Raw genomic sequence first — 56741 nt, forward strand, 5'->3', positions numbered from 1 at the left:
GGCCGCAGCGGGAGGCGAGGCCGGGGCGGGCCGGCCGGCCGGACCCGGACGACCGGGAACGGGCCGTGGGCCCGGCCGGGGGGCGGGGCCGGGACGCGGCGGCGGCATCGGGCGCGCACCGTTCCCGGCGGGACGACCGCCCGGACGACCGCCGGTGGCCGGGCCACCCTCGCCGGGGAACGCTTCCTTCAGCTTGCGGACGACGGGGGCCTCGACGGTGGACGAAGCGGACTTCACGAACTCGCCGAGGTCCTTCAGCTTGGCGAGCACGGTCTTGCTGTCGACACCAAGCTCCTTGGCGAGCTCGTGTACGCGGGCCTTTCCTGCCACGGTGCTCCTTCGTTCGGCCCGCGGTCCGTGCCCGCGTGACCTCGTTACCTGCCGGTCGTGATCATGGCTGGGTGCTCATTGAGCGATCATCGCTGTCTCGACCCGCTTCCCTGTCGACGTCATCTGGCGCCGCCTGCCGGTCCGTCCACCGGCGATGGCCGGCATCCGTCCCGTCTGTCCGGGCGCTCCGCTGCCGCGGACCTGACCCACTACCTCTTTACCTGATTTCTCTTCCGCCTGGAGCCGCTCCGCCGACCAGATCCCGCGACGGGGACCCGGTCGGCTCGGCACAGGACCGCTCCAGGTACTGCCTGACCTGCCTCGAACCAAGCGGACCCGGCACTCGCAGTGCCCGGGGAAACGCCTTGCGGCGCTCCGCGAGATCGAGACAGGCAAGATCAGGATGCACATGCGCACCCCGACCACGCATACGACGACGAGCGTCCGGCAGGAGCTCACCGCCGTCCACGACGATACGCAGAAGGTCGGAACTCGGCGCACGGCTTCGACATCCGATACAGGTACGGATGGGCTCCGCACGACACGCCATCATAAAGTCTATCCCGCCCGCCCCCGAGAGGGACCACCGGCAGCGGAAGATCGACGCGGCACCGCCGGCGGACCGGAGCGGCGCGGGGCACCGCCCGGCGCGGGCTCGGCCTGCCCACCGCCCGCCGCGCCGTCCCGGTCCTCCGCGTCGGAGTGGATGTCGATGCGCCAGCCGGTCAACCGGGCGGCCAGCCGGGCGTTCTGCCCCTCCCGACCGATGGCGAGCGAGAGCTGGTAGTCGGGCACCACAACGCGCGCGGAACGGCTCGCGAGGTCGGTGACCTCGACCCGGGCCACCCGGGCGGGCGACAGTGCGCTGCCGACGAAGGTCGCCGGGTCGGCGGACCAGTCCACGATATCGATCTTCTCACCCCGCAGCTCGGCCATGACGGCCCGCACCCGGCTGCCCATCGGGCCGATGCAGGCGCCCTTGGGATTGACGCCCGCCACCTTCGACCGCACAGCGATCTTGCTGCGATGACCCGCCTCCCGCGCGATCGCCGCGAGCTCGACGGTGCCGTCGGCGACCTCGGGCACCTCCAGCCGGAACAGGCCCTTGACCAGCTCCGGATGGGTCCGCGACAGCGTCACGGTGGGGCCGTGCGGGCCCCGGGCGACATGCACCACATAGCACTTGATCCGATCGCCGTGCTCGAGCCGCTCACCCGGCACCTGCTCGGCCAGCGGCAGGACGCCCTCGACGGTGCCCAGGTCGACCAGCACGACCCGGGATCCCGCCCGCTGCTCGTGGTGCTGCACCACGCCCGAGACGACCTCGTGCTCGCGGTCCGCGTACTGCCCGTAAGTGACCTCCTGCGCGGCCTCCCGCAGCCGCTGCATGATGACCTGCTTGGCGGTCATCGTCGCGATCCGGCCGAAGTCCGCCGGTGTGTCGTCGTACTCCCGACTGGTCCCGTCGGGACCTTCCTCACGGGCGAGGACGGACACCTCCCCCGTGGTGCGGTCGATGACCACCCGGGCGTCGGGCGCCGACCCGGCGGTGTGGTGATAGGCCGTGAGCAGGGCCGTCTCCATCGCCTGTACGAGGGTGTCGAAGGCGATGTCCTTCTCCCGCTCGATCCCGCGCAGCGCGGCCACGTCGAGCTTCACCGGGTCATCTCCTCACCGGCCGCGCCCTGGGCGTCGACCTGACGGCCCTCGTTGTCACCTTCCGGCCCCGACTGCGCCGGGGAGTCGTCGGACGCCGGGGCACCCGGCAGCCGCGGCGAGTCCGGAATGCCCGGGGTATCCGGGACGTCCGGCGAGCCCGCCGCGTCGCCCACGGGGCGGGTCGACAGGTCGCCAGAAAGATCATCATACTCCGAGGCCGAGAACTCGACCTCGACCGTCGCTCGTGCGACCCTCTCGAAGTGCACGCGCGTCACCTTGCGCCGCGGCGGACGGCCACGCTGGACCGGCCCGGTGGGCACGGCGAGGTCGGCGCCCGACTCGTCGGCGGAGAGCACGCGGCCGGACAGTTCGGCGCCGTCGGCACCCCGCACGGTCACCAGCCGGCCGACGGCACGCTGCCAGTGCCGGGGAGCCGTCAGGGGTCGGTCGACTCCCGGGGAGGTGACCTCCAGCACGTACGGGCCCGCGGTGAACGCCTCCCCCGCGGCCTCCGCCGCGTCGAGGGCCTCCGACACGAGCCGGCTGGCCTCCGCCACCGCGTCCAGGTCGATGCCGCCGTCGCGGTCCACGGCCACCCGGACCAGGCTGCGCGAGCCCGCCCGGGTCACGGCGACATCCTCGAGATCGAAGCCGGCGGGCTCGAGAACGGACGACAGCCGCTCCCGCAACCGAGGTGCGACCGGCTCCGCCCGCCGACCGGCCGCCGCCCGGCCGCCCTCGTCGCCGCGACCTCCGTCGGCCCGACCGACATCGGCCCGACCGACATCCGCGCGACCGCGGCCGCCACCGGCGTCCCCGCGCCCGCGATCACGCCCACGACCGCGGGCGTCGCCGCCGTCGCGACCCCGGCCGGACTCCCCCGCCCCTGCCACTGCTGTGTCCTCTCCCGCGTGCATGCTGTTCCGATCAATCCCGCCGGCCCGCCCGACCGACCACCCAACGCTCCGCCCGCGCTCCCGGTCCACCGACCTTCGGCGTCCCGCCGGCGCGCGGGCGCCCCCGCCGACGGACCTACTACACCGCCGCGCGGGGACAGACGCGCACCGACCGCCCGCCGTGGGGCGAGTCCGGCGGCGACCGCCCGCGCCGCCGCGCGGGGATGATGACGACCGGGGCGACCGGAGCGCACCACCCCGGCCATCAGGGCGATACCCCGACCAGGACCAAAGTCCACCCGGATCCGGCACCCTCGGACGACGACGACCCACGGCATGCTCTCGCACACCGCGGCGACCACCACGCCAACCAACGCATACCCCCGCCGGGCCGTGGGATGGCAGCCGGCCGGCGGGTGAGATCCATAGCCTACGTGCACCGCCGATCCCACCCGACGTCGCCCGCCCCCGCGCGCGACGCCCGATCCTTCCGTTCCCTCCCGGTGCGCGGGCGGGATCACCCGGGCGGGGGCGGACGGCGGTCGGGCCACCCGGGCCCGGTGTGCGAAGCTCGGGACCGTGGACCCGGCACCGCACGCACCCGCCACTCGGCGGCAGATCCTGACCGGGCTTGGCGGCCTGGCCCTCGCCGGCCTCGCCGGGGCCCTCGTCGCCGGCTGCTCCACGACGGAGTCCACCGCCACCGGCCCCGACGGCGGCCTGCCCCCCGGGGACGTCGCCGCCGCGCGCACCGCCGCCGCCCGCTCGGGCGCGCTGGCCGCCGCCTACCGTGCCGCCGCAGCCCAGCATCCCTCGCTGCGCACGCTGCTGGACTCCCTGCGGGCCCATCACGAGGTCGCCGTGTCGACGATCGTCGCCCAGGTTCCGGTCGCGGCGCCGGCCCCGGCCGGCACCGCCTCGAGCACCCCGAGCGGGTCCGGCACCACGCAGGGCACAGGCGTCACCCCAGGTGTCACAGCCGTCACCCCTAGTATCGGTATGACCTCAACCGACGTCGACGACGCGCCGGCGGCACAGCGGGCGACCCTCACCGACCTGCACGGCGCGGAACGCGGCGCGGCGGCCGCCGCGCACGCCGACAGCCTGCGGGTCACCGGCGCGCTCGCCCCGCTGCTCGCCAGCCTGTACGCCGCCAGTGACGCCCGGGTGGAGCTGCTCGGCGCCTACCTCGCCCAGGCCGGCGACCCCGCCGGGGCGGCCCGATGAGCGGGGACGCGTCCCGGACGGCCCGGGTGCTCGCCGCGGCCGAGGCCGACGGGCAGCCCGCCCCGCGACTGGACCAGGAGGCCGCCGTCGGGGCGCTCGGCGCGATGCTCGAGGCGTGCCACGCCGCGATCTACGCCACCGCCACCGCTGGCGGCGCCCTCGCACCGCTGGGGCCGCCGGCCGCGGCGGCCCGGGAACTCGCCCGCTCCGCCTGGCTCGCCCACCGCGAGCTGCGCGACGCGCTCGTCTCCGCCCTGCAGGCCGAGGGGGCGCGGCCGCCGGCCGCGCTGCCGGCCTACCGGCTGCCCGCGGCGCCGGTGAGCGTCGCGGCGGCGCTGCGGGTGCTCGCTCAGGTCGAGGACGCCTGCGCGGCCGCGGCGCACGACGCGACCGCCGTCCTGTCGGCCAGATCCCGCCGGCTGGCCGTCGACGCGCTGGGCGGCGCGGCGATCCGCGCCCAGCGGGCCCGACTGTCTGCCGGCCTCCCGCCGGCCACGGCGACCCGGGCCCTTCCCGGCGCGGTCTGACCACCGCGACCGCCAACCTCGATCCGGGACGGTACGGCCCGGGCAGGTCCGGCTCGGACGGGTACGGCGCGCCGCGGGATCAGATCACCGGGTGGTCCAGGCGTCCGGGTCGTTGCTCAGCGTCGTGACGACGTCCGGGAGCCGGCCACCGGCGACGTCGGCCAAGGTCACGTTCTCGAGCACGCGGCGCAGGTTGACCCGCACGGCGATCCAGACGTCCTGCAGGTTCTTGGCCGCCCCCTCGTAGTTGGCCTCCTCCGGCCGGCGCCCGCGCACGCTGGCGAGCGGACCGTCGGTCACCCTGATCACGGTGGCCACGGTGATCTGATCGGCGGGACGGCCCAACTGGTAGCCACCGTCGGCACCGCGGCGGCTCTGGACGAGTCCCGCCCGGCGCAGGTCGGTGAGGATGTTCTCGAGGAAACGCAACGGCAGATCCTGCGCCAGGGCGAGCGACTCGCCCTTGACGAGCTGGCCGTCGCTCGCCGCCAACGTGAGGAGTGCGCGCAGCGCGTAGTCGGCGCGAGCGGAGATCTGCATGCGCCCATTGTGCCGCCCCACCCCGGGCAACGCCCCGGACAGGTTGTCAGGCCGCCCGCCGGGTCGGGCGCCGCCGCGCCCGGCGGCCTGCCGGGTGTGCCAGGCCTCGGAGTTCGCCCCTAGCCCGCGTGGCCGCCGGAGGACGCGTCGGGCGCTGTTCCGATCACAGCGGCGTCGATCGCGGTGATCGCGTTCGCCCGCTCGTTGGCCCCCGCCCCGTCGTTCGGTGGCTTTCGCCGACCGCGGGCCGCCCGGACCGCGGAGTTGCCCTCGGCGACGAGGCCGCGACGCTGGCGCATCCGGGCGTCGGCGGCATTGAAGGCCGCGTCGACGATCACCCCGACCACGAAGATCGTGATCATCGATGCCATCACGCCGACCGTGTCGATCAGCTCGCGGGAGTTCTGCAGGTCCGCGCCGATCGACGGGTGGCCGGGCACGATCACCAGCAGCTCACCGGCCATCAGGCTGCGCCAGGCGAACGCCCAGCCCTGTTTGAGCCCAGCGAGCACCGAGGGCAGCGCGGCCGGCGCCACCACGTGGCGGTACAGGGAGAACCCGCGGGCCCCCATGCTGCGCCCGACCCGCACCAGCAGCGGCGGCACGTAGTCGACGCCGTAGATCACCCCGTTGGCGACCGAGGGCGCCGCACCGAGGATCACCACGAACATGATCGCCGACTCGCTCAGCTTGAACAGCAGGATCGCGAGCGGGAACCAGACGATCGAGGGCATTGTCTGCAGGGCGGTGATGAACGAGCCCACGGCCGTGCGCAGCAGGGTGAAGCGGGCGACCGCGACACCGACCACTCCGCCGATCAGGACGGCGAGGGCGTACCCCTCGACCGCGCGGACCAGGGTCCTGGCGAGCGCCTCCCAGAAGTGACCGGTACCGAGCCGGCTGCCGAACTCCCGCAACGCGGTAACGGGACCGGGCAGCACGTAGGTCGGCTTCCAACCCGTCCAGACGACCACCTGCCACAGCAGCAGGAACAGCACCAGCGCGCCCAGCTTGGGCCACGTCGCCGCCCAGGACCTCGCGAGCAGCGGCGCCCGCCGCGCGGTGGGGATGTCGAGCGCGTCGAGGCCGGCGAGGGTCGCGTCGACCTCGGGCGCGTCACCCGGCCGGGCCTTGGCGAGGTCCGGCCGCTCGTGCGCCCGGGTGGGCACATCGATCTCAGTGGCCATGGCGGCCCACCTCCTCGCGCAGCCGGGCCGTCACCGTCGTGGCGAGCTCGGCGACATGGGCGGAGTCGATCCGCCGTGGCCGGTCGATGTCGACGTCGAAGATCTCCGCGACCCGGCCGGGCCGGGAGGACAGCAGGACGATCCGGTCCCCGAGGCGGACCGCCTCGCGCACGTCGTGGGTGACGAACAGGACCGTGACACCGGTCTCCCGCCAGATCCGCTCGAGCTCGTCGTGCAGCAGGTCGCGGGTCATCGCGTCGAGCGCGCCGAACGGCTCGTCCATGCACAGGATGTCCGCCTCCTGGGCGAACGCCCGGGCGAGGCTGACCCGCTGGCGCATGCCGCCGGAGAGCTCGTGCGGGCGCCGGTCGGCCATCCCGGCGAGGCGGACCATGGAGAGCAGCCGCTCGGTCCGCTCCCGGCGCTCCGCCTTGCGGATCCCGCGCAGCTTCAGCGGCACCTCGACGTTGCCGCCCGCGGTCAGCCACGGCAGCAGCGCCGAGTCCTGGAACATCATCCCCACCCGGCGACCGGTGGTGTCGACCGTCCCGGCGCTGGGGGCGTCGAGCCCCGCGACGAGCCCGAGCAGAGTGGACTTGCCGCAGCCGGACGCCCCGAGCAGACAGACGAACTCACCGGCGCGAACCTCGAGGGACACGTCGTCGAGCGCCTGGACGCGCGCGGGACCGGCACCGAAGACGCGGCTGACGCCGTCGATGCGCAGCGCCGTGTCGGCCTGGGCGGCCGCGCCGGTATCGACAGCTGAGCCGGTCAGGGCAGTGGTCACGGAATCATCCCCCCCGTCGTGCGGGTGGCGTCCCGGGCAGGTGGGCCCGGGACGCCGGTCGGATCAGGAGTCGGAGACGGTCGGCTTGCCCTGCTTGGACAGGATGTCGTTGAGGATCGTCAGGTCGAAGATCCCGTCCAGCTTCGGGTCCTTGATCAGGCCGAGCTCCTGCTGGTGCTTCGCGGACAGCAGCAGCGAGGCGGCGATCGGGTCCGGGGTGAACGTCAGCGACTTCCAGGCCGAGGTCAGCACCGCGTCGGACAGCGGCTTGCCGGCGAGCTTGCCGAGCGCGGTGTTCGTGACCTTCGCCGACGCGTCGCGGTCGGCGTTGAGGCCGTTGATCGACTCGACGTTCGCCGCGACGAGCCGCCGGACGATCTCGGGGTTCTTCTTGAGATAGTCGGTCCGCACGAGCAGCACCGTCGTGACGAACTGGCCCTTGGTCTCGGGCCACTGGTCGGCCTCGTTGACCAGCACCTTGCCGCCCGCGGCGACCAGGCGGGACGCGGTCGGCTCGGGCACCCAGGCGCCGTCGATGGCCTTGTTCGTGAACGCGTCGACTGTCAGGGAGTTGTCCTGCGGCTTGATCGAGACGTCGCCGCCGCCCTGGGTGTCGGTGCTCAGGTCGTTCTTCTTCAGGAAGTAGCGCAGCGCCACGTCCTGGGTGTTCGCGAGGCCGGGCGTGGCGAGGGTCTTGCCCTTGAGCTGCGCCACCGAGGTGATGTCCGGGCGCACGACCAGCGACGCGCCGCCGGAGGTGGCGCCGGAGACGATCCGGATCGCCTCACCGTGCGACTTGATGAAGCTGTTCGCCGCCGGGTTCGGGCCGATGTAGGCGGCGTCGAGGGCCCCGGACAGGATGGCCTCGGCCTCCTGAGTGCCAGAGTTGAACGTCGAGGTCTTCAGCGTGACGCCGGAGCCGAGGTTCTTGGCGAAGATGCCCTTCTCCACGCCGTAGAGCGCCGGGGCGTGGGTCAGGTTCGGGAAGTAGCCGAGCCGCAGCGTGCCACTGGCCTGGCCGGGCGTCGCGGACGCCGAGGAGGTCTCGTCACTGCCCGAGCTCGAGCAGCCCACCACCGCCAGCGCAAGCGCCCCCGCGGTGATCAGTGGCGTCAGCGCGCGCCACAGCCTGCTCGGTTTCATGAAGAACCCCCAGTTCACGCGGGCTGTCCGGCCCACGCCACGCAAGTCGATCGAAGCCATCGGGATGGTAAGCATGCCAGATGGCCCTGATCCTGGCCATGTGACGACATCGTTGTGACATAGATCAGCAACAATTGACCAGGGCAAATCACCCACAGCAGATAAACAGGACATCAGCGGCGGAGCGGGGCACCACCCGCGGACCAGAAGAAGACCGGGACAGGCCATCCCGGGCGGCGGGCCCGGCCCGGCGACCAGCCGGCCGAGGCCCAACGGCGAGCGCCGTTCTCCCCCGCCCTGGGCCGTCAACGACCCGCGTCCCGCGGAGCACAGCCTCGGCGCCCCGGCGGCCGCACCGGCCGGCTCTGGCAGCGTTGTGACCACTTGGCGGCGGTCCGTGTCACGACACTATGGACAAACCGGACACGACACGCCGTGTTCGCGACACGGTGCCGCTGTTCCCTGCACTCCCCTTCCCACCCACGGGAAGTCCGCCCCGGACTCCGCTCTCTGGTCGAAGCCGACGCGAGAGAGGATCGGCGAGACCGTCAGCGTCAGTGGGTCAGCGTGGGTGGGCCGGCGGAGCGCGGGATCCTAGAAGAGGATCGAGGCGAAGGTGCCGACGCGGCGGAAGCCGACCCGCTCGTAGACCCGGCGGGCGGCGTGGTTGAAGTCGTTGACGTACAGGCTCACCTGGGGCGCGAGCGACGCCCGGGCGAGTGCGACGACGCTGGCCGTGCCGGCCGCGCCAAGGCCGCGCCCGCGCAGGGCGGGGTCGACCCACACGCCCTGGATCTGGCAGACGTCGCCGGCGACGGCCCCGATCTCCGCCTTGAACAGCACTCGGCCGTCGGCGATGTGGGCGAACGAACGCCGCTGGCCGATGAACTCGGCGACGCGGGCCCGGTAGAGCGTGCCACCGTCGGCCAGCACCGGCGAGACGCCGATCTCCTCGGTGAACATCGCGATACAGGCCGGGAGCAGGATGTCCAGCTCGTCGGGGCGGACCGGCCGGACCTGCGGATCGGGGGCGACCAGCGGCGGACCGTCGATCACGAGCAGCGGCTGGTCGGCGCGGACCTCACGGGCCCGACCCCAGGTGGGCTCCAGCTGCCGCCACATCGCCATGACCGACGAGGAGACACCGACGATGGAGGAACAGCGCCGCCCCTGCCGGCGGGCCCGCTCGGCAAACAGCCGTGCCGAGGCGGGTCCCGCCGCCACGGGCCAGAGATTGGCACCGGAGTAGCACAGCGCGGCCAGCCGGCCGTCGACCAGGTGGCCCCACATCTCCGCGCCGAGCCGCCACGGGTCGAGGCCGGCGGCCTCGACCCGCGAGGCGACGAAGACGTCGGCGACCGGATTGCGGGCCAGCAGCTCGCGCACCGCGGGAAGGTCCCGATCGTCGAGCAGTCTCGTCGGCGCGGAGCGCAGCGGCAGGCCCATCCGGTCGAACCGACTAGCTGACGCTGACGGTGGGCTCGCCGGAGGCGGCGCCCTCCGCCGTCATCTGCTCGGCCAGCCGCATGGCCTCCTCGATGAGGGTCTCCACGATCTGCGCCTCCGGCACGGTCTTGATCACTTCGCCGCGGACGAAGATCTGCCCCTTGCCGTTACCGGACGCGACACCGAGGTCGGCCTCCCGAGCCTCGCCCGGCCCGTTGACGACGCATCCCATCACGGCGACCCGCAACGGGACCTCCATGCCTTCGAGACCGGCGCTGACCTGGTTGGCGAGGGTGTAGACATCGACCTGCGCCCGCCCGCAGGACGGGCAGGACACGATTTCGAGCTTACGCTCCCGCAGTCCCAGGGACTCCAGGATGGCGGCGCCGACCTTGACCTCCTCGACCGGCGGCGCGGACAGCGAGACCCGGATGGTGTCGCCGATGCCCTCGGCGAGCAGCGCGCCGAATGCCACCGAGGACTTCACCGTGCCCTGGAACGCCGGGCCCGCCTCGGTCACCCCGAGGTGCAGCGGATAGTCGCACGACTGGGCGAGCAGGCGGTAGGCCTGGATCATGACGACCGGGTCGTGGTGCTTCACCGAGATCTTGATGTCGCGGAAGTCGTGCTCCTCGAACAGCGAGCACTCCCACAGCGCCGACTCGGTGAGCGCCTCGGGGGTGGCCTTGCCGTACTTGGCGAGCAGGCGCTTGTCGAGCGAACCGGCGTTGACGCCGATCCGGATCGGGATGCCGGCGCCCTTCGCGGCGCGGGCGATCTCGCCGACCTTGTCATCGAACGCCTTGATGTTGCCGGGGTTGACGCGGACCGCGGCGCAGCCGGCGTCGATCGCGGCGAAGACGTACTTCGGCTGGAAGTGGATGTCCGCGATCACGGGAATGGGGGACTTGCGGGCGATCGCCGCGAGCGCGTCGGCGTCGTCCTGGCTCGGCACGGCGACCCGGACGATCTGGCATCCCGACGCGGTCAGCTGGGCGATCTGCTGCAGCGTCGCGTTGACGTCCGAGGTCAACGTCGTGCACATCGACTGAACGGAGACCGGAGCGTCGCCCCCGACCGGGACGTTGCCCACGTGGATCTGCCGGCTCTTGCGCCGCGTTCCGAGCGGTCGGGCCGGAGCGGTTGGCATGCCCAGAGTAACGGTCACGTTGTCCTCACTGGCGAATCGGAAAAGATGATCGACGTGCGACTGATTCGGCCTGTCGGCTGCGGGACGCAGGGCAGTGGGGCGCACGGACGCGGGTGCCCGTGCGGGGTCACTGGTTCAGGCGGATCGGGTTGACGATGTCGGCGGACAGGAGGAGCAGGCTGAATCCGAGCAGTACGACAACCGTGGCGTACGTGGCTGGTAATAGTTTGGCGAAGTCAACCTTTTTGACCGGTCCACGGTAACCGCGCAGCCTGCGCAGACCGTGCCGGGCCTGCTCGAAGCCCAGCACCGCGATGTGGCCACCGTCGAGCGGTAGCAGCGGCAGCAGGTTGAAGATGCCGACCGCGAGGTTGATCGCCGCGACCAGGATGAGGAACTGGCGGACGCGGTCGGTCCCGGAGGTGTCCGGCGCCGAGACGACGTCCCCGCCGATCCGGGCGGCTCCCACGACGCTGATGAAGCCCTCGGGATCACGGTCTTTGCTGAAGATCTTGCCGAGGTCGTCGATTCGGTGGGTCAGTGTGTCGTACATCCCGGTGAAACCGGAACCGATGACGTCGAACGTGCGTGGCACCGCCTCGAGCGGGCCGTACCGCTCGGTGTCGAGGCCCGGCTTGACACCGAGCGCGCCGACCCGGTCGTTGCCCGCCTGGCCGGTCTCGCGGTCGCGGAGGACCTCGACGAGATCGGGCCTCAGGGTGAGATCGCGGCCATCCCGCTCGACCACGAGCGTGGCCGGCCCGGCGCCGTGGCCACGCACCCGGCGGGTGAAGTCCTGCCAGGTCGACACCGCGACGCCGTCGAAGCTCACGATCCGGTCGCCGGGACGCAGGCCCGCCGCGGCGGCGGGACCGGGCCCGGAACAGGACGCCGTCGTCGCCACGCAGCTCGTCGCACCGATCTTCGTCTCGCTGACCCTGGTGGTGCCCAGGGTGACGAGCACCCCGTAGATCAGCACGATCGCGATGATGAAGTGCACGACGGAGCCGGCGGACATGACCACCAGCCGGGCGCGGGCGCGGGCGTTGTGGAACGCGCGCGGCTCGTCCGCGGGATCGATCTCCTCCAGCGGCGTCATTCCCTCGATCTTGACGAAGCCGCCGGCGGGGATGAGCTTGACGCCGTACTCGGTCTCGCCCCGCTGACGCGACCAGATCGTCGGGCCGAATCCGACGAAGAACTTCGAGGCCTTCATGCCGTAGTGCCGGGCGGTGACGAAGTGCCCGCCCTCGTGCGCCACCACGGACACGAGCAGCGCCGCGGCGAACGCCACGATGCCGAGAATCTCCATCAGACCGGCCTCCACCCCGCACCGCGACGCCGGGGGCCCACCGGGAGGGGCCCACGCGGCCCCGCGAGCAGAACGTGACTCACACCGTTTCCCGTTCGCTCTCGCGCCGGATCAACCGCTGCGCCGCGTCCCGCGCGGCCCGCTCGGTGGCGAACACCTCGTCGAGCGTGGGGTGATCGACGACCTCGTGCTCGGCGATGACCTCGGCCACCAGATCGACGATACGGACGAAGGGCAGGCGCCCGGCCAGGAAGGCGGCGACCGCCTCCTCGTTGGCCGCATTGAACACCGCGGGCGCCGTGCCGCCCCGGCGACCGGCCGTACGGGCGAGTTCGACCGCGGGGAAGGCGACGCCGTCGAGCGGCTCGAAGGTCAGCGCCTGGGCCCGGGTCCAGTCCATCGGCGGCTGCGCCTCGGCCACCCGCCGCGGCCAGCCCAGCGCCAGCGCGATCGGCAGGCGCATGTCCGGCGGGGAGACCTGGGCGATGGTGGACCCGTCGGTGAACTCGACCATCGAGTGCACCAGGGACTGGGGATGCACGACGACCTCGATGTCGTCGTAGGGCACGCCGAAGAACAGATGCGCCTCGATCAGCTCGAGGCCCTTGTTCATCAGCGTCGCGGAGTTGATCGTGACCACGGGGCCCATGTCCCACGTCGGGTGGGCCAGGGCCTGCTGCGGGGTGACCGCGGCGAGCTCCTCGCGCCGGCGGCCCCGGAACGGACCGCCGCTGGCCGTGAGGACCAGCTTGCGGACCTCCTCCTGACGACCCCCGCGCAGGCACTGGGCGAGCGCGGAGTGCTCGGAGTCCACCGGGACGAGCCGGTCCGGGTCGCCACCGAGCGCGTCGAGGACGAGGGGACCCCCGGCGACCAGCGACTCCTTGTTGGCCAGGGCCACCGTGTGCCCCGCGGCCAGCGCCGCGAGCGTCGGCGCCAGGCCCACCGAGCCGGTGATGCCGTTGAGCACGACGTCGCAGGGCCACGCGGCGATCTCGCTCGCCGCGTCCGGCCCGGCGAGGATCTTCGGGACCGCGAACTCCCCTTTGCGGTACCCCCGCCGCGTCGCCTCCGCGAAGAAGGCGAGCTGCAGATCCTGGGCCGCGGACGCCGCGGCCACGCCCACCGCGGCGACACCGAGGTCGAGCGCCTGGGCAGCAAGCAGGTCCACCCGGGACCCGCCACCCATCAGCGCCACCGCCCGGAAGCGCTGCGGATTGCGGCGTATGACGTCTATGGCCTGGGTTCCGATCGAGCCGGTCGACCCGAGCAGAACAACTTCACGCAGGTTCGAAGCCTCCACCACATCTCCATTCTCGCAGGCCGCCCGCCGGCTCGGCGGCGCCCTGTTCGGTTCATGACAGGTGCCACCCGAAGATGCGCAATGGGTCCGGTGGTGAACACCCACCGTGCCCTTCGTCCCGCCCGCTCGGCGGCCGGCTCCGGACCCGCCGTCCTGGGCCCATGGCCGGCCCGGCGGGCGCCGCGATCAACCGTTCGTGGAGGTCGGCGACGGTGTGGCCGAGGCGGAGGGCGTCCCCGACGCTCCCGCGCCGTCCGGAGCGTCACCCTCCGTTGGGGCGGCGCTCGCTGTCGGCGTCGGCTGAACCGGCGCGGCGGTAGCCGATGGGGTGGCCCCCGCGGCGGGCGCCCCCGGCGTCTGGGGGCCCACCGACGGGCCAGGCACCACGGTGCCACCCTGAAGGGAGGCACCCGGCGTGTAGCCGAAGAACGTCAGGGCGATGACGGTGGCGCTGAAGGCGTCCGAGGTCGGCCCGAGCGCCGGGCGGGCCTGCGCCCCGGGCCAGGTGTGCCCACCCCCCTGCATGGCCAGCAGCCCGACGGTGCGCCCGTCGGGGCAGCCACTCCAGATCGTGCGCTCCCAGGCGGCCGTGTCCCGGGCGGACTGCTTCGCCCCGCTACAGCCGAGCGCGGAGGCGTAGCGGGCGAGCCTGTCGGTGGCCGACTGGGCGACCAGCCCGGCGAACGGCGCCGGGCGCGGCGGCCCCCCGCCGCCGATCGGCGCGATGGCGTCGGCCGTGCCGTGGATCTCCAGCAGGTTCGTCGACGGCGCGGCGCAGGACGCCGGCAGCGCGCTGGAGGCGACCGTCACCGCCGCGGAGAAGCGGCCGGGCAGCCCGCACAGCACGGTGAGCACCATGTTCCCGCCGTCGGCGTAGCCCGTGGCGAAGATCCGTTTCGCGTCGAGGCACATCCGCCCGGCGAGCTCGTTCAGCAGCAGACCGGTGAACAGCACGTCATCCGGCCCGACCGCGGATGAGCGGGGGAAGTTCCACCGGCCCTGCGCCCCGAGCGGCGCGGCCACCGCGAAACCGGCCTTCGTCCCCTGGTCGGCCAGTCGGGTGTAGGCCTCCAGGTCGTCGCTGGTCTGGTTGAGATCGTGGAAGGTGAGGATCAGCGGCAGCGGCCGGGCGGGCGCGCCGGCGGCGGGCACCGCGAGGGCGTACGTGCGGTCGACCCCGCCGACGCGCAGGGTCCGGATGCTGATGCCCGTGGGCAGGGTGCGGCCGGTGACGCAGCCACTCGTCGGCGGCGGCGGCACGGTGGGCGTCGGCGACGCCGTGACCGCGGCCGCCGCCCGCTGCCGGTCGCCCCCCGGCACGCCAGCGGCCGACTCCGCGGACGAGGAGCGCGCGGGGCCACCGTCCCGCGACATCGCGTACCACAGCAACAGCAACAGCACACCCGCCGCCGCGGTGATCGGCAGCCACACCGTGTTGGTCGTGCGCGTGCGGTGCCGCAGAGTGCCGCGGCGCCGGTTCGCCGGGCTACCGTAGGACACGGCTGCCGTCAGGTGCGGCGTCCACCGGCCGCGCCGGTCCGCCGCGCTCGCGGGGCTCGGCGGCCAGCTGACCGCAGGCCGCCGCGATCTCCCGACCCCGGGTGTCACGCACAGTGGTGGCGATGCCGCGCTCCCGCAGCCGCCGGACGAACACGCGCTGCCCGGCCGGCGCGCTCGCCTGCCAGGACGACCCCGCCGTCGGGTTGAGCGGGATGAGGTTGACGTGCGCGAGTCGTCCGGCGAGCAGCGTAGCGAGCGCGTCGGCCCGGGCCGGATCGTCGTTGACGCCGTCGATCAGCGCGTATTCGATGCTGACCCGCCGCCCGGTCCGCTCGGCGTACTCCCAGGCCGCGGCGAGCACCTCGGCGATCGGCCAGCGGTTGTTCACCGGGACCAGCTCGTCGCGCAGCTCGTCGTCCGGGGCGTGCAGCGACACCGCGAGCGTGACCGGCAGTCCCTCGGCCGCGAGCCGCCGCATGGCCGGGACCAGGCCCACCGTGCTCACCGTCAGCCCGCGGGCGGACAGCCCGAGCCCCTCCGGCGGCGGCGCGATCAGGCGGCGCAGCGCCGCCGTCACGGCCCCGTAGTTGGCCAGCGGCTCGCCCATGCCCATGAAGACCACGTTCGACAGCCGGACCTCGCCGCTGCCGAGCTCCCCACGGCGCAACGCCCGGGCGGCGTGCACGACCTGCTCCACGATCTCCGCCGTCGACAGGTTGCGGGTCAGGCCGCCCTGCCCGGTGGCGCAGAACGGGCAGCCCATCCCGCAGCCGGCCTGGCTGGACACGCACACCGTCGCCCGGTCCGGGTAGCGCATGATCACGGACTCGAGGAGGGCGCCGTCCGGCGTGCGCCAGGCGGTCTTGCGGGTCTGCCCGTCGTCGCAGCCGACGGTGGCGGCCGGGGCGAGCAACGGCGGCAGAAGTGCCGCGACCAGCGGCTCGCGGATCCGGTCGGGCAGATCCGTCATCGCCTCGCCGCCGGCGGCGTCGACGAGCCGGGCGAAGTAGTGCCGCGACAGCTGGTCGGCGCGGAAGGCCGGCTGCCCCAGCGAGACCGCGACCTGCCGGCGTTCGGCGACGGAGAGGTCCGCGAGGTGGGGGGCGGGCCGCGCCGCTCGCCGGGTCAGCGACAGGCGGACCGGCCGGCCGGCCCCGGCGGGGGCGGGCCCGTCGGCGGAGACGGATTCGGCGGTCGTGGGAGTCATCGCCGTTCCAGTGTGCCAGCAGCCCCGCATGGAGACGAATGCGGCGATCGTCCGGCCGCCGCGCCGACAGCGGATCGTGACCAGTACTCGACGCGCGATGACCGGCCGCCGGGAGGACGTCCGCTAGGTGGTGACAAAGGCGCCGAGCAGCAGCCAGGCCACAGGCGCGGTGCACAACAGCGAGTCCAGACGATCCATGATCCCGCCGTGGCCGGGCAGCAGGTTCCCCATGTCCTTGATGCCGATGTCCCGTTTGAGCAGTGACTCGCCCAGATCGCCGACTGTCGCCGTGCAGGCCGTGGCGAGCCCGAGCAGCGCGCCCTGCCAGATCTCCCCGCCCAGCGGCCAGGCGACCAGGACACTCGCCACGATCACGCAGGCGATCACCGAGCCGGCGAATCCCTCCCAGGACTTGCCGGGCGACACGCTCGGAGCCATCTTGTGCCGGCCGCCGGACAGTACGCCCGCCGCGTAGCCGCCGACGTCACTGGCCACCACCGTGCCGAGGAACGCGACGACGCGCCAGCGCCCGTCGGACGGCTCGGTCAGCAGCGCGGCGAATCCCGCCGGGAAGCCGACGTACCCGGCGACGAAGGCGATCCCGGCCAGGTCCCGAACCAGTCCGTCCGATGGGCCGGGCAGACGGAGCGCAAGCCCCGCGCCGATCGTCACGGCGAGCGTCAGCACCAGCCCGGTCGTCCCGGCGGCATAGGCGGCCGGTGGCATCGCGAGGGCACCGGCCACCAGTGGCACCACCGGTACCCGAACCCCGGTGAGCCGCACGGCGCGGATCACCTCCGCGGTGCCCGTCGCGATCGCGACGCTGATCACGCCCACGAAGGCGGCCCGCACCGTGAACAGGGGAACCAGGATGATCGCGCCGAGCACCAGGCCGACGGCGATCGCCGCGGGCAGGTCACGCCCCGCGCGGGAGCGGGAGGGCGGCGCACCGCCCGATGAGGCGCCCGCCGGCGAGGCACCGCGATCCGAGCCACCGCCGGACACGGCGTCGCCCGACGAACCATGACCGGACGAACCATGACCGGACGAACCATGACCGGACGAACCATGACCGGACGAACCGTGGCCCGCCGCGGAGCCGTTCGCCGCGGAGCCGTTCGCACCGGCGGCCTCCGAGACGTCGATGCCCGGCGGCGACCCGGTTCCGGGCGCCGCGGCGGCACCAGTCGCCCGGATGTCTCCCCGTTGCCCGCCGTCAACCACGGCTGGGCCGTCGACTGCCGTCATGAAGGCCTGCATCCTGACAGAGGCGGACTGAACGGACGAACACCACGGCGTGCGGGGCCCGCCGACGGCCCGCCGCCACGTCGCCGCGCGAACGCCGACGGCACGCGGGTGCCGCGAGGACGGGCGGGATCGCGGGAGTACGAGGCGAGGGACACACCAGCGCGGCCGCGGCGAGGATGGTCAGACTGACAGCAGGTCCGCTTCCTTGAGGCGGAGGAGCTCGTCCACCTGGCCGACATACCGGTGCGTGGCCTCGTCGAGATCCTTCTCCGCGCGCCGTCCCTCGTCCTCACCGGCCTCGCCGTCACGCACGACGCGGTCGATGCCGTCCTTGGCGTGGCGGCGCACGTTGCGGATGCTGATCCTGGCGTCCTCCGCCTTGGTCCGCGCGACCTTCACCAGGTCACGGCGGCGCTGCTCGGAGAGCTCCGGAAACACGATGCGAATGATCGTTCCGTCGTTGCTGGGATTGACGCCCAGGTCCGAGTCGCGAACCGCCTTCTCGATCGCCCCCAGCGACGACTTGTCGTACGGGGTGATGATCACCATGCGCGGCTCGGGAATGTGGAACGAGGCGAGCTGCTGGACCGGCGTGGGCGCACCGTAGTAGTCCACCAGGATCTTGGAGAAGACCGCCGGCGTGATACGTCCGGTGCGGATGTTCGCGAAATCCTCCTTGGCGACCGAGACGGCCTTCTCCATCTTCTCCTCGGCATCGAGAAGCGTGTCGTCGATCACCGCTGTTCCTTCCGTCCACTCCGACTCGCCGACATCCGCCCGGTACCGACGGCGGCGGCGTCACGCCGCCCGCCCGGGGCACTACCGCCTACCGATCCACGGGAGGACTCGGGCTGCCCGGCGCGCCGGCGCCTGTCCGGCGGGATCGCACAGCCGTCCCAAACAGTCTCCCGCACGAGGTCGCCGACGGGCAGCCGGGGGTGACACGCCACGCCGACCACATCAAACGACCACATCAACCGGGTCACCAGCCGGGTCGCCCGGCCGCTCGCGCGGGCGGGTCGCCCGCACGCGCCCTCCCCCGGGCCGACCGGACCCGCAACGCGAAACCGGCGGGTGGTCGACTCGACCACCCGCCGGTCCCGAGATCCGTGTTCAGGCCTGCCTGATGTTGAACCGGGAGAACCGGCCGACCTCGATCTTCTCGCCGAGCGACGCGCCAGCCCGGTCGAGCAGGGAGCCGATGGTCACCTTGCCGTCCTTCACCCAGGGCTGGTCGAGCAGGACGCTCGCCTTGAGGTAGCCGTTGACCCGACCATCGACGATCTTCGCGATCGCCGGCTCGGGCTTGCCCTCCTCGCGGGCGGCCGCCTCGTAGATCCTGCGTTCCGCCTCCAGGACCTCGTTCGGGACCTGGTCGGCGGACACGTAGAGCGGATCCGCGGCGGCGATGTGCTGGGCGAGGTCGCGGGCGAGCTGCTTGAAGTCCTCCGTCTTCGCGACGAAGTCCGTCTCGCACCGCAGTTCGACGAGCACGCCGAGGGTCGGCGGCAGCTGCGGGTCCGACCGGTGCAGGTAGGACTCGACCAGGCCGTTGGCGGCACTGCGGGCGGCGCGCTTGGCCACCTGGGCCTTGCCCTTCTCCCGCAGCCAGGCCTTCGCCCTCTCGAAGTCGCCGTCGTGGTCGACCAGAGCCTTCTTGACGTCGCTCATCCCGGCACCGGTCAGCTCCCGGAGCTTGCGGATGTCAGCGGCTGTGATGTCTGCCATGGTGCTCTTCTCGTCGGTGTGGGTCGAATGCTCTCGATGTCCTGGGTGCGGGTGCCGCGCCGCCGGGCGGGGAGCCACCTCGCCGCCGGCGCGCTGCCCGCCGACGGACATGATTCACCGGGCCGCCTGCACCCACCTGGGTGCAACGCCCGGGGCCCTGGCCGCCGGCGCCCGCGCGGTCACGGCGCCCCGGCATGCGTGTGCCCGCCCCGATCCCTACCAGGGCGGGCACCGCACCCGCACAACGTTCCCGCGAGGCGCGCCGGGGCGCCACGACATCCCGGCGCGTGGTGTGCCTGTGCTGTCTCAGACCGCCGAGCCGACCGGCGCGCCGGGCTGCGCCTCGGCGGCCTCGGTTCCCGGCTCGCCCGCGGGCGGGGCGGCCGGCTGCTCGCCACCCGCGGCGGCCGCGGCGGCCGGCTGCTCGCCACCCGCGGCGGCGATGCCCTCGCCACGCAGGACCGCCTGCTCCCACTCGGCCAGCGGCTCCTCGCCGGTCGACTGCTCGGGCTTGGCGTCGACGGAGCCGGCAGCGCCGGCCCGCACCATCAGGCCGTCCGCGACGGCGTCGGCGACCACCCGGGTCAGCAGCGCCGCGCTGCGGATCGCGTCGTCGTTGCCCGGAATCGGGTAGTCCACCTCGTCGGGGTCGCAGTTCGTGTCAAGGATCGCGACGACCGGGATGCCCAGCTTGCGCGCCTCCCCGACCGCGATGTGCTCCTTCTTCGTGTCGACGACCCACACCGCGCTCGGCACCCGGCTCATGTCGCGGATGCCACCGAGCGTCCGCTCCAGCTTGGCCTTCTCCCGGGTCAGCACGAGCTGTTCCTTCTTCGTGCGGACCTCGGTGCCGCCGGTGACCTCGATCTCCTCCAGCTCCTTGAGCCGCTGGAGACGCTTGTAGACCGTCGAGAAGTTGGTCAGCATTCCGCCGAGCCAGCGCTCCTTGACGTACGGCATGCCCACGCGGGCGGCCTGCTCCTCGATGGCCTCCTGCGCCTGCTTCTTCGTACCGATGAACAACACCGTGCCACCGTGCGCCACCGTCTCCTTGACGAAGTCGTAGGCACGGTCGATGTAGGTCAGCGTCTGCTGCAGGTCGATAATGTAGATGCCGTTGCGCTCAGTGAAGATGTAGCGCTTCATCTTCGGGTTCCAGCGCTTCGTCTGGTGCCCGAAGTGCACACCGCTCTCCAGCAGCTGCTTCATGGTGACGACGGCCATGGCGCGTCGCTCCTTTCCGCCCGGTCGCGGCCGGGTGCCTCGGTTGTGACGGCGCCGCCTGACGGCCGGCGCCCCTGACGCCCGGTGGTCGTGGCCGTCGCGATGCGACGGACCGAGGAGACCCCTCCGGTGGCCGACAGCGGCATCCGGAAGCGGGCGTGCGAACTGGGCTCGCAACGCGGGCCCTACGGCGATGATACCCGGCCGGGCACTGGCCCCAGCGGACAACTCCGCGCCCTCGGCGGGCCCCGAACTCCCGCGAAGATCGACCCGACGCCCGGCCTGGACGGGCCGGGCGACCGTGCCGCGACCGACGGCCGCACCGACGCGGCATGGGGCCGAGGACCCGGTCGGCGCACTCCCCGTCGACGGGGCCCCCGTCCATCGACCCCGCCGAGATCGTCACCCACAGCGACGACCTCGGTGTTCTGAACATTTGACGGCAAAACAGTGAGCAGGCCGAATCTCAGCAGGATCCGAGCAAGTTATCCACAGCCAGAAACCTCGCGCTACCCAACGACGCGGAAACACCGCACCGTGGAACCGGCCGCTCCGCCGCTCTCGCGGGTGCGGCTCGCGGCGGCCGGGTGGCCCCGGACCGCGCCCGGTCGCCGCACCCTCCCCCGATCCTGGAGGCCGCCGCGTCATGCCCCGACTGCCCCGCTTCGATCCGCTCTGGTTGGTCATCCCGGCGATCGCGATCCTGCTCGCGCTGGGGTGGCCCACCCATGTCCCGATCGGTCCCCGCGCGGACGGAGCCCCGCTCACCCTCACCGGGCACGAACTGACCGCGGCGCGCTCGCCGGCCACGGTCGGCCCGGGCGCCGAGCTGGTCCCGGGCGTTCCCGTCGTCCTCCCACCCACCGAACCGAGCCAGCGGGCGCCGCGGATCCCACCCGCGCCGGCCGATCGGGCCACCGGCTTCTCCCCTCCGCACGATCCCCCCGGGCCGCCTGCCACCCGGCTCGGGGACCCTCGGCGACCGGCCCTGACCCCGCCGGCCGCCGAGGGCGCGGGTGGCGGCGCGGGAACCCCTCCGCCCGCGCCGCCACCCGCGTCCGCCAGCCCGACTCGGCCGCCGGCGGCGCTTCTCCCCGGCAGCCTCCCGGTGCTGCGCTGGCCGCTGCGCGGGGCGGTCTCGGTCGCACGTGCCTTCGACCGGCCGGCGACCCCGTACGGCCCCGGCCATCGCGGCGTCGATCTCGCCGCCCGCCCGCGCGACCCCGTCCTGGCCGCCGCGGACGGCACGGTGAGCTACGCGGGGCCCGTCGCCGGGCGGGGGGTCGTCGCCGTCGACCACGGCGGCGTGCGCACGACCTACGAGCCACTGCGACCCGCGGTCGCTTCCGGCGACGCGGTCCACGCCGGCGACGTCATCGGCTGGCTGACGACCGGGCATCCCGGCTGCGCCAGCGCGGCCTGCCTGCACTGGGGACTTGTGCGCGGCGCGGAGGAGTACCTCGATCCGCTCGGATCCTTCCGGCGTGTTCCCCCGCGGCTGCTTCCCGTCGGCCAGCCCGCCCGCGGCGCCCGGCCGGCGCAGAGCGGTGAGCCGGGCGCGCCACGTCCGGGCTCGGTCCCCGGCACCATGGCTCCCTGACGGGATCCGCGCCCGCCTCGGCTCGCCAGGATCCTCGGCCGCGCGGGGCGGGCGCGGCTCAGGCTCGGGGGTGGGCCTGTTCGAAGGCCGCCCGCAGGCGCTCCGGCGTCACGTGGGTGTAGATCTGCGTGGTCGCGAGGCTCGCGTGGCCGAGGAACTCCTGGATGGATCGCAGGTCGGCGCCGCCCTCCAGCATGTGGGTCGCCGCGGCATGCCGCAGGCCGTGCGGGGTGAGCCCCGGCGCGACCACGCCGGCCGCCGCGCACCGCTCCAGGATCCGTCTCACCTCCCGCGGGTCGAGCCGGCCGCCGCGCTGCCCGAGCATCAGCGCCGACCCGCTGCGTGAGGTCGCCACCACCGGGCGTCCCGCGTCCCGCCACGCCCGCAGCGCCCCCGCCGCGGGTACCCCGAAGGGGACGTTGCGATCCCGGTCGCCCTTGCCATGCACCCGTAGCAGGCGGCGCTCGTCGTCAACGTCCCCGAGATCCATCCCGCACAGCTCCGACACGCGCACGCCGCTGCCGTAGAGCAGTTCCAGCACCACCGCGTCGCGCAGGCCGAGGGCCTGCCGCACCGCCCGCCCGCGTTCCCGCCGCGGCTCGGCGCCGCCCGTGCGCCCGGCGACCCCGGCGGGCACGCGGGTCGCCGTCGCCCCACCCGCCAGCGCGGGTCCCCGCTCCAGCAGCAGTCGGGCCGCGTCCGCGCTCAGCACCTGCGGAACCTGCCGGATCGCCCGGGTACCGACGAGCCGCGCCGCGACGTCGCCGGCGAGAAACCCACGCCGCGCCGCGAAGGCGGTGAACCCGCGTGCGAGCGAGGCACGGCGGGCGAGGGTCGCGGGCGCGGCGCCACCGGCTCGCATACCCGCCAGCCAGCCGCGCAGCATCGTCAGGTCCAGATCCGCGAGATCCGGCGTGCCTGCCCGGGCCGCGTGCGCCCGAAGGCTGGCCAGGTCGGCGCAGTAGGCACGGACCGTCTCCGGCGACCTGTTGCGCTCGGTGAGCAGATGCCGGCGGAAGGTCGCGACCGCCTCGGCCCAGCCCTCGCCAGCGGTGCCGGCGCCCGCCGACCACGAGGCCGCCGGCGCGGCACCGCCGTTCGCACGGTCCCCGCCAGAGCCGTCCCCACCAGAGCCGTCCCCGCCAGAGCCGTCCCCGCCAGAGCTGCCCCCGCCGAAGCCGTGCCCGTCCACGCCGCGCGCTGCCATGGCTGGACCGTCCCGGGCGACGAACCCGCCGTCAAGACCCAGCCCACGCCACGGCCCGATGTGGCCCCGCCCGGCGGCCACACGGTCGAGGCCGCGCCGCCGCCGAGCCGCTCAGCGGCCGGCGCGGTCGTCGCGACCGCGGGCGTGCGGGTTCGAGGGCGCGCGGCCGAGCGCCGTCAGGCGATAGCCGTCAGGGACGGACTCGACCAGCCCCTCGACCACGAGCGGGCCGAGCATCGCCAGCACCTCCTGTGGGCGTAGGCCCAGCGAGCGCGCCAGTACCGACGCGCCCACCGGCGCCCGTGCCGGCATGGCGTCGAGCAACTCCCGGACCACCGCCGACAGGCCGTCGCGTGCTCCCGCCGTCAACGGTCGCGGCGCGAACCGCCCCACCGTGCCGATCTCCTCCCTGACGTCGTCGGCGCTGGTCACCAGCGCGGTCTCCTCGCGGAAGTCACGCAGCAGCCGATGGCAGCCGGCGCTCATCGCGCTCGTCACCGGCCCGGGCACGGCCATCACCTGGCGGCCGAGCCGACGCGCGTGCGCCACGGTGTTGAGTGCCCCACTGCGCACTCCGGCCTCGATCAGCACGGTGCCCCGGCACAGCGCCGCGATCACCCGGTTGCGGGTGAGGAACCGCCGCCGGTAGGGCGGCGTCCCTGGCGCCACCTCGCTCACGACGGCACCTGTCCGGGCGATCTCGGCCAGCAGCTCGACGTGCGCGGCGGGGTAGGGCACGTCGACCCCACCCGCGAGGACCGCGACCGTACTGCCCTCGGCGGCGAGCGCCCCGCGGTGCGCCGCCGCGTCGATGCCGAACGCCGCCCCCGACACGACCGCCCAGCCCTGCTCGGCCAGTGCGAAGGCGATGTCACCGGCGAGGTGCAGGCCATAGCTGGTAGCGGCGCGGCAACCCACCACCGCCACGGCGCGCGCCGCGAGATCCCGCAGCTCGCCCGGGCCGCGGACCCACAGGCACAGCGGCGCGCCCGCCGTCGTCCGGCCGCCGTCCCCGTCGAGCCGATCAAGAGCGCTGAGCTCGGCGGGCCACTCGGGATCCCGTGGACAGACCAGCCGGGCGCCCGCCCGCGCCGCCGCCTCCAGATCACGGCGCGGATCGACGCCGGGATGCCCGGGCCGCATCCGCGCCCAGACCTGGGCAGCGCCGTGGCGGGCCACGTCCGCGGCCACCCGCTGGTACTCGGGCCCGAACACCCGGGCCAGCGCCACTCTGCCCAGCCGCTCCGGATCCATGAGGTCCACGTCGACGACGGCCGGCGGCGGCCCGCCCGGGCCGTCCGCGGCCGGGATCGCCCCGGCCTCGGCGCTCATGCCGCCCACCCTGGCAGGCGAAGATCCAGCGCGGCGCCCAGCTGGGCCGGCCCCGGCGTCGCCTGACCGGCGAGGTCGGCGAACGTCCACGCCATGCGCAGCACACGGTCCAGGCCGCGGGCGGTGAGCAGGCCACGCTCGAAGGCACGCTCCGCCAGGTTCGTCACCCGTGGCGGCAGCGGCCACCGACGGCGCAGCACGGGACCGGGCACCTGCGCGTTCACCCGCCACGGAGTGCCGGCCAGCCGAGCCTCGGCGCGCTGGCGTGCCTGCGCGACCCGGTCGGCGACGAGCGTGGAGGACTCGGCGTGGCCCGCGTCCGCCCGCAGCTCCGCCCGGCTCGGGGCGGTCAGGGCCACCTGGATGTCGATGCGGTCCAGCAACGGGCCGGACAGCCGGGCGAGGTACCGCCGGCGTACCAGGCTCGGGCACTCGCAGTCCGCCGACCGCGCGCCCCGCGACCGCGCGCACGGGCAGGGATTCGCCGCGAGCACGAGCTGGAAGCGGGCGGGGAAGCGGGCGGTGACTCGGGCCCTGGCGATCTCGATCGTTCCGCTCTCCAGGGGCTGGCGCAGCGCGTCGAGACTCTGCCGGGAGAACTCGGGAGCCTCGTCCAGGAAAAGGATGCCCCGGTGCGCCTGGCTCGCCAGGCCCGGCCGGATGGCGGCCGATCCGGAACCGACCAGCGCGCCCGGGGTGGCGGTGTGGTGGGGACTGCGGTAGGGCGGGCGGGTCATCAGGGGGCAGTCCGCCGGGAGGATGCCCGCGACCGAGTGGATCGCCGTCACCTCCAGGGCGGCTTCGTGGTCGAGCGGGGGCAGCAGGCCCGGCAGCCGGTCGGCGAGCATGGTCTTGCCGCTTCCCGGCGGCCCCTGCATGAACAGGTGATGCCCGCCCGCGGCGGCGACCTCGATGGCGAGCCGGCCCCGGCTCTGGCCGGCGACCTCGGCCAGGTCGCCGACGGCCGCGTCGGCGACCGCCACCGGGGAGAGCGGTGGCGGTGGCGGTGGCGCCACAGCCTCCCCCCGCAGCACGGCGACCACGCTGGCGAGATCGGCGGCCGGCTCGACCCGGGCGCCGGGTACCAGCGCCGCCTCGGCGGCGTTGGCGGCCGGCACCACCACCCGCTCCGCGCCCGCGCCGGCCGCCGCGAGCACCGCGGGCAGCACTCCGGGGACCGCCCGGAGACGACCGTCAAGCGCCAGCTCGCCGAGGAACACCCGGCGCGCCACCGCGTGCCGCGGCACCACGGCGGCCGCGCACAGCACGGCGACCGCCATCGCCAGATCGAAGCCGCTGCCGGCCTTCGGCAGCGTCGCGGGGAACAGCCCGACCGTGATCCGCCGGTCGGGCCAGGGATGTCCGGAGTTCACCACCGCGGCGCGGACCCGGTCCCGCGCCTCGTGCAGGGACGTGTCGGGCAGGCCGATCAGGCTCATCCGGGGCAGACCGAGCGCGAGATCGGCCTCGACCTCGACGAGATGACCCTCAACCCCGAGGACGGCCACCGCCCGCACCCGTGCGAGCGCCATCAGAACGCCGCCCGACGGTGCTCGACGCGGACCTGCCCCGCCGGCGGCCGGAACACCAGGACCAGGTCGAAACGGACCGGCGACGGCTCGTGCGGATGCTCCGCGAGCCAACGGGCGGCCAGCCTGCGGATGCGCGCCGCCTTGCGGCCGACGACCGCCTCGGCGGCGCTCCCGTAGCGGGCTCCGGACCTGGTCTTCACCTCGCAGAACACCAGCGTGGCGCCGTCACGGGCGACGAGATCGAGCTCGCCCTCGCGGCAGCGCCAGTTACGGTCGAGGATCGCCGCGCCACCGGCCGCCAGATGGCGACAGGCGACCTCCTCCCCGAACCGCCCCAGTTCGTCCTTGGCCCGCATCGCGCAGCTCCCGTCCGCCGGGGGACGCGCGCCCGCCGGCCGGGATCAGCGTCCGCGAAACCCGGAGCGAGAACCAGGGGTGAAGATCGACATGTGGATCGTCGTTCGCTGTCCACAGGCGGGGATCGGCGCACCCGAGCGCGCCGGCGGTGGCGGCCACCGGTCGGCCGACCGCCTCAGAGCTCCGCCTTGGTCAGCTCCTCCACATTGATGTCCTTGAAGGTCACAACGCGGACGTTCTTCACGAACCGCGCGGGGCGGAACATGTCCCACACCCAGGCATCGCGCAGGCTCAGCTCGAAGAAGACCTCGCCGTCCGCACTGTTCCTGACCTCGATCTGGTACTCGTTCGCGAGATAGAACCGGCGCTCCGTCTCGATCACGTACGAGAACAGCCCCACCACGTCCCGGTACTCGCGGTAGAGCTGGAGCTCCATCTCGGTCTCGTACTTCTCGAGGTCTTCCGCGCTCATGCGGTCTCCGTGACGCCGTGCGCGCTGGTCGCAAGCACTCTGTCCTCCAGCCGCGATGGTCGGGCTTCCCCTGTCGGCACCGCGTGCGCGGCCACGTTGACGTACGACTTCCGGTGCTCGTCACACGGCCCGTATCGCGCCAGCGCCGCCGCATGGGCCGCAGTGACGTATCCCTTGTGCTGCGCGAAATCGTACTCGGCATAGCGGGGGTGTAACGCACGCATGATCCGGTCCCTCGTCACCTTCGCCACGATCGAGGCGGCCGCGACGCAGGCGGCGACCCGATCCCCCTTCACCACCGCCAACGACTCCGTGCCGAACCCGGCCACCGGGAATCCGTCGGTGAGCACATAACCCGGACGGTCCCGCAGCCGCGCCACCGCGCGCCGCATGCCACAGATGTTGGCCACGTGGACGCCTGTCCGGTCGATCTCGGCGGCGGGGATCACGACGGTTGACCAGTCCGCCGCCGCGGCGAGGACGTCGTCATAGACCTCCTCGCGCACCTGCTCGGTCAGCAGCTTCGAATCCGCCAGCCGCGGCAGCCGTCGCTGGCCGCGGGGCGAGAGCACGACCGCCGCGACGACCAGCGGGCCCGCGCAGGCCCCTCGGCCCGCCTCGTCGACACCCGCGACCGGACCCAGGCCGACGCGGTCCAGCGCCCGCTCGTAGCCGAAGATGCCCGCGTCCCGCCGGATCAGGACACCGCGCGGTGTCATGGGAGGCCGCGCCGCCGGTCCGCACCGCGGCCGCCGAGCGGCGCACGGGCCGGTCCGCGGCGGCGCGCCCGCCAGGCGGGCGGGGTGAGCGCGAGCAACGCCAGCAACGCCGGGGAGTCGGCCGGAGCTGACGATCCGGGCGCGCCGGCGAGGCCGGACTGCCTGAGCTCGGCCGGGGCCGGGCTGCCCGCCGCCGCCGGCACTCCCTTGAACGTCCCCGGTACCTCGAGGAAGCCGAACCTGCTCAGCGGCCACACCCGCACGAACGCCCGCCCCACGACCTTGCTCTGCGGGATCGGACCGTTCTGCCGGGCGTCGGACGACGCGCCGCGATGGTCACCCATCACCCAGAGATACCCCTTGGGCACCTTCACCGGGCCGAAGCGCTGATAGTCGTTCTCGAAGACGTACGGCTCGTCGAGCGGCCGGCCGTTGACCGTGACGCGGCCCTGGGCGTCGCAGCAGGCCACGGTGTCGCCGCCGACGCCGATGACCCGTTTGATGAAGTCGGTCTCGCTCGGGGCACCGAGGCCGAGCAGGTTCTGGGCATCACGAACGAACCTGCCGAAGGCGTTCGTCGGTTTGGGAACGATCGACTCCGCGTGGTCGAACCCGGTCCCCTTGCCGTTGAACACGACGACCTCGCCCCGGTGCACGTCCCGGAAGTGATACACGACCTTGTTGACCAGCACCCGGTCGTTGACCAGCAGCGTGCGTTCCATGGACTCGGACGGGATCCAGAAGGCCTGGACCAGCAGCGCCTTGATGAGCAGTGCCAGCAGGAAGGCCACCAGCACCAGCACCGGAAGCTCACGCAGGAACGACCCGCGACCGCGTGCGCCCGACCCAGGCCGGCCGGCCCGCCGAGCGCTCCCGGGATCGTCCCCCGACGGCTCCGCGGCCGTGCCACCGGGCGACTGCGGGCCGCCGGCATCGCCGTCCGCGGCGGACGCGCCAGCGGCCTCCGCCCACGGAGGCGAGTCGTCCCAGCCGGGCGCATCCTCGCCGGGCGAGTCGGCCCCGGGGGCGGAGCGCTGCGGCCGCTGGCTGGCCCGAGGCTGCGCCCACCGCTCGTCCACGTGCCGGTCACCGCCGGCGTCCGAGGACTGCCCACCCGGACTCGATGCGTTCACTCCGCCACCTCGCTGGCTCGGCCGTCAGACCTCATCGGACCGGCCGACGTGCCACCAGCCGCTCTCGCGACGTCGCCTGCGGACCGTGCCGCCTATCTTCGTCCAAGAACCGGGTCAACACGCGAACAGAGAACCGGCAAGTCGCCGATCGGAGGGTCTGGCGGACACAGGGCGACGAGGCCTCAGCGCGCGACCGACTACCGCTTCTCCTTGATCTTGGCGGCCTTGCCCCGCAGCTGGCGCAGGTAGTACAGCTTCGCGCGGCGGACGTCGCCCCGGGTCACGACCTCGATCTTCGAGACGATCGGGCTGTGCAGCGGGAACGTGCGCTCGACACCGACGCCGAAGCTCACCTTCCGCACGGTGAAGGTCTCCCGCACCCCGCCGCCCTGGCGGCGGATGACGGCACCCTGGAAGACCTGGATGCGCTGACGGTTTCCTTCGACGACCCGCACGTGGACCTTGAGGGTGTCGCCCGGCCAGAACTCGGGCACGTCGGTCCTCAGCGACTCGGCGTCGAGGCTGTCCAGGGTGTGCATGGCAGTCGCTTCCTGAAGAGATCGGGAGTGGATCGTCCGCGCCCTCGGCCCGACGGCCCGGCGAACAATCCTTGGCCGAGCCCGACCCGGACCACACACCGGCGGGCTGCGCCACGGAGTACCAGAAGAACGGAGCTCCGTGGGGAACGCTCGAGCCGAGGCTACCCGAGCCGGTCACGAACCGGCGGACACTGCATTGTACTGTGCCACACGCGTGAGCGGCCCGACCGCGCCCCCGCCTCAACGGCACCCCGGGCTCAGGCGCCCTCTCGCCCGGCGGCGTCCAACACGGCGCGGTCCGCGGCGGACAGGTCGGCTGCGGCCAGCAGATCGGGACGGCGGTGCAGGGTGCGGCGCAGGGACTCGGCTCGCCGCCACCGGTCGACGGCCCCGTGGTCGCCGGAGCGCAGCACCGCGGGCACCTCCGCGCCGCGCCAGACCGGCGGGCGGGTGTATACCGGAGCTTCCAGCAGTCCGTCGGAGAAGGAGTCGTCCTCGGCCGAGGCGCTGTTGCCGAGGACCCCGGGCAGCAGCCGTGCCACCGCCTCCAGGATGACCAGGGTGGCCACCTCACCGCCGGCCAGGACGTAGTCACCGATGGAGATCTCGTCGTCCGCCCAGGCGTCGACGACCCGGGCGTCGATCCCCTCGTACCGTCCGCAGCAGAACACCAGCCAGGGCTCCCGGGCCAGCTCCTGCGCGCGGCGCTGGCTGAACGGGACACCCGCCGGCGTCGGGACCACCACCCGCGGGCGGCTCCCCGGCCGTGAGGCGGCGATCTCGGTCAGCGCCGCGTCCCAGGGCTCAGGGCGCATCACCATGCCCGGCCCACCGCCGTACGGCGCGTCGTCGACGGTGCGGTGAACGTCGCTCGTCCAGGCGCGCAGGTCGTGGGTGCGTACTTCGAGCGTGCCGCGCTCCCGCGCCTTGCCGACCAGGGACAGCCCCAGCGGCTCCAGGTAGGCGGGGAAGATGGTGACGACATCGGCGCGCATCGGCTGCTCCCGGTCGGACGTCGTGGGCCCGGCACCCGGCTCAGTCGAGATCCAGCAGCCCCTGGGGTGGATCGACCACGATGCGGCCGGCCGCCGGATCCACGGTGGGAACGATGTCCCGGACAAACGGAATCAGATGCTCGCCGCCGTCCGGCCGCCCGACCGCGAGCAGGTCACCGGCCGGCGCGTGGATCACGTCGGTCACCCGGCCCAGCGGGTCACCGGCGACCGTCACCACCGCGAGGCCGACGAGGTCGCGATCCCACCACAGATCGGCGGAGTCCGCCTCGCCGGATTCGTCCTCATCGGTCGGCGGCCCGGCCTGCGCCGGGTCGATGGTGAGCAGCACGTTGCGCAGCCCCTCGGCCGCGCCACGGTCGTCGACTCCGGCGAAGCGCACCAGCAGGCGACCCGAATGCCACCGGGCGCCGGCGACGGTCAGCGGGGGGCCACCACCCTCACGGCCCAGCACCGCGTCCACGGCGAACCGACGGCCCGGCACATCCGTCCGCACCTCGATGGTGACATCGCCGCGCACGCCATGCGGGCGACCGATACGGCCAACGACGATCGGCTCGACCACGACGGGCCGCTCAGCCATTCGACGGCTCGGCGCATCCGCTGGCGCGTCGACCGCTAGCGGTCCACATCGACGACGTCGATCCGCAGGCCACGGCCACCCACGCCGCCCATGACGGTCCGCAGCGCGCGAGCCGTGCGGCCCCGACGGCCGATCACCTTGCCCAGGTCGTCGGGATGCACGCGCACTTCCAGGGTCCGGCCGCGCCGACCGTTGTTCAGGTCCACGCGGACATCGTCGGGATGATCGACGATGCCCCGCACGAGATGCTCGAGGGCCGTCTCCAGCACCTACTGCCCCGCGGTCGTCGACGCGTCCTCGGCCGGCGCCTCCGCGCCCTCCGCCGACGCGGACTTCTTGGCCTTCTTCGGGGTGGTCGCCGGACGGTCCTCGGCACCCGCGGCGGCCCGCGCGGCGGCCTGGAAGACCTCGCGCTTGTCCGGCTTCGGCTCAGCGACCCTCATCGGCGGCGGCGCCGGCAGGTTCTTGAACTTCTGCCAGTCACCGGTGACCTTGAGAATCGCGAGCACGGGCTCGGTGGGCTGAGCGCCGACCGAGAGCCAGTGCTCCACCCGCTCCGCGTCGACCTTGATGATGCTCGGGTCCGACTTCGGGTGGTACTGCCCGATGGCCTCGATGACCCGACCATCCCGCTTGGTGCGGGCGTCGGCCACGACGATGCGGTAGTGCGGCTCGCGCATCTTGCCGAGACGCTGCAATTTGATCTTGGTTGCCACGGTGGTCGAACGGCTCCAGACGTATCGGGACCGCCGGGCCCCGCACAGGTGCGGAGAGAGCGGCGGCGGGAAGCACCAGCGCCGGAACAACCACTCGACACGACCCGGGCACGGGCCTGGAGAGGACAGCCACACCGACGCTGGCAGGCAGGGCCTGCACTAGAGCTTACAGTCTGCCAGACGGTGACCGACGGCGGCGGCCCGGGAGCGCCCGAACCGGTCTCAGCGGCCGCCGCGCGGCCCGCCACCGAGGCCGCCCTGCTGCTGGCGCATGAGCGCCGCGAGATCCGGCATGCCGTCGGGCATGGCGTCGGGCATGGCGTCGAGGCCCGCGCCGGGACCCCGGGTCAGCCGCTCCTGCGCCGCCGACTTCTGCGCCTTGGCCTGGGCCGCCCGCGCCGCCGGGTTCCCCTTGCGGCTGGCGCCCTTGCCCTTCTTCGCGGCCTTGCGGGCCGACGCGGACTTCCCTCGCCCCATCGCGCCCGGAAGACCCATCCCGCCCGCCATCTGCTTCATCACCTTGCGCGCCTCGGCGAACCGGTCGAGCAGCTGGTTCACCTCGGTGACCGTGACCCCCGAGCCCCGGGCCACCCGCGCCTTGCGCGAGGCCTGCAGGATCCGGGGATCGCGCCGCTCCCCCGGCGTCATCGACCGGATGATCGCGACCACCCGGTCGACGTCGCGGTCGTCGACCTGGGACAGCTGCTCCTTCATCTGGCCCATGCCGGGCAGCATGCCGAGCAGGTTGCCGATCGGGCCCATCTTGCGGACCGTGAGCATCTGGTCGAGGAAGTCCTCGAGGGTGAACTCCGAGGCGGCCATCTTGGCCGCCATCGCCTCGGCCTGCTCGGCCTCGAACGCCTTCTCGGCCTGCTCGATCAGGGTGAGCACGTCACCCATGCCGAGGATGCGCGACGCCATCCGCTCGGGATGGAAGACGTCGAAGTCGTCGAGCGCCTCACCGGTCGAGGCGAACATGATCGGACGGCCGGTGACCTCGGCGACCGACAGCGCCGCGCCACCGCGCGCGTCACCGTCAAGCTTGGTCAGGACGACGCCGGAGAACCCGACTCCCTCGGCGAACGCGTTCGCCGTCGCGACCGCGTCCTGACCGATCATCGCGTCGAGGACGAACAGGATCTCGTCCGGCGAGACGGCGTCGCGGATATCGGCGGCCTGGCGCATCATCTCCTCGTCGACACCGAGGCGGCCCGCCGTGTCGACGACCACGACGTCGAAGACGTGCCGGCGCGCGTGCGCGAGAGCGTCCCGGGCGACCCGGACCGGATCCCCGACCCCGTTGCCGGGCTCCGGGGCGAAGACCTCGACGCCGGCCCGACCACCGACCACCTGGAGCTGGTTGACCGCGTTCGGCCGCTGCAGGTCGGCGGCGACCAGCAGCGGCGTGTGCCCCTGCGCATTCAGCCATCGGCCGAGCTTGCCGGCCAACGTCGTCTTGCCGGTGCCCTGCAGGCCCGCGAGGAGGATGACGGTCGGCGGCGACTTGGCGAAACGCAGCTCGGTCGTCCCGCCACCGAGGATCGTGACGAGCTCCTCGTTGACAATCTTGATGACCTGCTGCGCCGGGTTCAGTGACGCGCTGACGTCCGCGCCGCGCGCCCGCTCCTTGATCGCGGCGACGAAGCCCCGCACGACCGGCAGCGCGACATCGGCCTCGAGCAGCGCCACCCGGATCTCGCGGGCGGTCGCGTCGATGTCCGCATCGGTCAGGCGCCCCCGCCCACGCAGCGACGTGAAGACCTTGTCGAGGCGGCTGGAAAGGGTGTCGAACACGCGCACACTCCGGGATCGCAGGCGGACCGCAGGGACCAGCGTACGCACCCGACGACGAGGACAACACACCCGCGCCCGCCCGCCGGCCGGGGGAGCGACTGCGGCGCGGACCGAACCGGAACCCGGCCGAACCCCGTGCCGGCCACCCGCCAGCGGACGGCGAGCGCGACCCGGCGAGGCATTCCCGCACGGACCGCGGCCTGGCCAGTGACCGACCGGGTCCGCCCTCTGCGCTGAGGACGGCGAGACGCCTCGCCGGACGCTCACCCCCCAGCCGGGAAAGCGCCGAGGACGAGTGGTCACGACGGGCCGAGGAGCCTGCCAGCTCCGCACAGCAATGCAGCCTAGATCACATCCCAGGAGACGTGAAGTCCTTGACACGCCACATTTCGTGGTCCGGATGCAGTCCAGATCTGCCGACGGACAGCATGGCCGCTGTCCGCCACGCTGTCAGGCCGGCTCGCCCAGCAACGCGTCGACGAACGCCTCGGGCTCGAACGGGGCGAGATCGTCCGGGCCCTCGCCCAGCCCGATCAGCTTGACCGGGATGCCGAGCTCCCGCTGGACGGCGATGACGATGCCGCCCTTGGCCGTACCGTCCAGCTTGGTCAGCACGACGCCGGAGAGCTCGACGGCCTCCGTGAACACGCGGGCCTGCACGAGCGCGTTCTGGCCGGTGGTCGCGTCCAGCACCAGCAGCACCTCGTCCACCGGGCCGTGCTTGCCGACGACCCGCTTGATCTTCGCGAGCTCGTCCATCAGGCCCGTCTTGGTGTGCAGGCGACCGGCAGTGTCGATCAGTACGGTGTCGGCCCGCGACTCGATGCCTCGTTTCACCGCGTCGAAGGCGACAGAGGCCGGGTCGCCGCCCTCGGCGCCGCGTACGGTCTCGGCGCCCACCCGCTCGCCCCAGGTCTGCAGCTGGTCGGCGGCCGCGGCGCGGAACGTGTCCGCCGCGCCCAGCACCACCGTCCGGCCGTCCGCCACCAGCAGTCGGGCGATCTTCCCGCAGGTCGTCGTCTTGCCCGTGCCGTTGACGCCGACCACGAGGACCACCGCGGGCCGGTCCGGGACCGAGGTGCGCAGCGACCGGTCCGCCGTGGTGCCGACCTGGGCCAGCAGTTCGTCGCGCAGCATGGCGCGGGCCTGGTCCGGGCCGCTCGCGCCGAGCACCTTCGTGCGCTCGCGCAGCGCGGCGACGAGCTCGCTGGTCGCCGTGACGCCGACGTCGGCGACCAGCAGCGTCGCCTCCACGTCCTCCCAGGTCTCCTCGTCGAGCCGGTCCCCGGACAGCAACGAGAGCAGGCCACGGCCCAGCGCGCTCTGCGAGCGGGACAGCCGCAGCCGCAGCCGGACCAGCCGGCCCGCGGCCGGCGCCGGCGTCTCCACCGGCGGGCGCTGGCGCGGCGGAACCGGCGCCGCGACACCCTCGACGGCCGCAGCCGGGGCGGGCGTCGGGGCCTCCCCCTCGACCTGCGGGGCCGCCCCCGGCGCGGCGGGAGCGGGCTCGATCGTGGCCGCACCGGCGGCCGGCGGGGACGCCCGCCCGCCCTCGATCCCGCCGGCCCCGGGCCGCGGCTGCCCGCCGTCGTCGCCGGCGGCGGGCAATCGCGGCTCGGTTCCGCCGCCGGTCAGGGTCCGGCGTGGACGGCGCCGCACGGCGCTGCCCACCACGAAGCCGATGGTGGCCACCGCGACGACGCTGATGACGACGATCAGGATGAGGAGCTCCACCCCTCGATCCTGACAGATCCGCCGGCCGGCTCGGCGTCCTCACCCTCGGTGCACCCCCACCCGGGCGCTCAGACCGCGGCGTTCTCCCGCAGCCGCTGGCTGATCACCGTCGTGATGCCGTCGCCCCGCATCGCCACGCCGTACAGGGCGTCGGCGATCTCCATCGTCCGTTTCTGGTGGGTGATGATGATGAGCTGGGACTTCTGCCGCAGACCCTCGATCGCCTCCAGCAGCCGGCCGAGATTGCGGTCGTCGAGCGCCGCCTCGACCTCATCCAGGACATAGAACGGCGACGGTCGGGCCCGGAAGATCGCCAGCAGGAGGGCGAGCGCGGTCAGCGAGCGCTCGCCACCCGAGAGCAGCGACAGCCGCTTGACCTTCTTGCCCGGCGGGCGCGCCTCGACCTCGATCCCGGTCGCCAGCATGTCGTCCGGGTCGGTGAGCACCAGCCGGCCCTCACCGCCAGGAAACAGGGTGGCGAAGACGATCTCGAACTCCCGGGCCGTGTCGGCGAACGCCGCCGCGAACACTTCCCGGACCCGGACGTCGACCTCCTCCACCACCAGCAGCAGATCACGCCGGGTGCTGCGAATGTCGTCCAGCTGCGAGGACAGGAACGCCGCCCGCTCCTGCAGGGCCGCGAACTCCTCGAGGGCCAGCGGGTTGACCCGGCCCAGGCGGGTGAGCTGCTTGTCCGCGGTCGCCGCGCGTGCGGTCTGCTCGGCGCGGTCGAACGGCACCGGGGAACCGTCCGGATCGTCCGGCGGTACCGGCAGGTGAGGCCCGAACTCGGCGACGAGCACGTCGCCGCCGATCCCGAACTCCTCCATCGCCCTGCCCTCGAGCGTCTCGACCCGCAGGCGCTTCTCGGCCCGGGCCAGCTCGTCCCGGTGGGCGGCGTCACGCAGACCGGCGAGCTCCGCCGTCAGCGCGCGGCCCCGGTCCCGGGCCGCGGACAGCTCGGCCTCGGTCGACCGGCGCAGCGCGTCGGCCTCCTCCCGCTCGGTGGCGGCCCGGGCCAGCGACTGGTCCAGCCGGTCGAGCGCCCGCCCCGCGGCGTCGCCGAGCGCCGCCGCCAGCGCCGCCTGGCTCTCCCGCACCTCGCGGCGCCGCGCCGCCGCCGCGCGGGCCGCCCGCTCGCTCGCCGCCGCCCGGATCAGGCCGTCCGCCCGGCCCTGCAGTGCACGCACCCGCTCCTCGCTGGTGCGCACCGCCAGCCGCGCCTCCACCTCGGCCGCCCGCACCGCGGAGGTGGCACTGACCAGCCGGTCCCGTTCCTCGGAGGAGCGTTCGTCGATCTCCGGCTGGGTGGAGATCGACGCCAGCGACCCCTCGAGCTCGGTCAGCGCGCCGTAGGCCCGGTCGCGTGCGCTCTCCGCCCGGCCCCGCGCGACCTCGAGGCGTGCCACGTCGGCTCCCGCACTACCGCCGGCGCGGTCCAGCTGCGCCAGCTGCTCCGACAGCGCGCGATGGCGCGCGTCGGCGCCGTGCAGGGCCGCGAGCGCCGCGTCGATCGCGGCCCGGGCCCGGTCGACCTCGGCGCGGGCCGGGCCCAGCGACTCGCGGGCCGTCTCGGCCTGCCGGCTCGACGCGGCGACGCCGGCCTGCGCCTCGTCGGCGGCCGCGCGCAGCTCGATCGCCGAGGGGGGATTCGCGCTTCCGCCCACCGCGAGCGCCGGCCCGAGCACGTCTCCGGCCCTGGTGACCACGTGCAGCTCCGGCTGGTCGGACGCGGCCCGCCGCGCCGCCGGCAGATCGTCCACCACGACCGTGCGTGCCAGCAGGAACGTCACCGCGGGCCGGAACCGCTCGTCGATGACCTCCACCAGGTCCAGCGCCGGGACGCAGCCCGCCGGCAGCCCGCCGCCCCCCGCCGCGCTCCCCGAGCCACCCGGCCCGGCAGGCCCGGCAGGCCCGGCCGCCAGGACCAGGGCGGCCCGGCCGGCATCGGCATCCCGCAGCCAGGTGAACGCGATCAGAACCTGCGCCGGGGAGGCCACCAGCAGGGCATCCGCCGCGGGCCCGAGGGCCGCCGCGATGGCGGCCTGCGCGCCGTCGCGCACGGTCAGGACGCCGGAGAGCCGGCCAAGGGGGGTGAAGGCGGCGTCCAGCGGTGGTGGCGCCGGCCGCGCGGCGGCGGTGCCGGCGGTCGCGGACCCGGTCTCCCGGCCGCCGCCGGCGCGCTGCCGACGTCCCTTGCCGCCAGGGCGCCCCACGCCGCCCCCGCCGGGCCCGGCCGCCGGATCGTGCGGCGCCGTCGGGGACACCTCGACGGGCTCGCCGGCCGCGCCGGCCTCGGTCCGCCGCGACGCCTCCAGCAGGGCGGCGACGCCATCCGCCGGGGACAGCGAGAGCACCAGCGCGTCGTGACGGGCGGCCCAGGACGCGCGGTCGCGCTCCGCGGAACGCTCCTGGGCGCGCAGCGTCTCCAGCCGGTCCACCGCGGTGGCGTGCACCGCCACCGCGGCACTGTGCCGCTCGGCGAGTTCCGTCCGGGCGTCCTCCATCCGCCGCAGCTCGTCGTCCAGCGCGGAGCGCGACTCAGCGGTCTCGGTGGCACGCTCGCTGGCGGCCGTCAGCGCCTCGGTGGCACGGACGATCTCCTGCTCGGCGCCGCTCGCGCGCGACCGGGCCGCCTCCACCTGGCCGGCTAGTCGGGCGATCTCCTCCCGCCGGGACGAGGCGGCGCGGGCGGCGGCGATCAGCTCCCGCTCCTCGCTCGCGAGCGCCTCCTCGAGGTCACCGCGGCGCGCCACGACCTGCTCGAGCCGCTCCCGGTCGATCTCCAGCCGCTCGGCGAGAGCCACCTCCTGCTCACGAACGGCGGTTGCCTCCTGCTCGAGCTCCTCCGGATCGCGCCGGCCGCGCAGCTCGTCGGAGGCCGTGCGCAGCAACCGGGCCCGCTCGGTGGCGAGCGAGCGGGTGCCCAGCAACCGCTCGCGCAGGGAGGCGATCGCGTACCAGGTCCGCTGGGTCTCGGTGGTACGAGGAACGATCTCGGCGAGCTCTGTCTGCAGGCGTTCCTCGCGCTGGGCCGCCGTGGCGTGGGCCGCCTCGGTCTCGGTGAGGCGGCGGCGAAGGACCTGCTCGTCGGCGGCATCGGTCGCCATGGCCGTGCGCGCGGTGTGCAGGTCGTCGGCGAGCAGCCGCAGCCGCGCGTCACGCAGGGACGCCTGGATGGCACCGGCCTTGCGGGCGATCTCGGCCTGGCGCCCGAGCGGGCCGAGCTGGCGGCGCAGTTCTGCGGACAGATCGGTCAGACGGGTGAGATTCGCCGCCATCGCCTCGAGCTTGCGCAGCGCCTTCTCCTTGCGCTTGCGATGCTTGAGAACGCCGGCCGCCTCCTCGACGAATGCTCGCCGATCCTCCGGCCGGGCATGGAGAACGGCATCGAGCTGACCCTGCCCGACGATGACGTGGAGTTCGCGGCCGATTCCGGAATCGCTCATCAGCTCCTGAATGTCGAGGAGCCGGCAACCGGTGCCATTGATCGTGTATTCACTCTCGCCGCTGCGGAAGAGCAGCCGGCCGACCGTGACCTCCGTGTACTCGATCGGCAACGCGCCGTCCGAGTTGTCGATCGTCAGCAGCACCTCGGCACGGCCGAGCGCGGGGCGCGCGGGCGTGCCTGCGAAGATGACGTCGGACATGGTGCCGCCGCGCAGCGCCTTGGCCCCCTGCTCCCCGAGCACCCAGGCGATGGCATCGACCACATTGCTCTTACCGGACCCGTTCGGCCCGACCACACAGGTGATTCCCGGCTCGAGGTGTAACGACGTCGAGCTGGCGAAGGACTTGAAGCCCCGCAGGGTCAGGTTCTTGAGGTGCACCGGTCTCCGGAGCAGCGGTCAGCAGGGGACGTGCGGCGGATGATCAGCAGCGCTGCCCACCGACGAGGGACGTCCACATACTATCGAGCAGCGGAGCGCGGTCATACGACCACACTCCGCCAACGCCGCGACTCCGAGACGCACCGTTCGGCCAATCCACCACCTGGGCGAACCGCCGAATCTCACGCGTCAGCACCACGCCTCAATGGAGGCACGCGCGAACGTGCGTCCACACGAGAACGTGAAACACCCCCCAGGGATGAATCGATCACCCAAGAATAGAGGATGATTACCCAGAGCTAGGGTGACAACGCGCGCAAATAGAGACGAAATACAGGAATTCGGGACCGGCCTAGCGGGGCCCGCAGTGCGCGCGACACCCCACCGCAACCCTCAGCTCAGCTGTAGGCCGGCTCGGCGTCGAGCGCCCGGACATCCTCCGGCACGTCGACACCCCCGACCAGTGCCTCGTTGACCTCACGTACTCGAGTCAGCTCTGCCTCAAGCTCCGCGACTCGGGCACGGAGCCGGCGCACCTCGTAAGAGAGACGCAGGTCGCTGCCGGAACCGACGTGGCCGAAAAGGGCCTTCGCCATGGTAATGGTCCTCCACGATGAGTGACCTAGTGGGCGTCGGACAACACAAGATCCAAACAGATCAGAGTGCGCCCCCAACAATGACTCCAGGATCCCACGCCGGGTGACCGAAAGTCAAGAGCATGCCACATGCCCCCCGGTCGATCTGGGGAACACACAAAAACTTGACCGTCATCCTGATGACAGGGCCGCGTGCACACCGTCGACAAGCGGTCACTTCCGGCGGAAGTCAGCCAGATCGCCCTGTGCGCTACGCCACACCAGCTGCACACGGTCGGTCCACCCAGGAGTGTGACCTGTCACGAGTAGCCGGGCCAGATCCCGACACGCGGACTCGTCGCCTTCCGCAATCACCTCGACCGCACCATCCGGCAGATTGGTGGCGGATCCGACCAGTCCCAGCCGTCGCGCCCGAGTACGCACGTAGTCGCGAAAACCGACCCGCTGAACTCTCCCGACGACCACGGCGGTGAACCGGACCACGGTCGTGCCAACCTGCGTCTGCATCACGGGTCCTTCACTCATCAGCGAGGTAGGGTACTGGCCATCGTGGACACCTCATCATTCCCAGACATGGCGGGCCAGCCGGGCGGGTCCCGGCGGCCGGTGGGCCTTCAGCGCTCGCGGCCGAACCAGCCACGCTCGCGCCGGAAGCCCACCGTCGTGGCGCTCGTCGGCGCCGCCCTCGGGTCGGCGCTCGTACTCAGTGGTTGCGGTCAGGACTTTCATCAGGAGGGCGGTTCGCTACCGGTGCCGCATGCGAGCGTCGAGGGCGATCGCCATGTGACGCCGGGGCCGGTCGACGACCAGGACAAGATCATCGGCCCTGGCTACGCACCACCGCGAACCGCCGGCCCCACGCAGACCGCGGTTCCGAACCTGCCGGGCGGAAAGCTGTAGCCCGGCAGGCTGTCCATCATCCCCGCGAGCCGATCGCCGGTGAGACCCGGCTGGAGATCCGGTTGTCGTAACCGAGATCGGCTCGCTCGCCGGCCTGGTATCCCTCCCGCCCGCCACTTCCCGACAGCTGCCGGGCCCGGGGGGTCCGCAGCCGCGGATAGACGGTGGCCATGTGCGCGTCCACCCGCCGGCTGCGATCCGCGAGGACGACGGCCACCGACGGACCGCCGGGCTCCTCGGCCGGTTCCGCCCGCTGCCGCGCCTGCGCCCGCTCCCGCGCCGTCCACTCCGCCTTTGTCAGACGCTCCGCGACCGCGAGCGCGAAGCCGGCCATCCACGACCGCCGGTACGCCCGCGGGTCCTCGCATCGCGGCGGTCGCACCGCGGCCAGTCCGTACACCTGCTGTACCAGCAGCGAGGTGAACAACAGCTGCACGCGCTGGATGTCCGCGTCCATACCGAACAGGTGCGCGGAGTGCTCGACCCCCTGCGCCCGGCGCATGGTGCGGTGCACGAGCCGGCAGCCCAGGGGCGTGGCGACGCTCGCGAGCAGCGAGATCTTGTCGCGGGCGTAAGGCGACTCGACCGTCACCACGAGATCCGCCGCCGCCCGCCGCGGCTCGGCCGCCTCCAGCAGCGCCCGGTCGATCCCGTACTGGGCGATGAGCTCGGCTGCCTTGGTGTTGTAGGCCTCTCGGGCCGCCTCGGTCAGACCCTCGCCCTCCGCCATGGCGAGCAGCTTGCGCACCCGGCCGAGCAACGCGTCCGGATTCATGGGGCGCCTCCATCCCTCTTGTGCCGGATGGCCACAACGCGACCCGGCACTCTCGGCGATGCCTCGCCGAGCAGGGAAGATCCCGAACTCGGCCCCGGACAAGGCGACAACATCCCTCACCCGCGGCGGACGGGCTCCCTCCGCCGCCACGAGCGCCACGCCCGCCCGCACGCCCTCGGGAGGAGGGTAGCTGTCGAACGTGTGATCGAATGCTACCACCTGGGGTGGCGGGGTGGAGGCTGGCAGATCGGGCAGGTGAAGCTGGAGCGGTTCATGAACGCGTCGCGCCGGATGGTGCCGCCGCACCGGCCGCACGGCTGACCGGCGCGGCCGTAGACCTCGAGCGAGCGCTCGAACAGCCCGCTGACCCCCTCCGTGGAGACGTAGAGCCGGTCGAAGGAGGTGCCGCCCGCGTCGAGCGCGGCGGCCATGACCGCACGGACCTCCACCAGCAGGCGGCGGATCTCCGGCCGGTTCATGGTCTCGGTCGGCCGGGCGTAGTGCAGCCGCGCCGCCCACAGGGCCTCGTCCGCGTAGATGTTGCCGACCCCGCTGAGCAGCGTCTGGTCCAGCAGCGCCCGCTTGATGCCAGTGCGCCGCCGGCGCAGGCGCCCGATCACGGCGTCCTCGTCGAACGCGGGGTCGAGCGGATCGCGGGCGATGTGGGCGATCGGCGCGGGCAGCTGCGCGCCGCCGACGTCGATCGCGAGGCCGCCGAAGGTGCGCTGGTCGACGAAGCGCAGCTCACGGCCCTCATCGGCGAAGACGAACCGCACCCGCAGATGTTTCTGATCCGGTGACCCCGACGGCACCACCAGGAGCTGCCCACTCATGCCGAGGTGGGCGATCAGCGCGTCCCCGGCGCCGGTCGACGTGTGCTCACCGGCCGCCGGCTCCGGGCACAGCGCGAGCCAGAGGTACTTGCCGCGCCGGTTCGCCGCGATGATGCGCCGGCCGACCAGCAGGGATCGGAAGTCCGCCGCTCCCGCCACATGCCGGCGCACCGCCCGGGGGTGGGACACCTCGACCTCACGGATCACCCGCCCGACGACCCCGCGCTCGAGCCCGCGCCGAACGACCTCCACCTCGGGAAGCTCAGGCATGATGACCGCCGACGACGAACGCCAGGCCCCGGTCAGGCAGCCGGCACGTCGCCGCCACGCTCCCGCACGCCGGAGGCGGCGCCGGCACCGTCCGTCCCGCTCACCGCCGGACCGGCCGGCGCGCCGCCCGCCGCCGCGTCCGCGTCACCCTGCTGCGCCGCGGCCGACGCTCGGCGCTCCAGCACCGCGAAGGCGGCGGCGGCCGCCCGCTGCTCGGCCTCCTTCTTACTACCGCCCTCGCCCTCGCCGAGCGCCTCTCCGGCGATCCTCGCGAAGGCGGTGAACCGCTTGGCGTGGTCCGGACCGGCCTCCGCGACCACGTACTCGGGCGGGCCGAGCGCGAGCAGCGCCGTCTGTTCCTGCAGCGAGGTCTTCCAGTCCAGGCCGGCGCCACGGCCCGCGGCCTCGTCCAGCAACGGGTCGAACAGCCGGTGGACGAAGTCGGAGGCCACGTCGAGCCCCGCCGACAGGTAGACGGCGCCGATGATCGCCTCGAGGGTGTCGGCGAGGATGCTCGCCTTGTCCCGGCCGCCGGTCGTCTCCTCGCCGCGGCCGAGCAGCAGGTAGGGGCCGAGGCCGGTCGGGCCGATCCCGCGGGCCACCGCGGCGAGCGCGCGCATGTTGACCACCGAGGCGCGCTGCTTGGCCAGCTGCCCCTCGGGCAGGTCGGGATGGCGCAGGAAGAGGGCGGCGGTGACGACGAGGCCGAGAACGGCGTCGCCGAGGAACTCCAGCCGCTCGTTGGTCGGCAGGCCGCCCTTCTCGTACGCGTACGAGCGGTGCGTCAGCGCGCGATCAAGCAGCTCCTGGTCGATGTCGGCGTCCAGGACCTTGATCAGGCCCTCGCGCGGGGGCGTCGGCGGCAGCTGGCGGGTCATCCGACCAGCCCGGCTCGGGCTCGCCGCCGGGCGACGAGCGTCGCCAGCGCCGTCCGGGCGTGCAAGCACAGATCCCCCCGAACGGCCAACGAGGCGACCCTCAGGGCCGCGAGCAGACCGTCGCCGCCGGCATCCACGGAACCTCCTTCGCCGCGGTCGGCGTGCACCGCGACGCCGTCGACCCCCAACACGATCGTTCCCCCCCGCACCTCAGGATCCTCCAGTGTTCCCCATGCCGGATCCAGCTCGGTACCCCTGTCCGCCGCGCCGCGCGGGCGCCGCCGTTCCAGCGCTGCCCGGATGACCGAGAGCACGATGTCGCCGGTGTAGCCGTCGGTGACCACGACCTCGAGTTCCCGGCCCGGCCCGGCCGCCGTCGCAACGGCGAGATCAGGCGTACGCGGGCCGAGATAGTCCAGGTCGAGCGTCCGCAGCGCCTCGTCGGCGGCGTCGCGCAGCGGGTCCACCAGCGCGACCCGCGCGGTCAGCAGGCCCACCCTGGGCGCCCGGGTGGAGAAGCGCAGTGCCGCGTACGCACCACCGAGCAGCGCGCTCTGCGCGAACTCGTCAGCGGTACCGAACGGGCCACCCCCCGCGTCACACAGGACGACACCCGCCTCGCGCTCACCGACGACCGAGGCGAGCACCGCCCGCGTCGCGCCGGGTAGCAGGCCGTACGTGAACTGGGCGGCCGCGAGGACGGACTCGACCGGCGCCACGGAGACCATGGCGTCCGCCTCGCCGTCGCGCACGAGCCGGGCCGCGACCCGGACGCCCGCGCCGCGCCGCCCGCGCACGTCCCGCAGCGCCTGCGGACCGCCGTCGACCGACTGCGACGCGCTCCGCAGCAGCACTCGCTCGCCTGGGGCGATGCCCAACCTGGCCAGGTCGTCCTCGACGCCGCCCTCGGCCGCCACGAGGATCAGCACGAGGCGTGGATCAGCGTCCAGCGCGGTGGGCAACGCCTCGAGGAGGGGTCCAGCGGGCAGCCCCTCCCCCAGCAGGTCTACGGCGATGCGGGTCACATCGGGTCAGACGTCAAGCACCTGACGATCGTTGTACCGGCCGCACGTCGTGCACACGGTGTGCGGCCGGATCACGTGCCCACGCGAGCACTTCGCGAGGGTCGGCACGGCGGCCTTCCACTGCGAACGGCGGGAGCGGGTGTTGCTGCGCGAGGTGCGCCGTTTCGGGACGGCCACTATTCCTTCTCCTTGTTCTCGTCAGGGTCCAGCGGACCCTGCTCAGCTCCTGTCGGAGTGTCCTGCGCCAAGCCGGACAGGGCGGCCCACCGAGGGTCGGAACGGGCGTGCGAGTGATCCGGCCCGACGTCGTCCAGCCGGGCGCCGCAGTCGACGCAGAGGCCCGCGCAGTCCGGCCGGCAGGTGGGCGACAGCGGCAGGTCCAGGACCAGGGCGTCGCGCACCACCGGCGCGAGGTCCGCGTGGTCGTCGACGAGAACGCGGACGTCCTCGTCCTCCTGCGACATGTCGGCCGCCCGGTCAGGGTAGTAGAACAGCTCACGGAGCTCGACCGTGCCGACGTCGCTCAGGCCTTCGAGGCAGCGGGCGCACTCCCCCTGTAGCGGGGCGACCACGGTGCCACTGACCAGGACGCCCTCGATCACCGACTCGAGCCGCAGGTCCAGCGTGCCCGTCGCGCCCGGGGCGACCCACATCATCTCCGTGCCGAGGTCGGCCGGGAGCTCGACCTGGGTACGCACAGGCCTCATGGACCCCGGGCGCCGGCCAAGTTCCCGGGTGTCGAGCACCAGGGGGCCCTTGGGGGTGCGGCGGCGGGGCTGTGATCCGGTCATGGCGGCAGTCACGTTCACGTCTGGTCCGAGTCGGGACGCCCGCCGATGGCGGGGCCTACATGGATGTGGTCACGGTCGACGTCGGCTGGCGAGCGGGGATCCGCGGGAGCCCGGCTCATCCGAGCGCCCGGAGCCCGCTCACCGAGGGGCGTCGGACGGATCCGAACCCAGTCAGTCGACGGCTCTCGTCCAGCCTATCCGATCGCGCCACCGGGCGGCCGGGCGCGCTCCCCGCCGGCACCCGCCCGCCGTGGCCCCGCCACGCCCGCCCTACTGGCCGCCGCGGTCGCGCAGCGCCTTCAGCACGACGTCGGGGACGAGCCCGGAGACGTCACCGCCGTAGCGGGCGACCTCCTTGACCAGACTCGACGACAGAAAAGCATATTGCGGATTCGTGCTCATGAAGAGCGTCTCCACACCAGCGAGCGAGTTGTTCATCTGGGCCATCTGCAGCTCGTAGTCGAAATCACTCACCGCCCGCAGCCCCTTGACGATGGACTGAATTCCTCGGGAACGGCAGAAATCTACGACGAGCCCATGCGACGAATCGACCACGACATTTGTCGGCGCAGCGGGATGATCTCGCAACGCCTGCCGAATGAGCTCGATCCGCTCGTCGATGGCGAACAAGGTCGCCTTGTTCTTGTTGATCGAGACGGCGACCACGACCTCATCAAAGAGTTTGCTCGCCCTGATGACGATGTCGAGATGACCGTTGGTGATCGGATCAAATGAACCGGGACAGGCTGCCCTCCTCATGATCGAATACCGTACCAGAGGACACCCTCTCCGTACCTCCGGTCACGGAGAGCGCGCAACCCAGCTGGCCATGCAACCGGACTCGATCGATGGGACCTTTCGACGACACAGACACCGTCCGCAGTCAGCCACGCGCCGGCGGCGAGCATTGACAGCACCTCGCCGACCTCGGCATCGCTCATCGCATAGGGCGGATCGAGGAAAACCACGTCGTAGGGATTCCCCGACGTGTGCTGCACCACACGCGTTACCGGCGACTGGAGGATCTCCGCTCCCGGCAGTCCCAGCATGGTCACGTTCCGGCGCAGCGCGCGGATCGCCGCCGGATCGCGGTCGACCAGCAGCACATGCGACGCGCCCCGGGACAGCGCCTCGAGCCCGACCGCGCCGGAGCCCGCGTAGAGATCGGCGACGCGGGCGCCGTCGAGATCCACCAGGGTGGCGAGACTGTTGAAAAGGCCCTCGCGGGCCCGGTCGGAGGTCGGGCGCGTGGCCCTGCCCGGCGGAACGACCAGTTGTCGCCCGCCGGCACTACCGGCGACGATGCGCGTCATCGAACGTCGGTCATCCCTTCTCCAGAAAGGCCGCGCTCGTGTCGTCGAGCATGGCATCGAGCAGGCGCCGCAAAGCGGGATGAGCGGTCAGCTCCGGATCCTCCTCGACGATCCGGACCGCCTCGACCCGGGCCTGGCGGATGAGGTCCTCGTCCCGCAGCAGCGCCAGCAGCCGCAGCGACCGGCGCCCCCCGGACTGGGCCGCCCCCAGGACGTCGCCCTCCCGCCGCTGCTCCAGGTCCAGCCGGGAGAGCTGTGCCCCGTCCCGGGTCGCCGCGACGGCGCCCAGCCGTTGCCAGGCCGGGGTCTCCTCGTCGACCGCCGTGTACAGCAGGCACCAGCCCGCGGCGGTGCCGCGACCCACCCGGCCGCGGAGCTGGTGCAGCTGGGACACCCCGAAACGATCCGCGTCCAGCACGACCATCACCGTGGCGTTCGGGACGTTCACCCCGACCTCGATGACGGTGGTCGCCACCAGGACGTCGGTCTTTCCGGCGGCGAAGTCGTTCATCACGGTCTCCCGCCGCGCCGGCGCCAGCCGGCCGTGCAGCGACTCGACCCGCAGGCCCGCGAGCTCTCCCTCGGCGAGCCTCGGCAGCACCTCGACCACGGTGGCCGCCGGGTGCGCCCCGCGCGCGTCCGCCCCGTCCGCCAGGTCCGCGGCCGCGGCCGGGTCGTCGTCGTCCGCGCCCTCGCCGCCGATCCGCGGGCAGACCACGTAGGCCTGGCGACCGGCGGCGACCTCGTCGCGGATCCGCCCCCACATGCGATCGGTCCACGACCGCACGGCGGCCGGGACCACGTACGTCGACACCGGGGCGCGCCCGGCCGGCAGTTCGGTGAGCTCGGAGACCTCCAGATCACCGAAGACGGTCATGGCGACCGTGCGCGGGATCGGGGTCGCGGTCATGACCAGCAGATGCGGCGGGCGCCGGCCACGAGCGCGCAGCGCGTCGCGCTGCTCGACGCCGAAGCGGTGCTGCTCGTCGACGATGATCAGGCCGAGGTCGGCGAAGACGACGTCCTCGTGCAGCAGCGCGTGGGTGCCCACGACCAGGCCTGCCGCTGCGCTCGCGAGGGATGCCAACGCCTCGCGCCGCGCCCGGGCACCCATCGAGCCCGTGACGAGGACCACTCCCGTGGCGCGCGGGTCTCCCCCGAGCTCCCCCGGGCGGGCCAGGTCGCCCAGCATCTCCCGCAGGCTGCGGTGATGCTGCGCCGCGAGGGTCTCGGTCGGCGCCAGCAGCACCGCCTGACCGCCCGCGTCCACCACGGCGAGCATCGCACGCAGGGCCACGACCGTCTTGCCCGAGCCGACCTCCCCCTGCAGCAGCCGATGCATCGGCACCGGGCGGGCCATGTCCGCGGCGATGGCGGCGCCGACCTCGCGCTGGCCCGCGGTGAGCGGGAAGGGCAGCGCGGCGTCGAAGGCGGCGAGCAGGCCGTCCGGACCGGCGACCCGCGCGGTGGTGGCCTGCGCCTGCACCTCGCGGCGGCGCCGCGCGAGCGCCACCTGGAGCACCAGCGCCTCGTCCCAGGTCAGGCGCTTGCGGCCGCGGGCGGCCTCGGCCCTCGAGGCCGGCTGGTGCACCAGCCGGAAGGCGTCCGCGAGCGCCGGCAGGCGGTGCTGCGCGCGCAGCCGGCCCGGCAGCGGATCGTCGAGGGGGTCCAGCGAGTCCAGCGCCAGGCGCACGCAGCGCGCCAGTGTCCAGCTCGGCACCTTCGCGGCGGCCGGATAGATCGGCACCAGCGCGTTCGCGAACCCCTGCCCCGCATCGTCGCCGTCCGCGTCCGTCTCCAGGAGCTGGACCTCGGGGTTGGTGAGCTGCCAGCGGCCGCGGTACTCGTCGACCTTCCCGGCGAACAGGGCGGTCGTCCCGGGACGCAGATCACGCTCCCGCCAGGTCTGGTTGAAGAAGGTGAGCGGCAGCGACTGGCGGCCGTCCGTCACCGTCACCTTCAGCATCGACCGGCGCCGGTCGCGCATCGGCCGCCGCTCGATCCTCTCCACCCGGGCCTGGACGGTGACGGTCTCGCCGACGACCAGGTCCGCGAGGTCGGTCAGCTCGCCGCGTTCGTGGTAGCGGCGGGGCAGATGCCCGAGGAGGTCGCCGACCAGGCGCAGGTCGAGGCCGTCCGCCAGCAGGCCGGCGGCACGTGCGCCGAGCAGCGTCGTCAGGGGCGTGTCGAGGTCGACCACACTCCAGATACTGCACCGCCCCACCGACGTTCTCCGGGCCCGATCACCGCACGCCCCACGGTCGGGACCACATCGGCCCATCCGGTGGCACGGCGGCTGAGGTACGCTCGGCATGGTTTCCGCCACGCGGGTTCTCCCGACCATCGCTTTCGGGATGAGTACACGCTCGCGGGCGACCAGCTACTACTTCGACTTACTACTTCGACGGAGTGTCTCTCGTGTCTTCGGTGTGCGACGTCTGCGGCAAGGGGCCGGGCTTCGGTATGTCGGTCTCCCACTCCCACCGACGCACTCGCCGTCGCTGGAACCCCAACATCCAGACCGTGCGCGGCGTGGTGGGTGGCGCGCGGCGTCGGATGAACGTCTGCACCTCCTGCCTCAAGGCCGGCAAGGTCACCCGCGGCTGACGCCGTCCCGCGCGAAGCCCTGCCGGAGGCCCCGGCCCATCCGTTAGGGTCCCGGCATGGCAGCATCCTCCGGCATGGCAGGAACCCCCGGTCGGATCCGGCTCGGCCTCCTGTTCGGCGGCCGCAGCACCGAGCACGCGATCTCCTGCGTGTCCGCCAGCAGTGTGCTGCGTGCTCTTGATCGCGACGCCTACGACGTCCTCCCGATCGGCATCGACCAGGACGGTCGCTGGCTCCTGCTACCCGACGACGCCGACGCCCTCACCCCGCGGGGTGACGGGCTGCCGTCGGTTCAGGCGTCGGCCGGGCAGCGGATCGTCCTCGCGCCCGACCCGACAGGCCGTCGCCTCGCCCCGCGGGACGCCGCGTCGTCCGTGCGGGACTCGATTGGTGACGTGGACGTCGTGTTCCCCCTGCTGCACGGCCCGTTCGGTGAGGACGGCACCGTGCAGGGGCTGCTCGAGATGGCCGGTCTGCCCTATGTGGGTTCCGGCGTGTTCGCCAGCGCCGCCGCGATGGACAAGCAGCACATGAAGTCGCTGCTGCGGGCCGCCGGCCTGCCCGTCGGGCCGTACGCCGTGCTCCGTGCCGGCCAGAGCCTGTCCGAGGCGGACCAGGAGCGGCTCGGACTGCCCGTGTTCGTCAAACCGGCCCGCGGCGGCTCCAGCATCGGCATCAGCCGCGTGGACGCCTGGGCCGACCTCGACACCGCGGTGAAGGCCGCGCGGGCGAGCGATCCCAAAGTTCTGATCGAGGCGGCGGTCGTCGGCCGCGAGATCGAGTGCGGCGTGCTCGGGCGGCTCGACGGCACCTCCCCGCAGGCGAGCCTGCCCGCGGAGATCATCGTCTCGTCGCCGAGCGGTTTCTACGACTTCGACGCGAAGTACGCCTCCGACCAGACCCGCTTCGACGTGCCGGCCCGGCTGTCCCCGGCGGCGCTCGACCGCGTCCAGCGGGTGGCGGTCACCGCGTTCGAGGCGCTCGACTGCGCGGGCCTGGCCCGGGTCGACGTGTTCCTGACCCCGGCGGACGAGGTCGTCGTCAACGAGGTGAACACGATGCCCGGCTTCACCCCGATGTCGATGTTCCCGCGCATGTGGGCGGCGAGCGGCGTCGACTACCCGGCGCTGGTCGACCGGCTGGTGCGCCTGGCCCTGCGCGACGGCGCCGGGCTGCGCTGACACCGCCCACGCGGCCGGGACGAGGCCGTGGATGGCGGGACGAGGCCGTCAGGCCGTCGTCGACCGGCTGTGCGCCCGCACGGCGGCCGCCACCCCGACGAGCACGTCGAAGGGCTGCGCGTCCTCCAGAGCGGCGGCGGGCATGGTGAGCACGATGTGCGGCGAGCGGGTCGGCGTCGAGAACCGCATGCCGTCGCCCACCTTCTCCGAGAACCAGCCGACGTCGTCGATCACGGACAGCCTGGAGTCAGGCCGGTAGCTGGCCGGGACGCCGGCCGCCCCGCAGGACACGACGACCGGCCCGCGCCCGAACGCGGCCGCGCTGGTCTGCGGCGGGTCGAGCCGGCGCCGGTCGAGACCGTCGCCGAGCGAGGCGGGCAGCGCCTGGATGAGCGCGGCGCACGACGCCCGCTGCGACGGCGCCGGCACCGCGACGTCGGTGAGCCGGACCGGACCGGGACCGCCACAGGCGGCGAGCAGGACGCCCGCCGCCAGAGCGAGGACCGCCCCCACCCGGACGGTCGCTCGCCCCCGCCGGTCGTGGGCGCCGGTTGGCACCGTGATGCCCCGATCACGCCGATCGCCGCCGGTCGGGACCAGACCGTCAGAAATGGACGACGGGGCAGGTCAGTGTCCGGGTGATGCCGTCGACCGACTGCACCCTGGACATGACCATCTTGCCGAGATCGTCCACCGTGGGCGCCTCGGCACGCACGATGACGTCGTAGGGGCCGGTCACGTCCTCGGCCTGGGTGACCCCGGGGATCTGCTCGATCTCCTTGGCAACCGACGCGGACTTGCCGACCTCGGTCTGGATAAGGATGTACGCGTGGACCACAGACGCTCCCTCGTCGGACGTCGACAGCCCGTCGAGCAGAACTACGGGCCGACAGAAGGTAACAGGCAAACGGGCCGGATGAGAGCCTCCGCGGCCGAGGAATTTCCTCGACTCGGCCGGCGGTGGTCGATTGACGACCACCGCGCGCTCGTCCGGTCCCCAATCCTGGGGCCCGACGGCCCGTTCTCGTACCCGATTGTGATGGCAGCCACGATCACAGCTACGGATTGTGAAGACCGGAGAGACACGTGATGACCTGCCACGAACCGGCCGGTGCCCCGCCGCGCGCCCTGACCATCGCCGGCTCGGACTCGGGCGGCGGCGCGGGCATCCAGGCCGATCTGAAGACGATGCTCGAGTTCGGCGTGCACGGGATGAGCGCGATCGTCGCCGTGACGGCGCAGAACTCCGTCGGCGTCCACGGCGTGTGGGATCTACCGGCCGAGGCGGTGCGCGGGCAGATCCGCGCGGTCGTCGACGACATCGGGGTCGACGTGGTCAAGACCGGCATGCTTTCCTCGGCCGCGCTCGTCGCGCTCGTCGCCGGGGAGCTGGACCGGACCCGGGCACCGGTCGTCGTCGATCCGGTGGGCGTCTCGAAGCACGGCGACCCGCTGCTGGCCCCGGACGCGGTCGACGTCGTGCGCCGCGAGCTGCTGCCCCGCGCGACGGTGGTGACACCGAACCTGGACGAGGTCCGGCTGCTGACCGGCGTCGAGGTCCACGACGCCGCGGACCTGCCGCGCGCCGCCGAGGCGCTGCTCGCGCTGGGCCCGGCCTGGGTGCTCGTCAAGGGTGGGCATCTTCGCGGCGACGCGGTCGATCTGCTGACCGACGGCACCTCGCGGTTCCTGCTGCGCGGTCCCCGCCTGGACCGGCGGCACACCCATGGCACCGGCTGCACCCTGGCCTCCGCCCTCGCCTCCCGACTCGCCTGGGGCGACACGCCGGAGCAGGCGGCGAAGGCCGCGAAGGACTACGTCAGCGGCGCGCTGGCGGCCGGGTTCCCCCTCGGCGCGGGCATCGGGCCGGTGGACCACGGCTATCGTCACCGCAGGTAGCCGCCGCCGGTCCGGCCCCGCGCGCCGCTAGCACTTCTGGTTCAATCGGCCCGCCACATGTGACCTGATGCATCCGCACCATCGCCATGGGAGGTAGCCCGTGGGGGCGACCAACGCTGCAGCGACGACGCCGGGCGGCACGGACCACCGGTGGTACCGGATCGAGGGCGGCGAGCCGCTGCACGGCTCGGTCGAGGCCTCCGGCGCCAAGAACTCGGTCACGAAGCTGCTGGTCGCGACGCTGCTGACCCCGCAGCCGTGCACCCTGACCCGGGTGCCGCGCATCGCCGAGGTCGACGTCGTGCTGGGCATGCTGGCCGAGCTCGGCACCCACGTCGAGTGGCTGGACGACCACACCGTCCGGCTGACGACCGAACGGATCGTCGAGGCCTCGCTGTCCGAGGCCTACTCCGGGGTGAACCGGATCCCGATCCTGATGATGGGCCCGCTGTTGCACCGCGTCGGCGAGGCGGTCATTCCGCTGCCCGGTGGCTGCCGGATCGGCAAGCGCCCGGTGGACTTCCACCTCGCGGGCCTGCGGGCGATGGGCGCGGAGATCGTCGAGCAGCTGCGGTCCGTCCAGGTGAAGACGCTCGGGCTGAGGGGCACCCACGTCGCGCTGCCCTTCCCGAGCGTCGGCGCCACGGAGAACCTGCTGCTCGCCGCCGTCCGGGCACAGGGGACCACGGTGATCTCGAACGCCGCCGTCGAGCCGGAGGTCGTCGACCTCATCCTGTTCCTGCAGCAGATGGGCGCGCTCGTCGACGTCGAGGCGGACCGGACGATCGTCGTCCAGGGCGTGGACCATCTGCGGGGCGCCACCCACGCGCCGATCCACGACCGCATCGAGGTCGCCTCCTTCGCGGCCGCCGCCGTCGCCACCGGCGGCCGGGTGGAGGTGGTCGGCGCCCGCCAGGAGCATCTGATGACGTTCCTGAACCACCTGCGCCGCCTCGGCGGCGAGTTCGAGGTGACGCCCCGGGGCATGACGTTCTTCCGGTCCCGCCCGCTGACCGCCGCGCACGTCCAGACCGACGTGCACCCCGGCTTCATGACCGACTGGCAGCAGCCGCTCGTGGTGCTGCTCACCCAGGCGCGCGGCGCCTCGGTCGTGCACGAGACGATCTATGAGGACCGGTTCGGCTACACCCGCCAGCTCGCCGAGATGGGCGCGGACATCGCCCTGTCAACGCTGTGCCTGGGCGGGAAGTCCTGCCGGTTCGCCGCCCGCGACTTCGAGCACTCGGCGGTCGTGAGCGGGCCGACGCCGCTGACCGGCGGGGACCTGGCGATCCCGGATCTGCGGGCCGGCTTCGCCTACGTGCTCGCGGCGCTGGTGGCCGAGGGCACCAGCGTGATCCGCGGCACCCGGTTCCTGGAGCGCGGCTACGAGGATCCGGTCGGCAAGCTGCGCTCGATCGGGGCACGGGTCGAGCCCGCCCCGGTGGGCTAAGTACCGGGGCGACCCTAGGAGCCTGCCCCGGTGGGTTGGGACACCGGCCGGTACTCCGGCCCCGGCTCGCGGCTCATCAGGTCCTTGACCGCCTCCATCGGCGGCAGACCCTCGTAGAGGACCCGCTCCACCTGCCGGGTGATCGGCATCGACACACCGTGCCGCTCGGCCATGGCGAGCAGCGGCCGGCAGGACCGGACCCCCTCGGCCACCTGCCGCTGCTCGGCCTCCACCTGGGCGAGGGTGAGGCCCCGGCCGAGCTTCTCCCCGAACGTCCGGTTGCGCGACAGCGGCGACCCGCAGGTCGCCACCAGGTCACCGAGACCGGCGAGGCCCGCGAAGGTCATCGGATCGGCGCCGAGCGCGACGCCGAGGCGCACGGTCTCCGCCAGCCCGCGGGTGATGAGGGACGCCTGGCTGTTCGTCCCGAACCCCATGCCCTCGAGCATGCCGGCGGCCAGCGCGATGACGTTCTTCACCGCGCCCCCGAGCTCGCATCCGGTCACGTCGGCGTTGGTGTAGGGCCGGAAGTACGGCGTCCAGCAGGCAGCCTGGACGACCCGCGCGGTGTGCGGCGACGGGCTCGCCACCACGGTCGCGGCCGGATGCTCGGCGGCGATCTCGTGAGCCAGATTCGGCCCGCTGACCACCGCGATGCGCGCCCGGTCGACGCCGGCCACCTCCGCGATGACCTCGCTCATCCGCTGCCGGCTCGCCGCCTCGACGCCCTTCATCAGGCTGACCCAGATGGCGTCGGGCGCGGCGAGCGCCGCCCAGGGGGCGAGCACCGACCGCAGCGCCTGCGACGGCACCGCCAGCACGACCAGCTGGGCGCGCGCGAGCGCCCGCGCCGGGTCGACGGTCGCCCGGACCTGGTCCGGGAGACGGACCGACGGCAGGTAACGCGGGTTGACGTGCCGGTCGTTGATCGCCCTGACGACATCGGCGTCCCTGGCGACGAGGTCGACCCGGGCGCCGGCATCCGCGAGCACCTTGGCGAAGACGGTGCCCCAGGACCCGGCGGCGAGCACCGCCACCCGCCTCACGCGGCGGTCCTCCGGGCACGGGCGGTCATGAAGATGATCATTCCCTTCGGTCGGTCCTCGCGGGACCGGCGCCGCGATCCGGGCGCCGCGGCCCCTCCGTCGACCGTAACCGCCGCCCCGCGGGGCAGGACGATGGATGCGCCGCTCACCAGGCACATCGCCACGGCCGTGACGCCGGGAACGCGCCCGGGCGACGCGTGACGCACCCTCGGCGATCTCCTGACGACGCCGACGATACGTTCAGGACCAACCCGGCCACCCACCCCAGGACCGTCCAGCACGCCTGCAACGGCCTCGCCATGGCCTATGGTCGCGTTCGTGTCATTCCCCCCGGGTCAGGCGCCGTGGACGGTGCTGCTGCCGCTGAAGAACCTGGCGCGGGCGAAGTCCCGGCTGCTGCGTCCGGACCGTGGCCGGCTCGCGCTCGCCATGGCGCTCGACACCGTCACGGCCGTGCTCACCACCGCGAGTGAGCTGGTGGCCGTCGTCATGGTGATCACCAACGAACCGGCGGTCCAGCGAGCCCTGACGCCGGCCGTGCGGGCCCGGCTCGTCGTCCTGCCCGACGTGCCGGACGAGGGTCTCAATCCGGCGCTGGCGCACGGCGCGACGGTGGCGGGCGAGCGCTGGCCGGGGCGCCCGCTGGCCGCGCTGTCCGCCGATCTGCCGGCGCTGCGCACGCAGGAGCTGGCCCGCGCGCTGGCCGAGGCCGGCAGGCATCCGCGCGCGGTCCTCGCCGACGCGGCCGGCACCGGCACCGTCCTGCTCACCGCCACGGCGGGCGCCGCGCTGGACCCGTCCTTCGGGCCGCGTAGCCGCGAGGCGCACCGGCGCTCCGGCGCGGTCGACATCACCGGCCCGCTGGGCGCCACCGTGCCCGGCCTGCGCCACGACGTCGACACGGTGGAGGACCTCGACCGTGCCCGCCTGCTCGGCGTGGGCAGCGCCACCGCGGCCGCGCTCGACGGCGCCACGCCGGACTGACCGGACCGACGGGACTGACCAGACCGACGGGACTGACGGGACTGACCGGACCGACCGCCGGGGTGCGGGCTCAGATCGCGGCGGCGGACGGCCCGGCGGCTCGCGGCCACCGGCCCGCCATCCCGATCCGCCGGCCGGCGGCGCCCTCGCCCTGCGCGCCCGGGGCCGCCGGACCGCTCTCCTCCTCCTCCGTCGCGGCCCACCGCGCGACCAGCGGCGCCGGCAGCGGCCCGGGTCGCGCGAAGTGGTACCCCTGGCCGAGTTCGCAGCCGAGCTCCTCCAGTTCGGCCACCTGGCCCTCCTGCTCGATCCCCTCCGCGACGACCACCGCGCCCAGGTCGTGCGCCATGCTGATCATCCAGCGGCGCATGGCGGCGACCCGGCCGCCCTCCCGCGGTGGTTCGAGCAGGGTCCGATCGAGCTTGACCACGTCCACCGGCAGCAGGTGCAGGGCTGCCAGCGTGCTGTGGCCGGCACCGACGTCGTCGAGGGCGACGGCGACGCCCAGCGCGCGGACCTCCTCGAGCACCTCCCGCGCGCCGTGCAGGTCGCTGATCCGGCTGGTCTCGGTGACCTCGACGACGAGGCGGGACGGGTCGAACCGGCTCGCGGCCAGCGCCCGCGCCACGCTGTCCAGCAGGGTCGTGTCCGCGACCCGGCTCGCGGACACGTTGACGTGCAGGCGAAGCCCCGGATCGGGGTAGGCCACCGCGATCTCCGCGCAGGCCTGACTGAGGATCATGTCGTCGAGGGTGCCGACGATTCCGCTGTTCTCGGCGGCGGCGACGAAGGTGCCGGGGGGCACCGGCCCGCGCCCGGGGGCCGTCCACCGCGCGAGGGCCTCCAGGGCGACCGGCCGGCGGTCCCGAAGGCGCACGATGGGCTGGTAGTGCACGGCGAAGCCGGCCGACCAGCCGCCGCGGCGCAGCGCCGTCGCCAGCGCGTCCGCGAGATGGGTCCCCGCCACGAGCTGGGCGCCGGGCGTCGCGCTCAGGCCGGGCCGGTAGACGACCAGCCGGTTCTTGCCCGTCTGCTTCGCCGCGTGCAGCGCGGTGTCGGCGCGGCGCAGCAGGGCCTCGGTCGTCTCCTGGGTCCGCCCGGCCACGACCAGCCCGACGCTGGCGCGCACGGGCCAGTGGTGGCCGCCGACCGCCACCGGCTGGCGCAGGGCGACGAGCACCCGCTCGGCCACCTGCTCGGGCAGCTCCCGCCCGC

General features: G+C 73.5%; 57 protein-coding genes (1 of these 57 running past the window's edge). 9 read left to right on the forward strand and 48 right to left on the reverse strand.

Features of this window, described 5'->3' with window-relative positions; translation table 11 throughout:
- The 4 genes from AC6EXY_RS23780 to rimP all read right to left on the reverse strand — a co-directional run.
- Positions 1 to 330, reverse strand: a 330-nt coding sequence (locus AC6EXY_RS23780; protein WP_499842411.1) for a translation initiation factor IF-2 N-terminal domain-containing protein, incomplete at its 3' end; no start/stop codon positions are given.
- Positions 331 to 547: 217 nt separating this feature from the next.
- Complete coding sequence (locus AC6EXY_RS23785) at positions 548 to 883, reverse strand: YlxR family protein (protein ID WP_499818170.1); 336 nt, start codon at positions 881 to 883, stop codon at positions 548 to 550.
- A 5-nt stretch (positions 884 to 888) separates the two neighbouring features.
- Complete coding sequence (nusA, locus tag AC6EXY_RS23790; RefSeq protein WP_101836272.1) at positions 889 to 1989, reverse strand: transcription termination factor NusA; 1101 nt, start codon at positions 1987 to 1989, stop codon at positions 889 to 891.
- On the reverse strand, positions 1986 to 2882 hold the full coding sequence (gene rimP, locus AC6EXY_RS23795) for a ribosome maturation factor RimP (RefSeq protein WP_279354740.1): 897 nt from the start codon (positions 2880 to 2882) through the stop codon (positions 1986 to 1988). Before rimP ends, nusA begins: the two co-directional genes overlap by 4 nt.
- A gap of 582 nt (positions 2883 to 3464) precedes the next feature.
- Between rimP and AC6EXY_RS23800 the strand changes: the two genes are divergently transcribed.
- Together AC6EXY_RS23800 and AC6EXY_RS23805 are read left to right on the forward strand one after the other, a co-directional pair.
- Positions 3465 to 4112: a hypothetical protein gene (locus AC6EXY_RS23800; protein ID WP_499818171.1), complete on the forward strand. Its 648-nt coding sequence runs from the start codon at positions 3465 to 3467 to the stop codon at positions 4110 to 4112.
- Positions 4109 to 4639, forward strand: coding sequence for a DUF4439 domain-containing protein (locus AC6EXY_RS23805; protein WP_101836269.1), 531 nt, complete (start codon positions 4109 to 4111; stop codon positions 4637 to 4639). The genes AC6EXY_RS23800 and AC6EXY_RS23805 overlap by 4 nt, the downstream gene beginning before the upstream one ends.
- A gap of 84 nt (positions 4640 to 4723) precedes the next feature.
- On the opposite strand, the gene AC6EXY_RS23810 is transcribed toward AC6EXY_RS23805, so the two are convergent.
- The 14 genes from AC6EXY_RS23810 to rpsB all read right to left on the reverse strand — a co-directional run bounded on the left by AC6EXY_RS23810 (position 4724) and on the right by rpsB (position 20414).
- Entirely contained in the window at positions 4724 to 5179 is a 456-nt protein-coding gene (locus tag AC6EXY_RS23810) for an RrF2 family transcriptional regulator (protein ID WP_101836268.1), read from the reverse strand.
- 119 nt (positions 5180 to 5298) lie between these two features.
- Positions 5299 to 6366 (reverse strand): ABC transporter permease, encoded by a 1068-nt coding sequence (locus AC6EXY_RS23815; RefSeq protein WP_101836267.1) that lies wholly within the window; start codon positions 6364 to 6366, stop codon positions 5299 to 5301.
- A complete protein-coding gene (locus AC6EXY_RS23820; protein WP_243408148.1) occupies positions 6356 to 7153 on the reverse strand; it encodes an ABC transporter ATP-binding protein in 798 nt (265 codons plus the stop codon). The genes AC6EXY_RS23815 and AC6EXY_RS23820 overlap by 11 nt, the downstream gene beginning before the upstream one ends.
- Positions 7154 to 7216: 63 nt before the next feature.
- A complete protein-coding gene (locus AC6EXY_RS23825; protein ID WP_101836277.1) occupies positions 7217 to 8296 on the reverse strand; it encodes an ABC transporter substrate-binding protein in 1080 nt (359 codons plus the stop codon).
- Positions 8297 to 8890: 594 nt separating this feature from the next.
- Positions 8891 to 9742 (reverse strand): GNAT family N-acetyltransferase, encoded by an 852-nt coding sequence (locus AC6EXY_RS23830; protein ID WP_101836266.1) that lies wholly within the window; start codon positions 9740 to 9742, stop codon positions 8891 to 8893.
- A 13-nt stretch (positions 9743 to 9755) separates the two neighbouring features.
- Positions 9756 to 10910: a flavodoxin-dependent (E)-4-hydroxy-3-methylbut-2-enyl-diphosphate synthase gene (gene ispG / locus AC6EXY_RS23835; RefSeq protein WP_101836265.1), complete on the reverse strand. Its 1155-nt coding sequence runs from the start codon at positions 10908 to 10910 to the stop codon at positions 9756 to 9758.
- Positions 10911 to 11019: 109 nt separating this feature from the next.
- Positions 11020 to 12204: a M50 family metallopeptidase gene (locus tag AC6EXY_RS23840; protein WP_101836276.1), complete on the reverse strand. Its 1185-nt coding sequence runs from the start codon at positions 12202 to 12204 to the stop codon at positions 11020 to 11022.
- Positions 12205 to 12283: 79 nt separating this feature from the next.
- On the reverse strand, positions 12284 to 13507 hold the full coding sequence (gene dxr, locus AC6EXY_RS23845) for a 1-deoxy-D-xylulose-5-phosphate reductoisomerase (protein ID WP_101836264.1): 1224 nt from the start codon (positions 13505 to 13507) through the stop codon (positions 12284 to 12286).
- Positions 13508 to 13693: 186 nt separating this feature from the next.
- Positions 13694 to 15007 (reverse strand): CE1 family esterase, encoded by a 1314-nt coding sequence (locus AC6EXY_RS23850; protein ID WP_101836263.1) that lies wholly within the window; start codon positions 15005 to 15007, stop codon positions 13694 to 13696.
- Positions 14994 to 16214, reverse strand: a complete 1221-nt coding sequence (gene rlmN, locus AC6EXY_RS23855; protein WP_101836262.1) for a dual-specificity RNA methyltransferase RlmN — start codon at positions 16212 to 16214, stop codon at positions 14994 to 14996. The genes AC6EXY_RS23850 and rlmN overlap by 14 nt, the downstream gene beginning before the upstream one ends.
- A 123-nt stretch (positions 16215 to 16337) precedes the next feature.
- Positions 16338 to 17462 carry a phosphatidate cytidylyltransferase gene (locus AC6EXY_RS23860; RefSeq protein WP_499818172.1) on the reverse strand — a complete coding sequence of 375 codons (1125 nt, stop codon included), beginning with the start codon at positions 17460 to 17462 and terminating at the stop codon, positions 16338 to 16340.
- 180 nt (positions 17463 to 17642) lie between these two features.
- Positions 17643 to 18200: a ribosome recycling factor gene (frr, locus tag AC6EXY_RS23865; protein WP_101836261.1), complete on the reverse strand. Its 558-nt coding sequence runs from the start codon at positions 18198 to 18200 to the stop codon at positions 17643 to 17645.
- A gap of 375 nt (positions 18201 to 18575) precedes the next feature.
- Positions 18576 to 19190, reverse strand: a complete 615-nt coding sequence (locus AC6EXY_RS23870; RefSeq protein ID WP_499818173.1) for a translation elongation factor Ts — start codon at positions 19188 to 19190, stop codon at positions 18576 to 18578.
- A gap of 306 nt (positions 19191 to 19496) precedes the next feature.
- Positions 19497 to 20414 (reverse strand): 30S ribosomal protein S2, encoded by a 918-nt coding sequence (gene rpsB / locus AC6EXY_RS23875; protein ID WP_101836259.1) that lies wholly within the window; start codon positions 20412 to 20414, stop codon positions 19497 to 19499.
- 646 nt (positions 20415 to 21060) lie between these two features.
- On the opposite strand from rpsB, the gene AC6EXY_RS23880 reads away from it, so the two are divergent.
- Positions 21061 to 22014 carry a M23 family metallopeptidase gene (locus AC6EXY_RS23880; protein WP_101836257.1) on the forward strand — a complete coding sequence of 318 codons (954 nt, stop codon included), beginning with the start codon at positions 21061 to 21063 and terminating at the stop codon, positions 22012 to 22014.
- Between the two features lie 58 nt (positions 22015 to 22072).
- Here the strand turns inward: AC6EXY_RS23880 and AC6EXY_RS23885 are convergent, their stop codons facing one another.
- The 17 genes from AC6EXY_RS23885 to AC6EXY_RS23965 form a co-directional block, all read right to left on the reverse strand.
- Entirely contained in the window at positions 22073 to 23221 is a 1149-nt protein-coding gene (locus AC6EXY_RS23885; RefSeq protein WP_499818174.1) for a tyrosine recombinase XerC, read from the reverse strand.
- A 111-nt stretch (positions 23222 to 23332) separates the two neighbouring features.
- On the reverse strand, positions 23333 to 24553 hold the full coding sequence (gene dprA / locus AC6EXY_RS23890) for a DNA-processing protein DprA (RefSeq protein WP_423748177.1): 1221 nt from the start codon (positions 24551 to 24553) through the stop codon (positions 23333 to 23335).
- Positions 24550 to 26085 (reverse strand): YifB family Mg chelatase-like AAA ATPase, encoded by a 1536-nt coding sequence (locus AC6EXY_RS23895; protein ID WP_499818175.1) that lies wholly within the window; start codon positions 26083 to 26085, stop codon positions 24550 to 24552. The genes dprA and AC6EXY_RS23895 overlap by 4 nt, the downstream gene beginning before the upstream one ends.
- Positions 26085 to 26441 (reverse strand): YraN family protein, encoded by a 357-nt coding sequence (locus AC6EXY_RS23900; RefSeq protein WP_101831618.1) that lies wholly within the window; start codon positions 26439 to 26441, stop codon positions 26085 to 26087. The genes AC6EXY_RS23895 and AC6EXY_RS23900 overlap by 1 nt, the downstream gene beginning before the upstream one ends.
- A gap of 176 nt (positions 26442 to 26617) precedes the next feature.
- The gene (locus tag AC6EXY_RS23905) at positions 26618 to 26914 is read right to left on the reverse strand and encodes a DUF2469 domain-containing protein (protein WP_101831619.1); all 297 of its coding nucleotides are present in this window, start codon (positions 26912 to 26914) and stop codon (positions 26618 to 26620) included.
- Complete coding sequence (locus AC6EXY_RS23910) at positions 26911 to 27633, reverse strand: ribonuclease HII (RefSeq protein WP_101831621.1); 723 nt, start codon at positions 27631 to 27633, stop codon at positions 26911 to 26913. The genes AC6EXY_RS23905 and AC6EXY_RS23910 overlap by 4 nt, the downstream gene beginning before the upstream one ends.
- Positions 27630 to 28766, reverse strand: coding sequence for a signal peptidase I (lepB, locus tag AC6EXY_RS23915; protein ID WP_243407457.1), 1137 nt, complete (start codon positions 28764 to 28766; stop codon positions 27630 to 27632). The genes AC6EXY_RS23910 and lepB overlap by 4 nt, the downstream gene beginning before the upstream one ends.
- Before the next feature lie 197 nt (positions 28767 to 28963).
- Positions 28964 to 29305 carry a 50S ribosomal protein L19 gene (gene rplS, locus AC6EXY_RS23920; protein WP_101831622.1) on the reverse strand — a complete coding sequence of 114 codons (342 nt, stop codon included), beginning with the start codon at positions 29303 to 29305 and terminating at the stop codon, positions 28964 to 28966.
- Positions 29306 to 29562: 257 nt separating this feature from the next.
- Positions 29563 to 30300, reverse strand: a complete 738-nt coding sequence (trmD, locus tag AC6EXY_RS23925) for a tRNA (guanosine(37)-N1)-methyltransferase TrmD (protein ID WP_101831623.1) — start codon at positions 30298 to 30300, stop codon at positions 29563 to 29565.
- A gap of 40 nt (positions 30301 to 30340) precedes the next feature.
- Positions 30341 to 30901 (reverse strand): ribosome maturation factor RimM, encoded by a 561-nt coding sequence (gene rimM / locus AC6EXY_RS23930; RefSeq protein ID WP_423748066.1) that lies wholly within the window; start codon positions 30899 to 30901, stop codon positions 30341 to 30343.
- A gap of 35 nt (positions 30902 to 30936) precedes the next feature.
- Positions 30937 to 31170, reverse strand: coding sequence for an RNA-binding protein (locus AC6EXY_RS23935; RefSeq protein WP_101831624.1), 234 nt, complete (start codon positions 31168 to 31170; stop codon positions 30937 to 30939).
- On the reverse strand, positions 31171 to 31617 hold the full coding sequence (gene rpsP, locus AC6EXY_RS23940; RefSeq protein WP_101831626.1) for a 30S ribosomal protein S16: 447 nt from the start codon (positions 31615 to 31617) through the stop codon (positions 31171 to 31173). It abuts the gene before it with no gap.
- Positions 31618 to 31839: 222 nt separating this feature from the next.
- The gene (gene ffh / locus AC6EXY_RS23945) at positions 31840 to 33411 is read right to left on the reverse strand and encodes a signal recognition particle protein (RefSeq protein WP_101831632.1); all 1572 of its coding nucleotides are present in this window, start codon (positions 33409 to 33411) and stop codon (positions 31840 to 31842) included.
- Between the two features lie 450 nt (positions 33412 to 33861).
- Positions 33862 to 35145, reverse strand: a complete 1284-nt coding sequence (ftsY, locus tag AC6EXY_RS23950) for a signal recognition particle-docking protein FtsY (RefSeq protein WP_101831628.1) — start codon at positions 35143 to 35145, stop codon at positions 33862 to 33864.
- 68 nt (positions 35146 to 35213) lie between these two features.
- Positions 35214 to 38975 (reverse strand): SMC hinge domain-related protein, encoded by a 3762-nt coding sequence (locus AC6EXY_RS23955; protein WP_499818176.1) that lies wholly within the window; start codon positions 38973 to 38975, stop codon positions 35214 to 35216.
- Positions 38976 to 39373: 398 nt separating this feature from the next.
- On the reverse strand, positions 39374 to 39571 hold the full coding sequence (locus tag AC6EXY_RS23960) for a hypothetical protein (protein WP_011606869.1): 198 nt from the start codon (positions 39569 to 39571) through the stop codon (positions 39374 to 39376).
- A 213-nt stretch (positions 39572 to 39784) separates the two neighbouring features.
- Positions 39785 to 40078, reverse strand: coding sequence for an acylphosphatase (locus tag AC6EXY_RS23965; protein ID WP_243407090.1), 294 nt, complete (start codon positions 40076 to 40078; stop codon positions 39785 to 39787).
- Between the two features lie 156 nt (positions 40079 to 40234).
- Between AC6EXY_RS23965 and AC6EXY_RS23970 the strand changes: the two genes are divergently transcribed.
- Complete coding sequence (locus AC6EXY_RS23970) at positions 40235 to 40471, forward strand: hypothetical protein (RefSeq protein WP_101829882.1); 237 nt, start codon at positions 40235 to 40237, stop codon at positions 40469 to 40471.
- 16 nt (positions 40472 to 40487) lie between these two features.
- On the opposite strand, the gene AC6EXY_RS23975 is transcribed toward AC6EXY_RS23970, so the two are convergent.
- From AC6EXY_RS23975 to recG, 9 genes are all read right to left on the reverse strand, one after another.
- Positions 40488 to 41246 (reverse strand): DUF2786 domain-containing protein, encoded by a 759-nt coding sequence (locus tag AC6EXY_RS23975; protein WP_101829871.1) that lies wholly within the window; start codon positions 41244 to 41246, stop codon positions 40488 to 40490.
- Between the two features lie 212 nt (positions 41247 to 41458).
- Positions 41459 to 42349 carry a bifunctional DNA-formamidopyrimidine glycosylase/DNA-(apurinic or apyrimidinic site) lyase gene (gene mutM, locus AC6EXY_RS23980; protein ID WP_101829870.1) on the reverse strand — a complete coding sequence of 297 codons (891 nt, stop codon included), beginning with the start codon at positions 42347 to 42349 and terminating at the stop codon, positions 41459 to 41461.
- A gap of 32 nt (positions 42350 to 42381) precedes the next feature.
- Positions 42382 to 43227, reverse strand: coding sequence for a ribonuclease III (gene rnc / locus AC6EXY_RS23985; RefSeq protein ID WP_101829869.1), 846 nt, complete (start codon positions 43225 to 43227; stop codon positions 42382 to 42384).
- Positions 43224 to 44252 carry a phosphate acetyl/acyltransferase gene (locus AC6EXY_RS23990; RefSeq protein WP_101829868.1) on the reverse strand — a complete coding sequence of 343 codons (1029 nt, stop codon included), beginning with the start codon at positions 44250 to 44252 and terminating at the stop codon, positions 43224 to 43226. The genes rnc and AC6EXY_RS23990 overlap by 4 nt, the downstream gene beginning before the upstream one ends.
- A 6-nt stretch (positions 44253 to 44258) precedes the next feature.
- Positions 44259 to 44429 (reverse strand): 50S ribosomal protein L32, encoded by a 171-nt coding sequence (gene rpmF / locus AC6EXY_RS23995; protein WP_101829867.1) that lies wholly within the window; start codon positions 44427 to 44429, stop codon positions 44259 to 44261.
- Positions 44429 to 45043: a YceD family protein gene (locus AC6EXY_RS24000; RefSeq protein ID WP_101829866.1), complete on the reverse strand. Its 615-nt coding sequence runs from the start codon at positions 45041 to 45043 to the stop codon at positions 44429 to 44431. The genes rpmF and AC6EXY_RS24000 overlap by 1 nt, the downstream gene beginning before the upstream one ends.
- A 270-nt stretch (positions 45044 to 45313) precedes the next feature.
- Positions 45314 to 45802, reverse strand: coding sequence for a pantetheine-phosphate adenylyltransferase (gene coaD / locus AC6EXY_RS24005; protein ID WP_101829865.1), 489 nt, complete (start codon positions 45800 to 45802; stop codon positions 45314 to 45316).
- Complete coding sequence (rsmD, locus tag AC6EXY_RS24010) at positions 45799 to 46356, reverse strand: 16S rRNA (guanine(966)-N(2))-methyltransferase RsmD (RefSeq protein WP_101829864.1); 558 nt, start codon at positions 46354 to 46356, stop codon at positions 45799 to 45801. The genes coaD and rsmD overlap by 4 nt, the downstream gene beginning before the upstream one ends.
- Before the next feature lie 10 nt (positions 46357 to 46366).
- Positions 46367 to 48556, reverse strand: a complete 2190-nt coding sequence (gene recG / locus AC6EXY_RS24015; RefSeq protein ID WP_101829863.1) for an ATP-dependent DNA helicase RecG — start codon at positions 48554 to 48556, stop codon at positions 46367 to 46369.
- Positions 48557 to 48774: 218 nt separating this feature from the next.
- Here recG and rpmB point away from each other — a divergent pair, with 218 nt between their 5' ends.
- Positions 48775 to 48963: a 50S ribosomal protein L28 gene (rpmB, locus tag AC6EXY_RS24020; protein ID WP_101829862.1), complete on the forward strand. Its 189-nt coding sequence runs from the start codon at positions 48775 to 48777 to the stop codon at positions 48961 to 48963.
- 74 nt (positions 48964 to 49037) lie between these two features.
- Positions 49038 to 50144, forward strand: coding sequence for a D-alanine--D-alanine ligase family protein (locus AC6EXY_RS24025; protein ID WP_499818178.1), 1107 nt, complete (start codon positions 49038 to 49040; stop codon positions 50142 to 50144).
- Between the two features lie 48 nt (positions 50145 to 50192).
- On the opposite strand, the gene AC6EXY_RS24030 is transcribed toward AC6EXY_RS24025, so the two are convergent.
- Both AC6EXY_RS24030 and AC6EXY_RS24035 read right to left on the reverse strand, forming a co-directional pair.
- Positions 50193 to 50657 carry a DUF3515 family protein gene (locus AC6EXY_RS24030; protein WP_101829860.1) on the reverse strand — a complete coding sequence of 155 codons (465 nt, stop codon included), beginning with the start codon at positions 50655 to 50657 and terminating at the stop codon, positions 50193 to 50195.
- A 91-nt stretch (positions 50658 to 50748) separates the two neighbouring features.
- Positions 50749 to 50982, reverse strand: a complete 234-nt coding sequence (locus AC6EXY_RS24035; protein ID WP_009742309.1) for an Lrp/AsnC family transcriptional regulator — start codon at positions 50980 to 50982, stop codon at positions 50749 to 50751.
- 251 nt (positions 50983 to 51233) lie between these two features.
- Here AC6EXY_RS24035 and thiD point away from each other — a divergent pair, with 251 nt between their 5' ends.
- Both thiD and murA read left to right on the forward strand, forming a co-directional pair.
- Entirely contained in the window at positions 51234 to 52043 is an 810-nt protein-coding gene (gene thiD / locus AC6EXY_RS24040; protein WP_101829859.1) for a bifunctional hydroxymethylpyrimidine kinase/phosphomethylpyrimidine kinase, read from the forward strand.
- A gap of 100 nt (positions 52044 to 52143) precedes the next feature.
- Complete coding sequence (gene murA, locus AC6EXY_RS24045) at positions 52144 to 53496, forward strand: UDP-N-acetylglucosamine 1-carboxyvinyltransferase (RefSeq protein ID WP_101829858.1); 1353 nt, start codon at positions 52144 to 52146, stop codon at positions 53494 to 53496.
- A gap of 14 nt (positions 53497 to 53510) precedes the next feature.
- Here the strand turns inward: murA and AC6EXY_RS24050 are convergent, their stop codons facing one another.
- Positions 53511 to 54542, reverse strand: coding sequence for an NAD(P)H-dependent glycerol-3-phosphate dehydrogenase (locus AC6EXY_RS24050; RefSeq protein WP_207770114.1), 1032 nt, complete (start codon positions 54540 to 54542; stop codon positions 53511 to 53513).
- 318 nt (positions 54543 to 54860) lie between these two features.
- On the opposite strand from AC6EXY_RS24050, the gene cofC reads away from it, so the two are divergent.
- Positions 54861 to 55526, forward strand: a complete 666-nt coding sequence (gene cofC / locus AC6EXY_RS24055; protein WP_243407088.1) for a 2-phospho-L-lactate guanylyltransferase — start codon at positions 54861 to 54863, stop codon at positions 55524 to 55526.
- 70 nt (positions 55527 to 55596) lie between these two features.
- Here the strand turns inward: cofC and AC6EXY_RS24060 are convergent, their stop codons facing one another.
- On the reverse strand, positions 55597 to 56741 hold the 3' portion of the coding sequence (locus tag AC6EXY_RS24060) for a putative bifunctional diguanylate cyclase/phosphodiesterase (protein ID WP_499842412.1). Its footprint extends 904 nt past the window's final position; 1145 of the gene's 2049 nt are visible here — the last part of the coding sequence; its start codon lies beyond the right edge, outside the window; the stop codon is at positions 55597 to 55599.

The organism is Frankia sp. RB5, from assembly GCF_059816245.1.

Bases quoted from the DNA above. Each gene is read 5' to 3' on its own strand.
- AC6EXY_RS23785 (WP_499818170.1), bottom strand. From the start codon at position 883: ATGATGGCGTGTCGTGCGGAGCCCATCCGTACCTGTATCGGATGTCGA.
- AC6EXY_RS23805 (WP_101836269.1), top strand. From the start codon at position 4,109: ATGAGCGGGGACGCGTCCCGGACGGCCCGGGTGCTCGCCGCGGCCGAG.
- AC6EXY_RS23810 (WP_101836268.1), bottom strand. From the start codon at position 5,179: ATGCAGATCTCCGCTCGCGCCGACTACGCGCTGCGCGCACTCCTCACG.
- AC6EXY_RS23815 (WP_101836267.1), bottom strand. From the start codon at position 6,366: ATGGCCACTGAGATCGATGTGCCCACCCGGGCGCACGAGCGGCCGGAC.
- AC6EXY_RS23825 (WP_101836277.1), bottom strand. From the start codon at position 8,296: ATGAAACCGAGCAGGCTGTGGCGCGCGCTGACGCCACTGATCACCGCG.
- AC6EXY_RS23830 (WP_101836266.1), bottom strand. From the start codon at position 9,742: ATGGGCCTGCCGCTGCGCTCCGCGCCGACGAGACTGCTCGACGATCGG.
- AC6EXY_RS23840 (WP_101836276.1), bottom strand. From the start codon at position 12,204: ATGGAGATTCTCGGCATCGTGGCGTTCGCCGCGGCGCTGCTCGTGTCC.
- rlmN (WP_101836262.1), bottom strand. From the start codon at position 16,214: ATGACTCCCACGACCGCCGAATCCGTCTCCGCCGACGGGCCCGCCCCC.
- AC6EXY_RS23860 (WP_499818172.1), bottom strand. From the start codon at position 17,462: ATGACGGCAGTCGACGGCCCAGCCGTGGTTGACGGCGGGCAACGGGGA.
- AC6EXY_RS23870 (WP_499818173.1), bottom strand. From the start codon at position 19,190: ATGGCAGACATCACAGCCGCTGACATCCGCAAGCTCCGGGAGCTGACC.
- rpsB (WP_101836259.1), bottom strand. From the start codon at position 20,414: ATGGCCGTCGTCACCATGAAGCAGCTGCTGGAGAGCGGTGTGCACTTC.
- AC6EXY_RS23880 (WP_101836257.1), top strand. From the start codon at position 21,061: ATGCCCCGACTGCCCCGCTTCGATCCGCTCTGGTTGGTCATCCCGGCG.
- AC6EXY_RS23885 (WP_499818174.1), bottom strand. From the start codon at position 23,221: ATGGCAGCGCGCGGCGTGGACGGGCACGGCTTCGGCGGGGGCAGCTCT.
- dprA (WP_423748177.1), bottom strand. From the start codon at position 24,553: ATGAGCGCCGAGGCCGGGGCGATCCCGGCCGCGGACGGCCCGGGCGGG.
- AC6EXY_RS23895 (WP_499818175.1), bottom strand. From the start codon at position 26,085: ATGGCGCTCGCACGGGTGCGGGCGGTGGCCGTCCTCGGGGTTGAGGGT.
- AC6EXY_RS23900 (WP_101831618.1), bottom strand. From the start codon at position 26,441: ATGCGGGCCAAGGACGAACTGGGGCGGTTCGGGGAGGAGGTCGCCTGT.
- AC6EXY_RS23905 (WP_101831619.1), bottom strand. From the start codon at position 26,914: ATGAGCGCGGAAGACCTCGAGAAGTACGAGACCGAGATGGAGCTCCAG.
- AC6EXY_RS23910 (WP_101831621.1), bottom strand. From the start codon at position 27,633: ATGACACCGCGCGGTGTCCTGATCCGGCGGGACGCGGGCATCTTCGGC.
- rplS (WP_101831622.1), bottom strand. From the start codon at position 29,305: ATGCACACCCTGGACAGCCTCGACGCCGAGTCGCTGAGGACCGACGTG.
- trmD (WP_101831623.1), bottom strand. From the start codon at position 30,300: ATGCGCGCCGATGTCGTCACCATCTTCCCCGCCTACCTGGAGCCGCTG.
- rimM (WP_423748066.1), bottom strand. From the start codon at position 30,901: ATGGCTGAGCGGCCCGTCGTGGTCGAGCCGATCGTCGTTGGCCGTATC.
- AC6EXY_RS23960 (WP_011606869.1), bottom strand. From the start codon at position 39,571: ATGGCGAAGGCCCTTTTCGGCCACGTCGGTTCCGGCAGCGACCTGCGT.
- AC6EXY_RS23965 (WP_243407090.1), bottom strand. From the start codon at position 40,078: ATGCAGACGCAGGTTGGCACGACCGTGGTCCGGTTCACCGCCGTGGTC.
- AC6EXY_RS23975 (WP_101829871.1), bottom strand. From the start codon at position 41,246: ATGAATCCGGACGCGTTGCTCGGCCGGGTGCGCAAGCTGCTCGCCATG.
- mutM (WP_101829870.1), bottom strand. From the start codon at position 42,349: ATGCCTGAGCTTCCCGAGGTGGAGGTCGTTCGGCGCGGGCTCGAGCGC.
- rnc (WP_101829869.1), bottom strand. From the start codon at position 43,227: ATGACCCGCCAGCTGCCGCCGACGCCCCCGCGCGAGGGCCTGATCAAG.
- AC6EXY_RS24000 (WP_101829866.1), bottom strand. From the start codon at position 45,043: ATGACCGGATCACAGCCCCGCCGCCGCACCCCCAAGGGCCCCCTGGTG.
- coaD (WP_101829865.1), bottom strand. From the start codon at position 45,802: ATGAGGAGGGCAGCCTGTCCCGGTTCATTTGATCCGATCACCAACGGT.
- rsmD (WP_101829864.1), bottom strand. From the start codon at position 46,356: ATGACGCGCATCGTCGCCGGTAGTGCCGGCGGGCGACAACTGGTCGTT.
- AC6EXY_RS24025 (WP_499818178.1), top strand. From the start codon at position 49,038: ATGGCAGGAACCCCCGGTCGGATCCGGCTCGGCCTCCTGTTCGGCGGC.
- thiD (WP_101829859.1), top strand. From the start codon at position 51,234: ATGACCTGCCACGAACCGGCCGGTGCCCCGCCGCGCGCCCTGACCATC.